Raw genomic sequence first — 54087 nt, 5'->3', positions numbered from 1 at the left:
CGAAGCGGACGAGGAGGGCGACGAGGAGGTCGGGGGCGAGTGCGGTGGCGGTGTTCGCGAGGAGGAATCCGAGGAGCCCGGCGCACAGCAGTGGTTTGCGCCGGGCTCCGCGGGTCAGCATGACCGCAGGGATCGCTCCGAGGACCGCTCCGACCGCGTAGACACTGACGAGTTGGCCGGCTGCGCCGTCGGAGATGCGCAGTCCGCGGGCGATCTGGGGGAGGAGCCCGGCCGGCATCGTCTCGGTCACGATGCCGATGAAAGTGGTGCAGGCCATCACGATCAGTGCCGGGAGCGGAAACCGGGGGACTGCTGGGCCGGAAGCGGGGGTGCTGCTGATTGCCGGCGGGTCGTCGGGCAGGGTGCTGCCGGATGCGGTGCCGCGGCGAGAGGGCGCCTGGGCGGAATCGGACACTTCTATCTCCTGTGGTACTGACGCGTCAGGCACGTTGACGTGAGGGGGATGGTGGGTGGATCGGGTGCGCATCAGCCGTTCTCGGCCCTAGGCCCCAAGCGCCAGACATGGGCGCCTGGCATGGGCGAGGGCGGGTGCGGGTGTGCTCAGGCAGAGGTGTTGACGCCGAAGGTGAAGTCGAAGGTTCCTGCGCCGTGGCGGCCCAGGCCCATCATCACCAGGCCTGTTCCCTCCAGCCAGTGCGCCATTTCCAGGAAGCCGGTGTCCAGCGGCCGCAGCCCGAGGCTCTTGATGAATGCCGACACAGTCGCCTTGGCCTGGGCGTCGTCACCGGCGATGAGCACGTCCAGCGGGCGGCCCTGGGCCAGGACGTGGCCGAAGACGGTGTTGAACGCCTTCACGACGTGCGCGCCCGCTGGGGCGACCTTGGCGACCTCTTGCGCGATGGAGGTGCCGGCAGAGGTGGTCAGCCCGGTGGCGTCGGAGTTGAAGGCGTCGGTGATGTCGACGATGACCTTGCCGGCCAGCATGTCGCCGTACTGGGCGACGACCGGCGCCGCAGTGTCGTGCGGCACGGCGAGTATGACGATGTCGCCGGCCGGTGCGGTGCCGAACATCCCGGCCGTGGTGCCGCCGCCGAGGGCTTCGGCCAGGTTCTTGGCCCTGGCCACGTCGCGGCCGATGACCTCGACGGCATTGCCGCCTACGACCGCCCGGGCGCCTATGGTGCGGGCCATGTTTCCCAGGCCGATGATGCTGATGTCGCTCATGATGTATCTCGTTCCTCAGTCGTGACAGACGTGGTGGGGACGCGACCTACTTGACGCTCTTTCGCCTGCGCCGCTCGCGCCGGGGGTCAGGCCCAGCGCGCTCCGCCGTCGACGTGGAGGATCTCGCCGGTGATGAAAGGGTTGGTCAGCAGTGCGCGGGCGGCGGCCGAGACGTCGGAGGGCTCCCCGACACGGCGCGCCGGCGCGGAAGCCGCGACGCGCTGGAACAGCTCGTGCTTGTCGGGTACCGCGGTGTTCCACGCGCTGGTGGTGATCACTCCGGGCGAGATGGCGTTGACGCGGATGGGCGCCAGTTCAACCGCGAGGGCGGATGCGAGCGCGCTGACGCTGCCGTTGGTGGCTGCCATCGCGACGCCTCCCGGTGACGGCCGCCACGCGCCCAGGCCGGAGAAGAACAGCAGCGATCCCTCTTCGGCGATCATCGGGGCGAAGTGCTTGGCCAGCAGGATCGGTCCGAGGACCTTGGCATCGAAGGCCGCGAGCAGCGCGCGGCGCTCGAGGGAGACGACCGGCCCGTTGGCCCGCTCCGTGGCGACGCTGATGAGGTGGTCGAGCGCGCCGACGGCCCTGACCTGATCCGCGGCTGCCTGGATCGACCCCTCGTCCGACAGGTCGAGGGCGACAGGCCGGACCGCGTCCCCGATGGCCTTCGCCGCGATAGCGGTCTTCTCGATGTCCCGGCCCGCGAGGGTGACCCGCGCACCCTCGCGCAGGAGATCGGTGGCCAGGGCGGCAGCGATGTCCGAGCTGCCCCCCACGATCAGAACATGCTTGTCCTTCAGCGAATACGCCATCGAATGCTCCTCGAAGTTGCACAGGACGAGTGGTGAGCCCACCCTCTGTCTGCCGTGCAACTGTCGGCAGGAAGCCATCCTTCCCGTCTTAGGATCGATAAAAGTATGGGTTGCGATAGATATTGCTCATATCAATTGAGCTGGAGTAGGAGGATCGCCGGGATGCGAGTGAAAGGGGCGCCGGGTTGTCCCTCGTCGTGACCGCCCGGCGGATCGCCTCCTCGGCGATCGCACGGGCCTTGCCCGAGTCGTACTTCACGCCCATGAATGACCGGACCAGCCCGCGATGCCACTTCGCGGTCCGGTCGGCATCATGCTCGCGACCTCGGCGACCGTCGGCGTGAACGCCTCAGCCAGCTCCCGCGCGGGAACCACCCTTTTGAACCGCGGATAGGCGGTGCGATCGATCGCGTCACAACTCAGACCCGAGCAGAAGACCGATGTAACGCATCGGAGCCTATCCAGCACGCGCGGTCCGATGCTGCGCGGGTTTTGCTACACCGAGCTGATCACCTGCTATCCAAGAAACCTCGCTGTACAGCCACCCTGACCAGCAGCTTCGGGAGCTCGTTGCCTCTTTCGCTCGTATCCCGGCGGTCCCCCGAGTACGTGCCTGACCCCCGCGTTCGACACCGTCTCGATATCCGGCAACCGGCGATCTCGCATCAGTCGGCAGTTCTGAGGGCGAAGCCGGGACCGCGCTCCTGGCCCGCGGACCGCCGCCGTGCGCGCCTGACTGCCGCCGGCCGTGCGGAGCTGCCCAGGCGCCCCGGGTCGTGGGACGGTGATGCCATACGGCTCGTCTGCGTCGTCGGGCAGGGCACCGATGCGCCCTCCGGGCGGTCGCCGCAGCAACGCCGGCCCGTGCGGGGTCGATGCGTCTGGGTCCGGCCTTCGCCGAGTCGATGGGTGCTGACGCCGCCCCCGCTGTTGGTCGCCGGCGAACGACCTGATCGCCGACCGCGTCGTCGGGGCGATCCTCAGGAGGACGGTCGCGCCTTCGCGGGCGTCGAGTTGTCCCCTGCGAGTTGAGTTCGCACGTCGCGGGGCACGTGCACGCCGTGCCTGCGCATGTTGGCGATGAACCGCGCGGCGAGCGGGTCGAGTGTGGCGGGGGTGACCGCCACCAGTTGCCTGACCCAGTGTGGTGAGAACGATCGGACCGCGCCCGGGAAGCCGACGCTGATCGCGCTCACTGGGCATACCGCGACCCCTAGGCCGGCGGCCGCGAGTTGCGGGGCTGCGACCGTCACCGATGTCCTCATCACGGCCACCGGGCGGACTCCGGCCTTGGTGAGGGACCGGTCAAGCCACGTGCTGAGGCCATTGTCCGGAGCGAAGTGAACGAGGCGCACTCCATCAAGATCCTGTACGCGCACGACGGGCTGCCGGGCGATGGGGTGGTCCATTGGTGCCGCCAGCACAATTTCCTCGTCGGCGACCACGGTGGCCGTGAAGCGGTCGGGCACAGGAGCGGGCATCAGCACCACGTCCGCTTCGTCGGCGTCAATGAAGCCGTGAAGCTCTTCTGCCGACGTGGATTCACGCAATGTGATCGCCACCTTGGGGTGATGGTGGTGCCACTCGCGAATGACCGGGGCGAGCACGGAGACGAGGCTCTGCGCGCAGGCCAACCGCAGCGATCCCCCAGTCGCTTCTCCGACGGCGCGGGCCGACTGGACCGCGGAGGCAGCCGCCTCGATCGCTCGTCTGGCATCCGCGACGGCGGCGCGTCCAGCGGGAGTGAGCTTGACTCCCCTGGGTTCGCGGCGAAGCAGCATCGTTCCTGCCTCGCGTTCCAGCGCCGCGAGCTGGTGAGAGACAGCCGGCTGCGACGAATGCAGCAGCCGTGCCGCCTGTGTGACCGACCCGGAGTCCGCGACCGCGACAAGGCACTCCAGCGCCCGAAGAGAAGCCATGTGAAAATTTTATCGCACCCCATAGAAGTATGAATCTTTTCGAGGGAATGGCTCGTGACTGGAGACTGCTTCACCCCGCGAGACCTTCACGCCCCGAAGCAGGCGAGGAGGCCGGTCTCGACGGAGGAGAGTTTCATGGCACGAGCATTCGTCACGGGCGGCTCGGGGTTCATCGGCAAGGTACTGGTACGCAGGCTCCTCAAGGAGGGGCACTCGGTGGCTGTTCTGGTCCGTAGTGAGGCATCGGCCGCGAAGGTGTCGGCACTGGGCGCCGAGCCTGTGCGGGGCGAGTTGACCGACCCGACCACGTGGCGCAACGGTGTGACGGGCAGTGATGTGATGTTCCACCTCGCTGCGGAGACGGACATCACCGCTGATCGTGAGCGCCACGAGTTTGTGACGGTCCGCGGCACCCAGGCAGCCGTCGATGCGTCCCGCCACGCGCACGTTCCCCGGTTCGTCCACTGCGGGAGCGAAGCCGCGCTCCTCGCCGGTGACCCGCTCGTGGACGTCGACGAGACCGCGCCGCTGCGACCCGACTCGGAAGCCGCTTACTGTGCGGTGAAGGCCGTGGCCGAGAAGATCGTGCTCGACGCGAACACCGCGGACTTCGCCACGGTGTCGATTCGCCCGAGGTTCGTCTGGGGTCCCGACAGCTTCCTCGTCGAAGGCTTGGCGGCGGCGGCGAAGGCCGGGCAGTTCGCCTGGATCGGCGGAGGCCGGCACACAACTGACGTCACGTTCGTCGAGAACGCCGTTGAGGGACTCATGCTCGGATGGCGGCGCGGCCGACCAGGTCAGGCCTACTTCGTCACCGACCGGCACCGTGTCACCCTTCGCGAGTTCCTGGAGACCCAGTTCGAGATCCATGGCGTCGGTGTCCCGATCCCCGACCTGGACGCCGAGACCGCCGCCCGCGAAGTCCCCGTTCCCGCTCGGTGGTTCCTCGGGCAGCAGTGCACCCTGCGGACGGACAAGGCCGTGGCCGAACTCGGATACGAGCCCGTTGCTTCGCACGCCACCGGTCTGGAGACCGTCAGGAACTCGGTGGCCGTCAGCCGCGCGTGAAGCACCACCCACGTTCAACCGGCATACGTCAACAATCATCTGGAGATTTCCGTGTTTGAAGCGATAAATTGGCCGGAGGCCCTGGCCCCCAGTCGCTCCCCGATCCACTTCACCAACGAGCTCGAGGTCGAAGCTTCTCCTGAAACGATCTGGTCCCTGCTCGTAGACCCCCGAACCTGGCCCAGCTTCTACCCGGGCGTCGAACATGTCCAGCTGCTTGACGGCCATGACTCGCTGCACCTCGGAACTCGATTCGAAACCAACCTGGCTGGCCAGGACGTTTTCGCATCCGTACAGGAGTTTCAACCTGTGACGCGTATCGCCTGGGGTGGTTACCCCAAGGCGTCGGAAGCATCCAGGGCCTACCACGCTTGGATCATCACACCCACGCCGAGGGGGAGCCACCTCTGGACCGAAGAGACGATGCAGGGCCCGCTCTGGATCGAATTGGCGAAGCAGGATCCTGAAGTCTTCTGGCGCACACACGAGAACCTTCTCGCCGCGCTCGCCAAGATAGCGACCGAGCGTGAAAACCGCGCCGGCTGACTCGCGGGTACAGCGGACGACCGAAGGCGGGAGTCAGTACGCAGTACCAGCAAGGATGCGGTCCTCCCGCGACAGCTCCAGAGACGACCCCGCCGCGGATGGCCCACAGCCTCACGTCGAACCGCAGCGACCAACTTCCCGAAGCAGCTTGGGTTCAGCCGAGTGAACGGACTGTCTGTCCAAACACCTCAGACAGCAGTTGGCGCATTGAAGCGTTCTCTCCAACACGTTCAAAAAGGAAAAGCAGCGGATGTATGACAAGGTGAATTGGCCTCAACGGTATGACCCGAAAACGTCGGCTCTCTACGCGCTCAACGATATCGACGTGAAGGCGCCGCCTGAAGTGGTATGGAAGCTGCTCGTCGATGCCGAGAACTGGTCGAGCTACTTTCCTTCCGAAGATCACGTCAAGATCCTGAGCGGTGAGACAGTGACCCTTTTTCATCCTCAGGCGGCCTGGGCGACGCGGTGGTTCTGAAGGACGGCGATGGCCTTGCAGAGGTGGCCGGCCTTGGAAGGGCTGCAGCGTAGCTTTCGAAGGATCTTCCAGCTCTTCAGCTGGGCATTCGCCCGTTCGCCGGGTCCGCGGAGCTTGGCGTGGGAGCGGTTGGCCTGCTTCTGGGACTCCGGTTTGTTCTTGCCCTTGTACGGGATGCGGACCGGGCCCTCGGCTCCCTGATACGCCTTGTCGGCCAGGGTGATGATCCCGGCCTGCTCCAGTGCGCGCAGGATGCCCCAGATCCGGGCGGCGCTCAAATCGTGGGCCTTGCCGGGCAATGCTCCGGAGGTCCACACGATCGTCCCATCTGGCGACGCGATGACCTGCACGTTCATCCCGTGCACGCGGTGCTTGCCGGAGAAGTACGGCCGGTCGGCCTTGACCCGGTCGGTGTGGATCAGCGTGCCGTCCAGCACCAGGTAGTGCAACCCGTCTCGCTTCGCCTTGCGCAGCGCCTGGCCGAGCTTGGGCGAGCGGGCCGACAGCAGCACGACCGTCTCCTCCACGTACCGCCACGCGGTCGCCGTCGACACTCCGAACCCGGCGCCGAGCTCGGTGAACGTCTCACCCTTGCGCAGGTAGACCAGCACCAGCAGGGCCTGCTGGCCAGGGTTGAGCAGTCGCCAGGCCGACCCGATCGACTTACGGTGCCGACGGATCACCCCGGCGACGTAGTTCAGCGTTGAACGCGACAAATCGACGGCAGCACGATAGAACAGCATCCGAAGCCCCTGGTTGTGACGGATCTGGTTGTGGTGATCAATCCATCTACCAGGGGTTTCTTGCGTCGTCAGGCGAACACCGAGCTCGCGATCATGCTGTGACCAGCATTCCCGTCGCCAAGGGCTGAAAAAGCTTCAGTACTGGAGCTCGGAACCAAGTACAGCCGGGTGACGGTTGGATTTCCCATGACTCTCAACGTGACGGAGTATGAGCCCTTCACCAGACTCTCGTGGGAGACAACCGTCGACGGCGACGAAACCGGTTCGAGCGCGTACCACGGCTGGGTGATCACGCCCACGAAAAATGGTTGTCACGTGCTGACCGAGGAAACGCAGCAGGGCCCCTTCTTCCTCGAGGAGCTCGGCTATAAGCATCCCGGTGCGCTCTACCACTATCACCAGGACTGGGTCGAACGTCTCGCCCGTGCCGCAGAGGCGGAGGTGGCGAAACCTGCGGCCTGACCCGCATACATACATGGGCGTGGGCGAGGCCCTAAGGGTGCGCCGGCAGGTGTGGAGCCTGCTGCGTCTGCGGCCGGGCGGCTTCCCGTGGCTGGGGCATAACTCAACCTCAACGATGATCACGCCGTTGAGCTGGGGCTTTACTGGTCGGAGCAGCGCCGCAGGAAGCAATCCCGAGCGCGCAGGCACCACTTCATTCAGCGCCTGCGCCTCCAGGTCCTACAGATCTAGCAGAGTGGTACGAGCGCGCGGGTTCGGGAGATTGGAAGTCGAGGGGTCTGCTTGTCTCGGCCGCTACAGCTTCACCGCCTCCAGCCTGGGCGGTGGCGGCTGCAGCCGGTCCAGCCGGGACACGCGCCGGCCATCCTCGACCTTGACCAGGTTCTCCGGCACGGCGGCCTGGTTCGGGCTGGGGGCGGTGGCCAGCAGCGCGTGCTGGCGGGCGGCGACGCGTTCGCGCAGCGCGGCGATCAGCCGCTCCAGGGTGGTGACGCCGGGCAGCAGGATCTTGGCCTCCACCAGGCGGTGGGTGGCCAGGTCGAACAGCACGATCGGGCGCTCGCCCGTGGTCCAGGCCCGTTTGTAGAGCCAGCAGGCCAGCGCAACCCACTGCTCGCCCGCGAAGGCGGTGAAGCCGTAGCCGGTGCGGATCTGCTCGCGGTGAGGCGACTCCCCTCCGGTAGTCGGACTCACCCGTTGTGCATACCAGTGACCGCCGGACGCGGAGAGCGAATACCGGGAACTGTCGGTAGAACGGGGGCCGCCGGCTGAGGTGGCCGCAGGGTGAATGGATGCGGCGTCGGGCCGTCGGGCCGGAGTCTGCGGGCTGACCTGAAGAGGGTAGAGCCCCTCGTCGCGAGATTCCACCAGAAACTCGGCCCCCGGAAACGTGATCGACCTCACGCCTTTGGTAAGGCATGCTGCACCCCCAGCGCCTTTGGTCGGTTCAGTGAAGCCCGAGTGATACGCGTGCGCTCCTGAGCTCGCGCGTTGGCGTCAGGAACGAAGGGTGCGCAGGCCGGTGCGGATTTCGCTGACCAGGATCTCGGGCTGTTCCAAGGCCGCGAAGTGCCCGCCCTTGTCGGCCTCGCCGTAGTGGATCAGATGGCTGTAGGTGTCTTCGATCCAGCTTCGTGGCAGGCGTGGGATGTCCCTCGGGAAGACGGTCACCGCGACCGGAAGCGTCAGCTTCGGGCCGGCGAGAGTGCCCGATTTGTTCTCCCAGTAGATGCGGCCGGACGACGCTGCGCTGTTGGTGAACCAGTAGAGGGATATCGCGTCGAGCATGTCGTCCATGCTGAGGGCGTCCTCGGCGAGCCCGTGGTTGTCGGTCTTGGACTGGAACTTCTCGTAGATCCAGGCTGCCTGACCAGCGGGAGAGTCCGCCAGGGCGAATCCGACAGTCTCCGGCTTCGTGCGCTGAAGGTGGTTCGACCCACCGAGATCGCCGGTGTAGAGGGCGAGGGTCTCCACGGCGTAGCGCTGTTCGGGCGACAAGGTGTCGGGTATCTGTGCGGGGAAGGCGTACTGGGTGTTCAGATGAATTCCGAGAAGCCCCTCAGGTTGCATGGCCCCGAGGGCGGTGGTGACGACGGCGCCCCAATCGCCGCCTTGCGCGGCCCATCTCGTGTAGCCGAGACGTTTCATCAGCTCCACCCACGCGCTTGCGATGCGCGATACAGTCCACCCGGTCTCCGTGGGCTTCTGGGAGAACCCGAACCCGGGGAGCGACGGGACGACGACGTCGAATGAATCGGCGGCGTCTCCTCCGAACGAAGCCGGATCGGTCAGCGGGCCGATCAGCTTCAGGAACTCGACGATCGAGCCCGGCCATCCGTGCGTGAGTATCAGCGGCATCGCGTTGGGATTCTTGGACCTGACGTGGATGAAGTGGATGTCCAGCCCATCAATCTCGGTCAGGAATTGGGGGAAGCGATTGAGCTCGGACTCTAAGCGCCGCCAGTCGTAGCCGCGCTCCCAGTAGTCGATCAGAGATCTGGCGTTCTCTACGCGAACCCCTTGCGACCAGTCGCCCACCGTTTCGGGATCCGGCCATCGAGTTCTGGCCAGTCGCTGCTTCACGTCCTCGATCTCCGAATCCGAGATCGAGACGGTGAACGGGCGGACGAGGGTCGAGGTCGGCGGCGTCGGTGCGGTCATTGCCTTCTTCTCTTCTCTTGAGCTTCGAAGCACAGCGCAACTCTTCGTTGCACACCAGTGTGCAATCTACTTCGTTGCACACGGGTGTGCAACAATGGTGTCGTGCCCACCGAGTCCTCCCGTGTTCGCTCGATGAACGAGACGCGCGATCGCATCCTCGACGTCGCCCTCGATGTGCTGGGAGAGAACCCCGACGCCGGAATGGGCGACATCGCCTCCGCCGTCGGCGTCGTCCGTCGCACGGTCTATGGCCATTTCCCCTCGCGCCTCGACCTGGTTCGGACACTCACGGAACAGGCCGTCACCGAGGTGACAGCCGTGCTCACCGAAGTCAACGCCTCCGACGCAGAAGCGGACGCGACGTGGGTCGAATTCATCGCCCGCGTCTGGCCGGTGGCGCACCGGTACCGAGTGCTGTTGGCGCTGCGCCGTGGCGCGTACGGGGAGGCGATCCACGGCCTGCTCGGGCCAGTCGATGAGCTCCTCGCCGACCTCGTGAAACGGGGCCAGGACAGCGACGTGTTCGCACGGCACCTACCGGCAGGCATTCTGAGCCAGGTTGCCTACGGCGTCGTGTTCGCCATCGCGGACAGCGACCTGTCGAACGGGACCCTCGGCGCCCGAGCGGCGACGATCACGAGCCTGCTGATGCTGGGAGTTCCCGAGACGCGCGCAATCGCTCTCGTGGGGGACCAGCCCTGGCCCGCAGCACTCGAGCGGAGCCGCGGATCGTCCTGCTCCGGACACGACATCGACACCGCACCCCGCCAAGAATCCGGTAAGAACAGTGTGATCGCGACGATGTGAGTGGCACGGCGCGGCTGGAGAGTGTGCCCGCGCAGACTGCCTCCCTCTCAGGTCCGTCGCCGACTTCACAAATGATGACCCATTCCCAGAGCAAGATCAAAAAGAGTGGTCCAGAGATCGCGAAGTCCTGATTCGGTGCTGGCCGACTACCGCCGGGACGGTCTGGTTGGGGCTCGCGCGTCGGCCGCGACGCGACGCCGGGCAACGGCGCATGCCGCAGGACTTGCAACTGCTGATCAAGTGCCTGGCGCTGCAACGCCCGCCGCCGAGCATCGCCACCATCCACCGCCAGGCCGCACCGGCTATCAAACCCTCCGACGCTCACTGCTAAGGCGCCTTCTACCTGGGCTAACACCACTCGCGTGTACTTGGTAGCAGCCTCCTTAACGGCAGGCCAGGTAGGGGTGATCCGATAGCGAGAACAGGTCGAGCCTGTCCCGGTCGGCCTGCTGGACCATGCTGAGCAGGTCGGGCAGGTCCGCGATGCTGGAATGGGTGCCGAAGCCGAATACGACGTCAGGTGTGGACAAGGTGGTGCCTTTCATGATGCTGGGGGAGAGGATTCACCAGGCGTACGCTTCCGGCGCGGGCTTGGCGCCGTTCGGGCCGGGCGGCGGGAACAGCTCGTCCAGCCTGGCCAGTGTGCCCTTGTCGAGGGTGATCGACAGGGCCCGGAGTGAGCCGTCGAGCTGCTCGATCGTACGCGGGCCGATGATCGGGCCGGTCACACCCTCCTGTGCGAGCAGCCAGGCCAGCCCGATGTTCGCGGGGTCCTCGCCGAGGTCGGCGCAGAGGTTCTCGTACGCCTCGATCGTCTCGCGGTGCTCGGCGAGGGTGGCGGCCGATCGTCCGGAGGCGCCGCGGGCGGCGGCGCCCTGCTGCTGCTTGCGCAGGACGCCGCCGAGCACGCCGCCGTTCAGCGGTGACCAGGGGATCAGGCCCAGCCCGTAATGCCGCGCCGCGGGCAGCACCTCCAGTTCGGCCCAGCGGTTCATCAGGTTGTAGATGGACTGCTCGGCGACCAGGCCGAGCCGGTGCCGCGTGCGTGCCGCCTCCTGCGCCTGGGCCAGGTGCCAGCCGGCGAAGTTGGAAGAGCCGAAGTAGAGCACCTTGCCCTGCTGCCGAAGAACGTCGAAGGCCTCCCAGATCTCCTCCCACGGCGTGTTCCTGTCAATGTGGTGCATCTGGTACACGTCGATGTGGTCGGTCCCCAGCCGCTTGAGGGAGGCGTCGCATGCGCGCCGGATGTGCAGCGCGGACAGGCGGCCGTCGTTCGGCCACTGGCTGGCGGACAGGTAGAGCTTGGTGGCCAGGACGGTCCTGTCACGCCTGCCGCCTCCGGCGGCGAACCACCGGCCGATGATCTGCTCGGTCCGGCCGTCGCCGTAGACGTCGGCGGTGTCGAAGAAGTTGATGCCGTGCTCGTGCGCACGGTCCATGATCGCGTGACTGTCCTGTTCCGAGGTCTCGGTCCCGAAGTTCATCGTGCCCAGGACCAGCCGCGACACCGACAGGCCGCTGCGGCCAAGCTGGATGTAGTCCATCTCAGACGGCTCTGAACTGCTCGGTGAAGCGGCCGGTGAACAGGTCGGCCCCCTTGTACGCCGAGACCGTCTCGGCCGGGACGACGGCCGGCCCGTCGGGTGTGGGAAGCTGGCCGACGCCGCCGCGCGGGCCGAGCGGGAGCAGGATCATGGGGTGGGGCAGTGGCCGATACGTGGTCGCGGGCTGCTCGCCGCGCGACTGGGCGAGGATGTTCTGGGCCACCACCTCGCCGTGCTGCATCGCGTACCCGGCCATCTTGGCCTCGGCGACATCGGTGAGGTCGCCGATGGCGTAGACGTGCTCGTAGCCGCGGACGTTGAGGGTCTCGGTGACCGGGACCTGGCCCTGCGGGTTGCGGGTGGTGAGCCGTCCGTCGGCGAGATAGTCGCTGTTGATCCGTACGCCGTGCGCGCGGAACCAGAGGTCGGCGGTGATCTCCTCGCTGGCGGTCGTGGTGACGGTGAACGTTCCCGCCTGCCCGGCCCCGGTCGTCGGCGGGGCGCTCAAGCCGGCGCCCAGCCGCAGGTCGATGCCCAGCTCGTCGAGCTGACGGCGCAGTTCGTCGCGCATCTCGGCGGGGAAAGCGGGCAGCAGGTCTTCGGCCGGATCGACGATCGTCACGTGCTTGTGCGGCCATACCTCTTTGATCTCCCCGGCCAGTTCCAGGCCGACCGGTCCGGCACCTAGGATCAGCACCCGCTCGGAGCCTGCCAGCTCCTTGTGGGTGCGCAGCAGGTCGTCCAGCACGTCAGGGGTGGAGTCGGAGGCGGGCTTGGCGGGGTAGGCATAGCTGGAGCCGGTGGCCAGGACCAGGAAGTCGGCCTCGACGCGCCGGCCGGAGGCCAGGGTGACGCCGCCGGGGTCCACCGAGACCGCGCGGTCGCGCACCACCGTGCCGCGCCTGAGCCACTGGTCGTAGGGGAAGAACATGTTGTGCGCCCAGTCGGGCTGGGTCAGCGCCCGCAGCGAGCCGGCCGAGTTGATGAACGCGTCACGGGGGTCGATGAGGACTACATCGGCCTCCGCGTCCAGCGCCTTGGCGACCACAGAACCACCGTAACCTCCGCCGACGATCACGACTGTACGACTCATCATTCACGCTCCACTGAAAAAAGGGGTTGAGTTCGCGTCACGAACAATATTAGTTCGCGGCACGAACTGCAACTCCTTCTCAGGGTTCAGCGAAGGGAATCCGGTTCCACGAAGACGGTGGGAGCCTTGTTGTCCGTCACGACGCGGCCGAGCAGGGCGGCGAGCGTGTCGCGCTCCGCTGGGGCGAACCCCGAGGTCAGTTCCTCGACGCGGCGGCAGGTCTCGGTGTAGAGCTCGTCGACGAGCTTGGCGCCCTGCCTGGTGAGCGCCACTCTTACCGCGCGGGAGTCCTCAAGGTCGGGGTCTGCGCTGGACCAGGGCGTTGCGCTCGGTGCGATCAACCAGCCCGGTCAGGCTCGACTTGGCCAGGCTGAGCACCGCGCCCAGCTCGCTCATGCCGTATGGCTGCGCCATCAGCACGCACAACAACTGGCCCTGCTGCTGGGTGATGCCGTAGTCGCGGACGGAATCGGCATACACGACGTTCACCATGTAGGTGGACCGCACCAATGCGGCCACCGCTCCGATGGGGCCGTCAATGGGCTTGCTCATCGAGCCAGAATAACAAATTCGCAGGACGAACTAGCGGCTTAACTTAGGGTGAGGAGGCCGTCATGCCCGGCGGTGTGCGGCGGCGAACGCGGTGCGAAGGGCGGCGTGGATCCGGCGGCACCGTGTATGCAGGCCCGGCCACGGCCGGGCTGCCGCTCTCGTCGCCCACCAGGCTCTACTGCCCCGGCTCAGCATCGACGGCGGCGGCCTCGCGCAGCTCCGTGCAGGTCAGGGCGGTGGAACCAGGACGGCGGTCCGCAGCCGCTCGACGGCCGCCACGGTGTGAGCGCTCTCGCTGAAAGGTCTTCGAGGGTGCGCATGAGTTCCACATGCCGATCCAGGGCCTTGACCCAACCGGCTCCGCTGACGTCGGTGGGGCTTTTGCGCAATCGGTCCAGCGGGAGACGACAAAGGAGAAGGCAGGATAGCCTGCCTGCGGTGCCTCGAACCGCGTGACCGGAGGAGTGGATACTGCGATGACGGCAGGGCGATCGATGCCCACGCAGGACGACGTGCTCGGGTACTTCGACACGTTGTCGAACTGGGGACGGTGGGGCGAGGACGATGAGCTCGGCACTCTGAACCACATCACCGACGACGTCAGGCTGGCGGCGGCGCGGGCCGTGCGCCATGGCAGGAGCGTGTCGTGCGCGTGGGAGGTTGCCGTGCCGCAGGAGATGGAGCGGTCGACGACGACGTGCCCGTGTGCCGCCGACATGCCAGGTGCCGAGAACATGCCGCTGCCCGGATTCCGCGACGACCGGCACTGGGGCTATTCGAACGAGCGGCTCGGTATCACCTTCCACGGCAACACCATCACCCACGTCGACTCGCCGTGCCACATCTTCTGGGACGGCATGATGTACAACGGGCGGTCGCACTCGTTGGTCGACGCCGCAACGGGATCGGCGTGGGCGGCCGTCACGGCGGCGGCGAACGGGATCATCACGCGTGGTGTCCTGCTCGACATTGCGAGCGTGCGGGATGTGCCGTGGTTGGAACCGGGGCAGGGTGTGTTTCCTGACGATCTCGAGGAGGCCGAGCGTCGCCAGGGTGTGCGGGTGCGATCCGGCGATGCGGTACTCCTGCGGACCGGCTATGGCCGCGTCCGGCACGAGGCCGGTGAGGCCGGCGGTTTCACGCAGGCCGGCTGGCACGCGTCCTGCCTGCCGTGGCTGCGTGAACGGGAGGTCGCGCTGATCGGCGCTGACACCCCCCAGGACGTTCAGCCGTCGGGGTACGAAGGCGTGTTGATGCCGGTTCATGCCGTGAGCCTCGTCGCGATGGGTCTGTGGCTGCTCGACAACTGCGACCTGGAGGCGTGCGCGACGACGGCCGCCGAGCTCGGCCAGTGGGACTTCCACCTCGCACTCGCGCCGGTCCGCTTCGCCGGTACGTCCGGCGGCCCGGTCAACCCGATCGCCACATTCTGACCGCGCTTCACGAGGGGGTGCGATGCCATGAAGGACCCGGCCCGGGCGTTGCCGGCGACATAGAGGGCCTCGCCCGGGGGCTGAGGCGAGGGGCCGTCGAGGAGATGAACAGGATCCGGCCGCCGTCTCGCATCCTGCGCACCGCAGCGGAAACCCTCCCTTGCCAGGCCTGTTCCGTGCCCGATGTGGATTCTCCCGCGGGGATGCCCTCCTACCCTGATGCGGCCTCGAGACTGGAACAACGGAACGACCGATGGCGATAGCGGGCTGAAGACCACAGGGCTCATTCGATCGTCGATACGCCCGGATCGCTCGCTCACTGACGGCTGACATCGGTGGCTCCGCGTGTCTGCTGGACGACAGTGACAACTAAGCGCCTCGTGTCATGGTGATCCCCGCTGCAACGCCGCTCCACACCGGCAAGGTGATCGACTCCTGGGACGACGTATGCGACGGCACGGGGAACAGCAATTACCACGGCCGAATCTCGTTTGACACGACCCGATCGTCCACGCTGTACGGAGTGTCCGATCCCGTACGGCCGGGAATGCGCTGCGGCGACATGGACGGCCGCACCTACCCCGACCCCCGACGACGACTGGGGCAACGGAACCGGCACCGACCTGGTCACCGCCTGCGTGGACGCCATGCACGCGGCGCAGGCCGGCTGGGGCATGCTGGCGCAGTGGCTGGGCAGGTCCAGCGGGTTCGACGGCTACGGCCGCAGCTTCCCGGTGCGCGTCGGATACGACGACGCGAATGCGTTCTACGACACGTTCATAGTGGTTTACGGCAACAGCAGCCGTACGCGGCAGGCGACGTCGACCGACATCGTCATGCACGAACTCGGCCACGCCATCTTCGACTTCACACCCTGCGGCTCGCAGGGCACTCGTGAGAAAGGCGGGCTCAACGAGCCGACCGGCGACATCTTCGGGACGGTGACCGAGTGGTACCTGAACGAGCCGACGCGGCTGGACCTGCCGGACTACGCGACGCCTGGAACGCCGTCGGCGTCCCCACCACCCCGACGAACCCACGTGCTGAGGACGCCCTGGAGACGGTGCCTCTTTGCGGAGCTACCGTGCTGGGGACGCCCACACGAACTGCTCGGGCTCGAGGTCGATCGAGTAGTAGAGCACTCCGTGCGCAATATAGGAGAGCGGCGCCGCGTGCGTGATCGGGTCGAAGACATCCCGGATCGGCCAGAACCTCATTCGTCGTCTGGATCTGCCGGCTTCACGGTCGGTGTGATCTGCAGTGGTGTCGCGGCCCCGCCAGCGATCTCGCGCCCTTGATTCAGTGTGTAGTCAAGCTGCCTGGCCAGGAGTGGGAGGGTCGCCGGAGGTAGATACGCATCGGCGCCGGCGTCGAGCAGGCGTCGGACCGGGCCGTGGTACTGAACTCCGAGTTCGTGGTCCTCGATTTCGGTGACGATGACGCGGGCTTTCGGGAACATCGATCGGAGCGCTGCGATCAGCTGCGGGCTGCCTGGAGGTACCAGCAGCACATCGGTCGTCGCGGGAGCCGCATGCATATCGAGCACTACGTAGTCCGCCCCGAGCTGGGTGGATAGCGCAACCCGAGCCGCGGTCGACAGCTCCATCGCGGTGGCCACGACGGTCACGCTCTCGTAGTCGATCGGGGCTTGATCGCTGGCCTCATCTGGCGCGTCGCGAGCGACGATGGCGCCTTGGACCACGTCAATGGTGCTGGAGATCGTCGCGATCGACGCGCCGTCACGCGTGAGGACCAGGTTCTCACCAGGTTCGAGGGCGTCGATGAGCGCCACGACGTCTTCAGGAAGGCGGGTCACGTCGATTCGCTGCGTGGAACGTGGGGCGCGTTTGCGGATCACCATGCCTGGGACACGCTCACGGCTGCGAGGGCACCCTGCGTCATGCGCGGCCCCGTTCGACTGGCGAAAAGCCCATCCACGGTGACATGGTTTGCCTGCCCCGAAGTGCCGCCCAACCAGATGATCACATGAGTCCCTTCTGACGCTGTGATCTTGTTGGATGCCACTACACGACCATTGGTTCGAGGCCGCGCTGGAGTTCTCTCATCGTCCATGTCCGCGCCCATCGACGGCGACGCGAAGGTGGGGGCCATCGGAAGGCGGCCAGCCCGCACAACGCATCGCACCTTGTGGCTCGCCAGAGGCGCGATAAGCCGAAGAGTTGGCTACCAGTTCGAGCCAGCGGCACCATTTCGGTTTTCGGAGCTGGAGCGGCTGCGCCGGCCGCCGACGCGGACGACGGGCACGGCGTTCGCGCGGTCACTGGAGCGGGTCGATGAGATCGGTGCGTTCCAGCTGGGCCGGGTGCGGCTGGCGCAGGTCCCGCCGAACCGGCTGGCCGCGCTGGCGCGGTAGGGGCTGGGGCGGTACGGGCTGGGGTCGAAGGCGGCGAGTCTGGAGCGGGCGGAGGAGCCCAAGGGACCGCGATGCTCACCGCGGTGATGCGCCGCGCGCGATCGACGACAAGCTGGTGCCGGCCGCCTGGCGCAAGGCGGTGTACACGAACACCGATCTGCCGCCGGGTGGACCGGGACGCGTACGTGGTGTGCGTGCTGGAGCAGTTGCACCGGGCTCTGAACAACCGCAACGTGTTCGCCGCCCCGTCGCACCGGTGGTCCGACCCGCGCGCCCGGCTCCTGGACGGGGCGGCCTGGGAGGCCGTGTGCGAGGACGTGCTGGCCTGGCTGCGCAAGCGGGTCGAGAAGATGCTTTTGAAGGTCGTTGATGAGAGGCATGCGTCGGGGCGTACGAGGGGGCGAATCGTCACGTCCTACTCATCCGGGTCCCAGGCGCTGAGCTGGTCGAAGAGACGTCGGTCGCCGTCGAGCTTCAGGGAGTTGATCGGGATACGGTCGTGCAGGATGAGGACCAGCTCGTCGGCCGTGCCCCAGGCGGAGGCGTTGGCGGCGTCCTGGTCGGCAGCGGTGGCCGGTATGGTGCCGGGCCCGGGGAGGCGGGCGGTCCGTGCGCCGTCGGCGGAGAGCGAGAGGCGCCAGGAGCGGCCCTCGGAGGCGTGGAAGTCGACGGTAGCGGGCTTGTGCGGCCAGGCACTTGTCGTTGCGACGCAGGTGGACAGGAACTCGTCGACACCGTCGAGTGCCACCTCGGCCGGCAGCGGCTGCGGGGCACCTACGGTGATCTGGGCGTCGTAGGTGTGCACCGCGATCTGCTGGAGTTGGTGCCGAGCTACGGCACCGGAGGTCTGCGGCGACTGCGACGTCTCCCACCACGTCCAGCAACCGCGATCCGGGCCGGCCTTCCGCAGTGCGTCCAGCAGTTGCTCCATGGACTCCGCCAACCAGGCCAGCAGGGCCTCGCGCTCCCGAGGCGCAGCCGGGGCGCCCTCCGCTGCGGACTTGGCCGGAGCAGGCCCTGCGGCGACGGTGGCGGCCCAGTCGCGGCGCCCCTCGCCGATGTGCTGCGCAAGATCGAACAGCGTCCACTCGGGGCAGGTCGGCACCTGTACGTCGAGGCTGGGCGCGGAGGCGACCGCGGCGCGGAAGGCAGTCGACCGTTCGTCGATCAGTCGCAGCAGAACGGGGAACTCGAGCGGCATTGTCACCCTGAATCTCTATCACTACGTTCCGACAATCGGACAGCGATTTTCACGGCCGCCATCGCGGGCGGGCCCGCACCACCGGAAGGCGGGCACGTGTCACCCGGTCGCGTCGAGGGTGGGACGGAGTTCGGCCCAAGCCCATGCTCCGAGCGTCGTGTCGGTCGTGGTCACAGGGGTCCTCGGCTGCTCGGGGACGAATCCCTCGCGTAGTCCGGTCGACATGCCCATGATGGCCTCGACCTGCGCCGGGGACATGCCGGCGCCGGCCATCGTGGCGCGCATGTCGTCGTCGGCGACGCGGTGGGCGGTGACCGCGCGGCCCAGGATGTCGCCGACCACCGCCAGGACGTCGTCCCAGGACAGGTCCTGTGGTCCGTGCACGGCCTGCACCCGGCGTCCCGACCAGTCGGCGCGCAGGAGCAGGGACGCGGCCACTGCGGCGATGTCAGCTGGAGCGACCCAGGAGAACGGCTTGCCGGTGGGCAGGAGCACGGCCACGGTGCCCGCGCGGATGCTGTCGAGCTCGAACAACAGGTTGCTGAAGAAGTAGCCGCAGCGCAGGTGGGTGACAGCGAGGCCGGCGTGCTTGGCGACGATCCGATTCAGGGCCTCCTCGACACGGGCCAGCCCGTCGATCTCACCGGCGCCCTCGCGGAGCTCCGCTCCGACGCTGCTCTGCAGGACGGTGCGGGAGATGCGGTTCTCGGCGACCGCGGCGGCGACGATCTCGCCGACCTCGGCGTACGCCGCGACGGGGTCGTCGGCCTCGCCGGGCGGCACGACCAGGAACAGCGCGTCGACGCCGCGGGTCGCCTCGGTGACGGCCGCGGCGTCCCGCAGGTCGACCTCGCGGGCGTCGACGAGGTCGCCCCAGGCCGAGCGGGGCTGCTCGGGGTGGCGGCTCAGCAGCCGCGGACGGACACCGGCGCGGACCAGGTGACCGACCAGGAAGCGGCCGACGTTGCCGGACGGTGCTGTGATAGCGATCTCCATGACGTCCACCGTACGGGTGGATGTGGCCGGATCCTGTCCGCGATTGTGGCGACACTGGAGCCATGACCGACTTCGCCCCTGCCGACGGCGATCCCGCCGGACGGACCCTCCTGCTGCTGGAGTTGCTGGCCGCCCGGCCGAGCTGGTCGGCTTCCGATCTGGCCGGGCGTCTCGAGGTCAGCACCCGCACCCTGCGTCGCGACGTGGCCCGCCTGCAGAGACTCGGCTACACCGTCGAGAGCCGGCCCGGGCCGGGTGGCCACTACGCGCTGCGTCCGGGGCACCGGATGCCCCCGCTGGTCTTCCAGGACGACGAGGTCGTGGCTCTGGTGGCGGCCCTGCGCATGGTCGAGGGGATCCTGGCCGGGGACGCCGCGCACCGGGCGCTGGCCAAGCTGTCGCAGGTGCTCCCGCGGCGGCTGCGCACCGTCCTGGACGCCGCCGCCGCGGGCAGCGAGAACGTCGGCGGCGAGCTCGGGGGCGTGGAACCCTCGACCTTGGCGGTGCTGCTCCGCGCGGCCGATCAGGACCTCGTGCTGCGGTTCGGCTACCGCGACCGGCACGGGGCCGTCAGCCGCCGGCGGGTGGAGGCGGTGCGGTGCCTCTACGCCCGAGGACGCTGGTATGTTCTCGCCCACGACCTCGACGCCGGCGACTGGCGGGTGTTCCGCCTGGACCGCGTGCGGGAGCCGGAGGAGGGGGAGCCGGGGTCCGGTGACCGCGGCCGGCCAGCCGAGGACCTCGCGACCTGGCTCGCCACGGACTTCGGCCGTCGATCCGAGGGCTGAGAGCGCAGGCGGTCGCGGCGGCGGCTGCGGTAATGAGCGCCAGGCCGCCGACGCGGACGACGACGGGTGAGCCGACGAACTGGCCTGCGTGTTTCAGGGGCCGTCGAGGGCTTCGACTCTGTGAGAGTAACCGATGACGCAGAAGCCGCGGCGCTCGTACCAGCGTCATGGCCAGTCCGTCGCATCAGCGGTCAGCAACCGGGTATCGCAGCCGGGCGGGGCCGACCGGTGTTCCGGGCGGGCCCGATGTCCAGCACACGGCCCGGCCGCGGGGTGGTGGGGCGCGACCGACCAGTTCCCGGTCCGCCGGGATTCCGGTACGGGCCGCGCGGCGTTCTTCCTTTGCGCAGGTGTGCACCACCACCGCGGCGCCTACGGCAGTCCGCGCGTCACCGACCCAACGGCTGAGCGAGGTAGTCCACGACCTCCGCAGGGACCTGGCGAGGGTCGGGAAGAAAGCGCCGCAGGCATCGGGCTACACCGATCTGGACGGCCACGCCAAGCCGATTGTGATCTCTGCGCTTGGCCTCGATTGCCTGACGGTCGGGGTCATCGAGGAAGAAGTACCTCTGTCTCGGCTCGGAGGTTTCCGCCAACCGTCACGTTTGATCAGGTCGCCGGGCGGGCCCGTGGATCCACGGCCGGCCGATGCCGCGGTATTCCTCGACCGGGATGGGCTGGAGGCCGTCGCGCATGCGGCTGGTGTAGAGCTCGATCAGCCGATTGGCGGTGCGAGGTATTCCAGCGCATAACCGTCGCCGGAGGGGGTTACGCGGGCGATGCCGGGTGAGTCGAGGTGGGCGCCGGCCACGAAGTGGTGTGGTTGGGTCAGTTGTTCGAGGAGGGCCGCTCGCGCGGCGCGGGCCTGGGACTGGTTGCCGTCGAGCTCCCAGGACACGTTCGGCTGATCGAATTGGAGCGTGGGAACGTGAACGGTGTCGCCCCAGGCGAGAAGGTGCCCGGTGCCACTCCTGACGTCGTAGACGGTGTGACCGGGTGTGTGGCCCGGCGTCGGGATCGCGGTGATCCAGTCGTTGATCGCGACCTTCTCCGACACGGGTACGACCCGGTCGCGGATCGGCTCGAGCCGCCCCGTGAACACCGAGGTGTCGCCCGCGCCGATCCACACGCGCTCGAGTTTGGTGAACGCCTCTGAACCGTCCGGCGCGATCAGGCCGCTCACGTGGTCTTCGTGCTTGTGGGTGATGGCCACATCGGTGACATGCGCGCGGTCGATTCCCGCTTCGTCAAGCGCGTCGTAGATCAATCCCATGGTGGGGTCGTGCCAGGCGTTGGACGCGCCGGTGTCGATGAGAACCGACCGCGTGCCGTCGGTGACGAAGAAGGCGTTGACCGACAGCCGCAAGTTGTCGTCGGCCAGCGGGACGGCGGCCGGCAGCTCATCGAGCGTGCGTCCATCCTCGTCGCGGAGCCGTGTCGGCGGCATGTCGATGTACCCGTCTCGTAACGAGATCACCTGCAGATCGCCGAATTCGAACGTGGCATGGTGCTGGCCACTCGAGATCAAACGCATGGAACCTCCGTCGTGTTGGGCGCACATCGCGTGTCTCCAATAGAAGACTAAATCTTCTTTAGGAGAAACCCTACACTGTGGGCAGCGAGGTACCCAACGATCGAGGAGCACGGTGGTCGAGCAGGACGGAAACGCGGCCGAGCCACAGCACGGTGACGACCTGGCCGGCGCGTTCGGCGGTAACGTGCGGCGACGCCGCGAGGAGGCGGGCCTGACACTGGAGCAGTTGTCCACCCAGTCGTCGGTCAGCCGGGCGATGCTGTCCAAGGTCGAACGCGGTGAGAAGAGCCCGACGATCGGCGTCGCGTCCAGGATCGCCCACGCGCTCGACGCGTCGCTCTCGGACCTGATCGGTGCGCCAGCTGCCGCCGCATCTGGTGTGGCCATTGTCATGCGTAAGAACGATCGCCCCGTTTTCCGTGACCCGGAAACCAGCTTCGAGCGGCACATGGTGTCAGCGGCCCCGGGCGCGGGAGGAGCCGAGATGGTCGTCCACTACCTCCCCGCGCAGGTCTCTACCGGGTTGCTGCCCGCGTATCCGCCGGGTACGGAGAAACAACTCGTGGTGCTCGAAGGCACCCTCACCGTCGCGATCGGCGGGATCAGCGAGACCCTGAACACAGGCGACTCCCTGTTCTTCCAGGCCGACGCGGACCACGGCTTCGCCAACCGAACGAACGCTCCTTGCGAATACATCATGGTCATCTCGCGCAGAACCTGATCGGCCGCAGCTTGCGGGCCTGGACGAAGTCCACACAGATCTCTTCCGGCACTCACCCAGTACACGAGTGCCGAGCGGATCGCGGCCATCGCCTACGAGGGCGCCGTCGACGACCTATGCCGCGGCGGCGATCGGCTCGAGCCCCGCGACCAGCTCGTCGAGCTCGTCCGCACTGAGCACGTCGTACGCCGGCGCGGCCAGCTCGTCGGTGAGCGCCTCGATCCGCTCCTTGGTCTCTCGGCCGGCGTCGGTGAACCCGCCGGCGGCGTCCACGAGGCCGCGGCCGCGCAGCCCGTCGACCACGGCGGCCAGCTGCGCCTTGGGCAGGTGATGGATCCGGCCGAAATCCTCCGCCATCATTCCGAGGGAAACAGCCATAAGGACGTGGGCCTCGGTGCCGCCGATGCCGTGGGCGAGAAGGGCGGCATTGTGGCCGTCCCCCCGGTGCTCCCGCAGCAGCGTCGCCGCGTGCCACAACCTGGCCACCGGCTCCTCAGGCACGTCGAGCGCCCGCAGCCCGGCGTACAGTGGTCGGCCCTCGGTCGGCGCGCTGATCGCTGCTCGGGTGGCGAGGTCGGCGGCCCGCACCAGGCCGGGCGAGTCGGCGAGCTCTCCGATCATCTGCCGCAGGGCGGCGGTGCTGCCCCGCTCGCGCACGGTGATCGCCTCCTGCGGGGTGATCTTTCCCCACACCCAGGGGATGTGGCGTGCCACCTCGCCGTCGGCGAAGTTGTAGAAGACCGCGTGCACCACCGCGGCCGGTGCCAGTCCCAGCGGTGCGGCCCGGCCCGCGAAGTATCCGTCCCAGTAGTTGCGCATGCCGAGGGCCAGGAACGCCTCGTTCACCACCTCGGAGAAGGTGACGGTGGCGATCGGCTCGACGAGCTCGAACATGCGGTGGACCTTGGCCTGTGGGTGCTGCTGCATCGGTCGGCATCTCCCTTGGTCGTGACAGCTGGTCGTGACAGCGCCCTCGTGGGCGACCGTTCACCCTAGCTACGAACGACGCGGCCCCGATACGACAGCTCCGGTCGATAACTCGCGGTCGATTCTGCTGACGGCAGAGCAGCCGAACTTCGCCATCGCCTGCAGAGGCAACCTCACCCCTCTTCACGACCGGTCAGTTCCGCAAGCTCGGCCCGCACCTGATCGGTCGTCTTGCCGTGGGTGTTGACGGTATGGTCGGCGCCGTTCGCCCTGGCCAGGAGCGAGCTTGTCGTCACTGCGCGCGAACGCCACCACGGTCGCGCCGCCGCCGAGCAGTCGCGCGTACCGCACGCCGTAGCTTCCCAGCCCACCGACCCCGCGACGACGACCGTACGCCCTGCTCCGACCTTTCCGGCGGCTACTTGCACTGCGCCGCAAAGATCTCTGATGGGTTCAGGTCGTCAAGGCGAGTGGTCTTCGAGGTCGGGAAGGTAGAGGGTGCAGGCGCGGTCGAGCGCTTCGATGGGAGTGCCGGTCATGGAGCCGCTGGGCAGAACGGCGTCGCGGTAGTCCTCGGTGCCGGCCTGGTAGATCGCGCATCGCCACTCGTCGGTGAAGCCGGGATATTCGTTCCGGCCAGCGGGATCTGCTCATCATCATCGGGATCGTCGTTGGGGTGGCCGATCAGGTAGCCGTAGGAGCCGTGCCAGCGGATGGTGACCTCGGCGACCCGGGGCCAGCGCTGGGAGGCGTGGTGGCCCACGGCCGCTTCGATGAGGTCTTCGAGCTTTGCTGTGGGCACTGGCATAGCGCTCAATCGGCGCGTCACACGACCAGCACCCATGTGCCCTGGCGAGGAAATCAGGGACTGCTGGGACATCGGTGAGCAAGAGGCGGGGACTCGGCCTGCCCGTCGCGGGCGCTGGAAGCGTTCAGCCACGTCCGAGTTGACATGCCTCCTGCAAGCATCGCGCTACCGGCGCCGACGCGGGACGTCAAGGATCGGTTCCCACATGGCGCGTCGTCCGCCGACGTCGCCGACGACCGGCGGGGTCATGTTTCGCCATCAGGGCCAGGGCTTCGGCGACTTCGGGATCCAGGATGAGGGACATGTTCGGTTCAAGTCCAGTGAGGGAGGAGAGGGTCAGGCGGTCGGCGCGAGGACGACGACCTTGCCGGACACGGAACCGGCAGCGACTTCCGCATGGAAGGCCGGGAGTTCCTTGAGCTGGATACGGCGGCTGATGTCGATGTGAAGTTCGCCTCGGTCGACCGCCGCCACGAGGCCGGCGAGTTGCTTGGCGTCGCTCCGGACGAAGACGTTGAGCCCGCGCACATGGCGCGCTTCGTCGCTCGGCGCCTGCATCCACACCGTGGTGTTGACCACGGCCCCGCCGGACCGCACGAGAGCGGCCTGGTCGGCGAGCTGCGAGGGCTCGATCGGTGCGAGGTTGAGCAAGAGGTCGACCGGCTGGGTCACCGCATCCACCACGTCGGTCTCGGTGTGATCGAGGACCTCGTCGGCGCCGGCGGCCCGGACCCGGTCCGCGCTGCGCGGGCTCGCCGTGGCGATGACGTGCGCGCCGGCGTTCTTTGCCAGCTGCACCGCGTAGGCACCAACAGCGCCTCCGGCGCCGGTGATGAGCACGCGCTGCCCGGCGGTGAGCTCGCCGAGTTCGAACAGTGCCTGCCATGCGGTCAGGCCCACCAGTGGCAGGGCCGCCGCGTCAGCGAGCGGCACGCTCGAAGGCGCGGACGCCAGGACCTCGGCGGGCGCGATGACGTACTCAGCAGCCGCGCCGTCGCCGATCATCGGGAGAAATCCAACGATCTCATCACCGACCGCCACCGCATCGACGCCGTCGCCGAGCGCGTCGACCGTTCCGGCGACGTCGATGCCAGGCGTGTGCGGGAGCGTCACCGGGAACGGGCCCTGGAGACCACCGCTGCGGATACCGGCGTCGACCGGGTTGAACGACGTCGCCGCGACCCGGATGCGAACCTCACCAGCGCTGGGGACAGGCAGCGCCACGTCCTCATAACGCAGGACATCAGCATCGCCGTACTCGTGGAATCGAACTGCCTTCATGACGAACTTCCTTCTTCGAGAGAGTCAGCATGCTTCGAATTCGAAGCACTTCGATGGAATGAAGCTAGCACTGCTTCGAACTCGAAGCAACTACGATTGCGGCATGACCGAAGACGCGTCCCCTCCGCCGCTCGATCCCGCCCAACTCGGCGCGTACTTCGCGCTGATCGAGGTGAGCAGCCTCCTGCGTCACACGGTGGAGCAGCAGCTGCGCGACGCCGGCGACCTCAGCTACGTCCAGTTCCAGCTCTTGGCCAGACTCGGGGACACAGCGGACGGCAGCCAGCGCATGACCGAGCTGGCAGACGGGGTTGTGTACAGCCGCAGCGGCCTGACCTACCAGGTGGGCCTGCTGGAGAAGGCCGGACTCATCGCCCGCGGCCCGTCCGCGGAGGACGACCGGGGTGTGACGGTGACCATCACCGAGGCGGGACGGGACGTGCTCGCCAGCGTGTTTCCCGGTCACATCGACGTCCTACGGCAACTCTTCCTCGAACCCCTCGCGCGCGAGGACATCGACAGCCTCGCTCGTGTCCTCACCGTCGTCCGCGATCACATGCGCTCCATCCCGCCTCGGTCGGCGAAGCCGCGCCGGAAGAGCGCCGCGCGCCAGAGCCCCGCTGGCGACGGAACCTGATCGAGCCCGGCCCCATCGCCGGGTCAACGAGCGCCACGGGATCATCCGAGCAGGCGCGAGCGGCGGATTCGGGCGTCCGGATCCACGGCGTCGGCGATCGCCGCGGACCGCTTCCGGACGTCGGCTGGCAGCGCATCCGGCACGCTAGCCGCGCCCTCGACCCACAGCCCGGCGTCGAGCCGGCGTCGGCGATCGACCAGACAGATCGCGCCCAAGCGAACCCTGCTTCGATCCGTTCACGGGGGAACAGGCTGAGCTGCGCGACCGCATGGTAGATGAAGTCGCCCGGCGGGGCCACAACGGCCCCGGTGCGCCTGACCGGTGCGCCCGCCACGTGGCGGATCTCCATCATCACGATCGGCGCGTCGTCTGCCGCGGCTGTCGAGAGGAGCGCTTCGGCGATGACAGGGGTCGATGCGTCGAGCCACCGCGCGTCACCGATGGCCGGGGTTGCCGTAGGTGGATCGAGGTGGATCGAACGCTGCTACCAACGGTTCCGATGGTGCTCGACCATGCTGCTCCGCCTCCGTGGCCGGTCGCCTGCGGCACGATCTCCAGTGGCGTGCCGAACGCAAGCGCAGCCACCTCATCGAGCGCGGTTGCGATGTCCTCCGGACGGGAGATGACTGCGACCCGCGCAGGTCGCTGCTTCATGGAGGAGTTGTGGGGTCGGGTGGCGGCGGCGTAACCGTCTGAGTCCGCGTCAACGAGCATGCGCTCATCGTACGGGAATAGCGGAGGTTTTCCTCCGGTTAAACGGCCACCTACTCAGATTGGATGACTCATGACTCCTCTTCAGCAGCCCATCGCCGTGATCGGTGCGACCGGACAGCAGGGCGGCAGCGTGGTGGATGCCCTGCTCGCGCAGAAGCAAGCGGTTCGCGCCCTGGTTCGCGACGCCGAAGCCGCGGGCGCACGCGCTCTCCGAACCCGCGGCGTGGAGGTCGTCGCCGCCGACCAGGAGAACAGCGAATCGCTCCAGCGAGCGCTCACCGGGGCCACAGCACTGTTCTTCATGACGACGTTCGAGGGAGCAGACGGCACGGAGGGCGAGACGCGCCGCGGTGTGAGCGTCGCGGATGCCGCAGCACGCGCGGGCGTGCCGCACGTCGTGTACTCATCGGTCGGCGGGGCAGAGCGAGCGACAGGGATCCCGCACTTCGAGAGCAAGCACCGGGTCGAACAGCGGCTTAGCGAGGTCGTACCGACGAAGTTCGTCCGCCCGACGTTCTTCATGGAAAACCTGGCGCCGCAGCTCGCCGACGGTGGGAGGGGGGAGCTGGTGCTTCGCCTGCCGGTTGCAGGTGACGTTCCGCTCCAGATGATCGCCGTTCGCGACATCGGCGCCGCCGCCGCGCGTCTCCTGATCGCCCCTGACGCGATCGATGGTGATGCGGTCGAACTCGCCGGTGATGAGCTCACCATGGCTCAGGTGGCCGACCGGATCGCATCCGAGCTCGGCCGACCGACGCGGTACGAAGGGCTGCCGATCGATGTGCTCCGTGATGACGAGGACATGCGAGCGATGTTCCAGTGGTTCACCACCGTCCCCGCCTACCAGGCCGACTTCGACGTCACGCGCCACCTCGTCCCCGACGTGCGCGACTTCGCGGCATGGGTATCCGACCAGGGTCCCGCGCGCCGGAACTGACGCGTCGAACTAACCGCGATCGGGTGTGATGCCGCGCAGGAACACCGCGCGCAACTCGGCGGCCGCCTCGGCCCAGCCGGGCACGTTCGACATCGGCTGCGCGAGCATCGCCCCGAAACGCACCACGGTCCCCGCATTCACATCCGTGCGGACCGAACCGTCCTGATGGCCGCGCTCGAGGATGGCACCCATGGTTTGCTGCATGCGCGCGCGCAGCTCCGCGGACTCGGTGCCCTCGGTCATGGGCGCTCCGTGGAGCGGAAGCACCAGTTCGTCTCGATGAGCGAAGGTTTGATGGAGGAACCGGCTGATCGAGTCATGACCGGTATCGCCGGACGTCAGCGCGTCCTCGGCCTCAGCCAGGATCAGACGATAAGCGCGGACCGCCATCGCCTCAAGCAGCGCCTCCCGGTTCGGGTAGCGACGGTAGAGCGTCCCGATCCCGACTCCCGCCTCAGCAGCGATCTGCTCCAGCGGAACGAACTTACCCTCGGCCAGCCCCGCACGCACAGCTGCGGCAATCAGCCGCTCAGTGTTCTCCGCCGCATCCTTCCGGAGCTTGCGCGTTCGCGTGGAGGTCATGAACAACACATCCTACGTGAGGGGGAGTGTCTCATACACGGCGGATCCGACGATCAAGGAGCCGCCAGATGGCCGACACCGTGCGTGCTCCGCCTGCTGCGCGGCAGCTTCCATCGTGACTTGCGCGGGCCCAAAAGCCTTTGCCGCCGATCCCCGCCTTCCGTCAGGATCAAGTATGGCGATGACGCAAGAACTGCTCGCTCGTCTACAGGGCCGGATGCCGGGCCGTACCGCTGGAGTCCGGGCTCTACCGGTTGTGCTCGCCGTCCTCGTGATGGCCGGCGGTGGCCAGGCCGCGTCCAGTACGGCCGTGGCCGGGGTGCCCTCTGAGGCGCGCGGTTCGTCCTCCGGCCCTCCCGTGGTGCTGCCGAGGATCGACTGCGCGGCCCTCGCCGGGCAGGACCTGTCGGGGACGCCCGGCGCTCCGGCGATCATCGGGTCCGCGACCGCGACGACCTCGCCGGACGGCTGGGCGGCCTGCGAAGTCAAGGGAACCGCGGCGCCGCAGATCCAGTTCGACGTGCTCCTCCCCACCAAGACGTGGCGGCAGCGGTATCTGCAGACCGGGTGCGGGGCGTTCTGCGGGAGCGTCGACATCTACGCCGACGCGACGGACGGGTGCGTGCCGCTGACCCGCGGCGACTTCGTCATAGCCACCGACAACGGGGGACACGTCGGCGTCTCCGGCTTCGACGGCACGTTCGGTGCCGATCCACAGCTCCGGGTCGACTTCGGCTATCGGTCCGACCACGTCATCGCGCTCGTCGCCAAGCGGCTCATCGCGCTCTACTACGGACAAGGCCCGCGCTACTCCTACTTCGACGGCTGCTCGCAGGGCGGCCACGAGGGGATGACCGAGGCGCAGCGCTACCCGCGTGACTTCGACGGCATCGTCGCCGGCGCCCCGGCGTCGTTGCTCACGTCGCTCATCGTGTGGTCCGCGGGCTGGCACGCCACGGCCAACACCGACGCGTGGGGCCGGCCCATCATGACCGCTGCCAAGCTTCCCGCGCTGCACGCCGCCGTCATGCGCGAGTGCGACGCACGGGACGGCCTGGCCGACGGCCAGATCGACGACCCGCGTGCCTGCGCGTTCGATCCGCAGAGCCTGCGCTGCGCGACGGGAACCGACAGCGCGGGCTGCCTCACCGACGCGCAGATCGGTGCCGTACGCAAGCTGTACGACGGGCCACGCGACGAGCGGGGCCGGCGGATGTACCCGGGGGGCGAGCCCGTGGGCTCGGAAGCGAACTGGGCCCGCTGGGTCACCCCGACCGCCACCGGCGCCCCCGCTGTGGCCGAGGGCAACGCGACGAACGCTCTGAAGTACCTCGCCTACCCGTCCGCCCGTCCGTCCGCGACACTGCAGGACCTGCGCTACGACTCGGCGACGTTCCGCGATATCTACCGGCGGGCCGGCGTCTACGACGCGAGCGACCCCGACCTGACGGCCTTCCGCGCCGCGGGCGGGAAGCTCCTCCTCTGGCACGGCTGGGCAGACCAGGCAATCTCGCCGTACGGGACGATCGCCTACTACCACGCCCTCACCGAGCGCATGGGCGGGACGGACGCCACGCAGCGGTTCGCCCGCCTGTTCATGCTGCCGGGCGTCGCCCACTGCGGTGACGGTCAGGGACCGGACGCGATCGACGCGCTCACCCCCACCCTCGCCTGGGTCGAGAACGGCGTCGCACCCGACCGGCTCATCGCCACGAAGCGCCAGGACGACACCGTCGTACGGACCCGGCCGGTCTACCCCTATCCGACCGTCGCACGCTACAACGGGAGCGGCAGCATTGACGACGCGGCGAACTTCGCACCGACACCGCCGCCTACGCGCTACGAGGACGACATCCCCTGGCTCGGGTCGTTCCGCTCCGGCTACGAGCAGACCTGCGGCTGGCACGACGGCCGCTGGTCCTGCACCCTGGCGCAACGGCCGAGCTAGCTTGGGCGGCTTGACGTCCAACTCCCGAACCGCGGCCAGGGTGCGGAGGTACGGATCGTCCGTTAGATGGATCAGGGCATGGCGCGTGGGTGGCGCTACGGCGGATGCCGACTAAGGCTTCTTCCGCGACGCCCGTTGGCCCGCGAGGAGGCTGAGCTGAGTGCAGGTGCACGCGTACGAACGTTCGTCGCCCTGGCCGAAGACCGGCGCCGCGACATCGTCCGCAAGACCAAAGACGGCCTCGAAGCCGCCCGGCGCCGAGGCCGCGTCGGCGGCCGCCGCCCCGTGGTCGACGACGACAAACGCGCCGCCATCCTCGCCCGCCGCCAGCGCGGCGAATCCATCCGCACCATCGCCGCCGGCGTCAAGGTCTCCATCGGCGTCGTCCACAAGACCCTGACCGCCGCCCAAGCGGAACAGCAACCGTAGCCACCCGTGCCACTCCGGTAAGCCATTCAGCTGCCCAGCGTTACTTTGGGGCTGGGGTCAGCTTCGGGAGGAGGACGCCCTGATGGCAGGACCGCAGGCCGCCAGGGCGCCGCGGCGGCTGCTACGAGAAGGCGGTACGGAGAAGTGTCACCTGATGACCACCGGGTGACTGCTGTCCGCTCGGCGATTTGTCGGAGTTCAGGGAATGCTTGTCCACCGGCTAGCAGAACCGCCTGTGGCCTGCCGTCACGGACCGGCCCACCTCGGGAAGTGTCGGCAACCCTCCCTACGACCCCAGCGCCCGCTACCAGGCGGTCCTCGACCGGTTCGAGAACATCGCCCGCCCCTGAGGAGAACCGGGCGGTCCGGAACAGCGCGCACCAGGGGGCGAGCAGAGTAAGGAACTCGACATGAGCCAACCGACAGCAGCGAGCGACGCCGCACCGGCGACGATGCGGGCCGTCGTCGTCACCCGGCCCGGCGGCCTCGACGCACTGGAGATCAGGGATGTGCCGGTGCCCGTATGCGAGCCCGGCTGGGCGCGGATCAGGGTGAAGGCGTTCGGCGTCAACGAGTCCGAGGTCACCACCCGCACGGGCGAGTCGGACGCGGTGGTCACCTACCCGCGTGTGCCCGGCATCGAGGGCGTCGGCGTGGTCGATGAGGCCGACGAGGACAGCGAGCTGCGGCCGGGACAGCAGGTGGCCACGATGATGGGCGGCATGGGCCGCTCGTACGACGGCGCGTACGCTCAGTACGTGACCGTCCCCGCGGCGCAGGTCATCCCGTTTGAGACCGGCCTGCCGTGGGAGGTCGTCGGTGCGCTGCCGGAGATGTTCCAGACCGCCTACGGATCGCTGACCACCGGCCTGGACCTCAAGGCCGGGCAGACGCTGCTGATCTGCGGCGGCACCTCCACGGTCGGGCTGAGCGCGGCCACGATCGCGAAGGACCTCGGAGTCACCGTGCTGTCCACCACCCGCAGCCCGGACAGGGCCGGGCAACTGCGGGCCGCGGGCGTCGACCATCCCTTCGTCGACAGCGGCACGATCGCCGACCAGGTGCGCGAGCTGATGCCGGAGGGTGTCGACGCCGTACTGGAGCTGGTGGGCTGCTCGGTCCTCGCCGACACCCTCCGCACCGTCCGCCGGCACGGCACGGTCTGCTTCACCGGAGCCCTGGCGGGCCAGTGGACGATCCCCGACTTCACCCCGTTCATGATCCCCAACGGGGTGCGGCTGACGTCCTACGGCGGTCAGGCCGCCGACCTCCCGGCCGACGTCTTCGCCCGCCAACTCCAGGCCATCGCCGCGGGGGGCCTCGAAGTCCCGGTCGCGAAGGTCTACCACGGCCTGGAACAGGTCCGTGACGCCCAGGCCGACGTCGAGTCCGGCACCACGCCGGGCAAGCACGTCGTCGTCCTGGACGACTGAGACCTGGGCAACTGAGAAACGACAACCAACCACCCCCGATGCGCGAGGGCCGACAACGTAAGCGCCGGTGAGCACGAAATCCTGACACCGCGTGAGGCAAGGGGCGCCCGTGCCTGCCCCACCCGGAACCTGTTCCGGGTGTGAGTAGTTGCGGTACAGGAAATCCCGGTGAGAACGATCATGGTCATGAGCTGAGCGCCGCGGCGTCCGGTCGGAGCCGGGGGACGTCTGCGTTGCGGAGGTCGGCGAAGTCGGCGTGGGCCTGCTCGTCGGCTTCGGGGTATGCCTCGCGCTTGGCGTGCTCGGCGAGCGCCCGGCAGATGCTCGCCACCGAGGGGCTCTGCCCCTTGCGCTTGCCGGTAAGGATGATCAGGTCGGGCTGGATCTGCTCGACGGACTCGCCGCCCGCGCGGCGGCGCAGCACGGTGTGCAGCATGTCGTCGGCGATGACCGGGGGCCGGCCGCTGCTGTTCAGCCTGGCGCGTGAGTATCTGATGGCGGCCAAGATGATCCGGCCCGGCGTGCTCATCTTGGCCAAGATGGGGTGTGACCCAGATACGGCAGAAAGACCTGAGCCCCCTCGAAGAGAGGCAAAGCCCCGCACTGGCCCGGACGGAGCGCGAGACCGGTGGGGCGACGGCGCGGGGTTATCGGTTTGTCGGCTGGCCCACGGTCAAGGGCGCGGTGGACTTGCGTTGGTGAGAGGCGCGGGCTTTGGCGCGGTTCCCGCAGATGTCCATGGAGCACCAGGTCCGGCGCCGGTTGCGGGAGTGGTCGTAGTAGGCCCATCGGCAGCTCGGCTCCCGGCAGGCCTTCAGCCGTGTCCACGTGCCGTCCGCCACGGCCTCGGCCACGACGGCGAGCAGCCTGGCCAGCGCCGCCTCCACCGGCGCCGCGGTGCGGGCGACCAGCCGGGGAGGGGAGACGGTCACGTCGAGCATCAGCGGGAAGTCGCGGGTGAGCTCGGCGAGTTCGGCGCGGGCGGCGGGATTGAGGCCGTCCGGGCGCGGACTGGAGACCGGCTCGGTGTTGTTCTCGGCGATCAGCGCGCGTAGTCCCTCGCGGATGCGTTCGGCGCAATTGCGCTGCTCGGCGTTCACCACCGTGTCGGCCGGCACAAGGCCGCAGGCGTGCAACCACGTCACCAGCTGTTGCGGGGTTGCGATGTCGTCGCCGTCGCGGCGGCGGGTGTTGATGAACTCCTCGATCACGCGCAGCGACATCGGCGCCGTCCCGGTCTCGAGGTTGTCCGGCACAGGCTCGGCAGCACGCTCATTCATCACGTCTCGCAGCCTACCCGGCTATCGGCGATGGTAGGTTACCTAACTGGCGTAACCGATACGTCAGTTAGATCAGAAAGGCTCGCTGGTGAGCGTCAGCATCGGCAACATCTGCATCGACACGAACGACCTGACCGGCAGCACCGCCTTCTGGCAGGCGGTCACGGGGTACCACGTCGCGTCCTCGGACGAAGGCACCACCTACCTGGAGGACGCGAACAAGAGCGGCGTCGGCCTGTCCCTGCAGGCCGTGCCCGAAGGCCGGGAGGGCAAGAACCGGCTGCACCTGGACCTGTTCACCGACGACCTGGCAGGCGAGGTGGACCGGATCCGGGCCCTCGGCGCGACCGAGGTGGCGCGCTTCGACGGCTGGGTCGTGCTGGCCGACCCCGAGGGCAACCAGTTCTGCGTCGTCGCCGCATAGGCATCCCATCCCCACTACAGAAGAGACAGACATGGCCTCCGTGCAGAAGGAAATCATCATCGACGCCGGCCCCGCGGCCGTGTGGGAGATCATCAGTGACTTCACAGACGGGCCCGTCCGGATGGCGCCGGGCTTCGTCACCGACAGCCGGCTCGACGAACACGAACCGGACGTCAGGGTCGTCACGTTCGCCGACGGAACGGTGCTGCGGGAGCGGCTCATCGCGCTCGACGAGGAGCCGCGCCGGCTCGTCTTCTCGGTCATCGGCGGCACCATGCAGCCGGACCACGACAACGCCTCGATGCAGGTCGTCCCGCACGAGGACGGCGGCAGCCGGTTCGTCTGGATTCACGACGTGCGACCGGACGACCTCGCCATCGCGATGGGCGCCGGAATGGACCACGGCCTGAGCGTCTTCAAGCAGACGGTGGAGTCCGCCGGCGAGCGCCTCGGCTAGGTGTACTGATCGGGAACGTTGATCAACCGTGAGAAGGCGGCCGGTTGGCGCACGCGGTGTGGGCCGGTGGTGGTTGTAGTCGTGCAGCCAGTCCGGAAGCGCGTCTCGGCGTTCGGTCTCTGAGGCGTAGCAGCGGGCGTAGGCCCATCCGTCGGCCATGGTGCGGTGGAAACGCTCGACCTTTCCGTTGGCCTGGGGCCGGTACGGCCGGGTGTACTTCGGTCGGATCGACAGCGCCTCGCAGGTGTCCCGCCATAGGTGGGACCGGTAGGCGCTGCCGTTGTCGGACAGGACGTGCTCGATGGTGACGCCGCGCTGGGCGAACCAGTCGACGGCTCGGTGCAGCACGCCGGCAGCAGTGATGGCGGGTTCATCGTCGTGGACCTCGGTGTACGCGAAGCGGGAGTAGTCGTCGAGGACGGTGTGGACGTAGGCGTAGCCGAGCTTTGGGCCACCGTACTGGTTGCGTGGCTTGTCGGGGGTGCCGGCTCGGTTGCGGTCGCCTTGGCGGCGGCCGACGTAGCGCCAGCCGCCGCCGTCGGGGATGTTCCCAAGCTTCTTCACGTCGACGTGTACGAGCCATCCTGGGTGTGGGCGATCGTAGCGTCAGGTCGAGGGGGCCGCCAATGGTGGCGGACCCCTCGGTGCGGTGATGTGGGTGCGATCAGTGGTTTCGCGCGCTCAGGCGCGTCGCAAGGGTGGTGATGAAGGTGGCGATCTCGTCGGGATTCTCTTCGGCCATGAAGTGCCCGGACGTGGTCGGCTGGTAGGTCAGGTCCGGCGCCCAGGCCCGCCACAGCGATGCGGCGTCGAAGCCAAGCTGGGAGCCCCAGTCCTGTGAGATGACGCCCACCGGCATCGCGAGCTGCGCGCCACGCTCACGGTTGGCTTGATCCATCTCCAGATCGATGCTCGCGGTGGCCCGGTAGTCGGCCACGATGGAGTCGATCGCGGCGACCGAGCTGTCGATGTAGTAGGCGCGCTCCTCATGGGTGAAAGTCGTGCCGGCGTGGTCCCATGCGTCCAGGAAGGAGCCGAAGAACTCCGGAGCGACTGCGCGGATCATCTTCTCGGGAAGCCCGATGGGCTGAGCCATCAGGTACAGGTGCCAGGCGACTTTGGCGTCGACTCCCTGCAGAACGGCCCACGTGTCGAGGGTGGGCAGGACGTCGAGGATCCCCAGGTAGTCCACGACGGCGGGGTGGTCCAAGCCTGCGCGGACGGCGACCAGTGCACCGCGGTCGTGCCCGACGAGCCCGAAGTGGTCCACGCCGAGGGCGGACGCGACCGTCACGATGTCCTGAGCCATCGTGCGCTTGGAGTACGTGGCGGGGTCACTCCCGTCCGGCTTGTCGCTGTCGCCGTATCCGCGCAGGTCAGGGACGATAACCGTGTGGTCGTCGGCGAGCCTCGCCGCGACGTGGCGCCACATGTAGTGAGTCTGCGGGAACCCATGCAGGAGGACCACGGCCGGCCCGCTCCCGCCGACGGCGACGTTGAGGTTGACGCCGTTGGTGCCGGGGATGGCCTGGTAGTCGAAGCCGTTGATCGTCAGTCGGCTGGTCATGCGTTCTCCTTCGCGTCATGCGCGGCGGTCTCATGGGCGGTGGGGGCCGGGTGGCCGGAGAAGATCCCGGCGGGCAGGGGGGCCCGCCCGGACGATGCCTTCAGGGCTGGGATGACGATGGTGTCGACGAGTGCGGACAGGTACTCCTCGTCGACTGGGAGGTCGTTGACCCGTCGCAGCAGGAGGGCGGCACCGACCACCTCCTCGAATGCGAAAGGGTCCGCGCCGTCGGGCAGCTCGCCGCGTGCGATCGCGGCGTCCATGACCTGTCGCGGCAACCGAGCTCCTGTCGGGCCGACGGCGTTCTCGATGGCCTCGCACAGGTCCGGATCCTCCAGACCCGCCTGCAAGAGCAGCATCGCGGTCTGACTGTCCGCAGCGCGCATGGTCTGGTCCAAGCGCCGGCACAGGCTCAACACGTCCCCGCGCAGGCTGCCCGTGGCGATCGGCTCGCCGGCCCCGCGCTGTGCGGGCCCAGCCTTGACCGCAGCGATCACCATCTCCCGCTTGGACCCCCACCGTCGATACAGGCTCGCCTTGGATGTCTGGCACCGTCGGGCGACCTCCTCGAAGGACACCCCCTCGTAACCGGACTCCGCCAGCACCTCCAGTACGACAGCAGTGATCCGCTGATCCAGAGCTGCATCACGGGGGCGGCCGCGCGCCGCCCCCTCAACACTATTTCGATACGTCACGCACCGTATCGTAATACAAGGGGCTGAACTCCATCAATCAACGTCTCCGGTCAGTACAGCTAGGCCGGCGTGAGGACTGTGACCAGCCGCGTGACCGGACGGGGCGCTCACCCGGTTGGATCACCGGGTGCGGATGAGGTGGTCGCGCGGAGGTATCGGTGGGCGAGCCGGCGCAGATGCGTGAGGAGTTCCGGCGGGCCGGTGACGTCGAAGTCCGCGTCGAGCAGGCCCAAGTGGACGGCGAGGGTCTCGATCGTGTCGGCGCCGGTGTGCAGGACGCAGGTACGGTCGTCGAGGCGTTCGACCGTACCGGCCGCCGGGCCGATCCGATCGGCGATGACCTCGGCCGGCGCGTGCACGGTGACCTGCGCCCGATGGCGCCAGGCGGCGGCGGAAACCCGGCCTGACACGTACGCGGCGACGTCGTGGTCGGGCAGGTCCCGTGGGGTGAAGCGGGGGCCGGTCGGAGTGCGGGGCCGGATCCGGTCGACCCGGAAGGTGCGCCAGTCGTCTCGCTCGACGTCCCAGGCCAGCAGGTACCAGCGGCGGCCCCAGATGACGAGCCGGTACGGCTCGACAGTGCGCACGGCGGCCGCACCGGCGTGGTCGTGGTAGTCGAAGCGGAGCCGTTCCCGGTCGCGACAGACCGCGCTCAGCGTGGTCAGGACCGCCGGGTCGACGCTGTGGCCGGCATCGTCGCGGGGTACCGGCACCGTGTAGGCCCCCAGGGTGTTGACCCGGCGCCGCAGCCGCGACGGCAGCACCTGCTCCAGCTTCGCCAGCGCCCGCGACGACGCTTCCTCGATCCCCGCGATGGCGCCACCGGTCGCGGTCCGCAGGCCGACCGTGACAGCGACCGCCTCCTCGTCGTCGAGCAGCAACGGCGGCAGCACGGCACCGGCACCGAGCCGGTAGCCGCCGGCGGAACCGCGGGTGGCCGGCACCGGGTAGCCGAGGTTGCGCAGGCGCTCCACATCGGCCCGTACGGTCCGCCCGCTCACGCCGAGGCGTTCGGCGAGTTCGGCGCCGGTCCACTCGCGCGGGGTTTGCAGGAGGGAGAGCAGCCGCAGGAGGCGGGCCGAGGTGTCCAACATTCATCAAGCCTGCCGGACCATTAGGAGCGGTATCTTCCTAATGGTCCGGCAGGGTGGATGCCATGACCGAGCTCGACACGGCCGAGATCCGTGATTTCCGTATCGATATCCCGCAGGCCGACCTGGACGACCTGGCCGAGCGCCTGGCCCGGGTCCGCTGGACCGACGAGCTACATGGCGCCGGCCACGAGTACGGCGTGCCTCTGCAGTACGTGCGGAGCCTGGTGCAGCGGTGGCGTGACGGCTACGACTGGCGCGCGTGGGAGGCGAAGCTCAACGCCCACCCGCAGTTCACCACCACCATCGACGGGCAGAATGTGCACTTCCTGCACGTCCGCTCACCCGAGCCGGACGCCACGCCGCTGCTGCTCACGCACGGCTGGCCGACCACCGTCGTGGAATACCTCGATGTCATCGGCCCGCTGAGCGACCCGCTAGCCCACGGCGGCGACCCGGCTGACGCCTTCCACCTGGTCATCCCGTCCATCCCCGGGTTCGGCTTCTCCGGACCCACGACCGAGCGGGGCTGGAGTCGGTACCGGATCGCCAGAGCGTGGGCCGAGCTGATGCGCCGTCTCGGCTACGCGCGCTACGGCGCGCACGGCAATGACTGCGGCTCACACATCTCACCCGAGGTCGGTCGCTGCGATCCCGAGCACGTCGTCGGCGTGCACGTCACCCAGATCTTCTCCTTCCCCTCCGGCGACCCGGCCGAGCCGGCCGGCCTGTCCGGGGAGGACCAGAAGAAGGTCGAGTTCCTGCGGTGGTGGACCGACAACAGCGGCGCCTACGACAAGCTGCAGTCCACCGCGCCGCAGACCCTGGCGCACGCGCTGGCCGACTCGCCGGTGGGGCAGCTGGGCTGGAACGCGCAGCTGCTCGGCCCGAACCTCGACGCGGACTACGTGCTGACCAACACCATGATCTACTGGCTCACCAACACCGCCGCGTCGGCCGCGCGCCTGTATTACGAGGACTTCCACGCGGAGGACAACGCGACGGAACCCACTACCGTGCCGCTCGGACTGGCGAACTTCGCCTGGGACTTCCAGTCGATCCGCCCGTTCGCCGAACGCGACCACAAGAACGTCGTGTCCTGGAACGTCTACGACACGGGCAGCCACTTCGCCGCGCACGACGCCCCGGAGCTGCTGATCGACGACATCCGCGGCTTCTTTCGCCGGCTGCGCTGAACCGTGCCGAGCAGAGTGCGCGGCGGGCATTCGCCACGCGCACCCCTGGTTCGAACCTTCGGGAGTACCGCCATGCAGACCCTGACCCGCCGCGCCCTCAACCGCGCCACCCTCGATCGGCAGCTGCTCCTGCGCCGCGCCGACCTCACCCCGCTGCAGGCCATCGAACACCTGGTGGGCCTGCAGGCGCAGACCCCGCACACCTGGTACATGGGACTGTGGAGCCGGCTCACCGCGTGCCGGCCCGAGGAGATCGCGGCGTTGCTCACCCAGCGCCAGGCCGTGCGGATCGCCCTCATGCGCTCGACGATCCACCTCGTCAGCACGGCCGACGCGCTCGCGCTGCGCCCACTCGTGCAACCGGTGCTGGACCGCGACCTGTTCGCCAACCACACCCACGGCCGGTCTATGCGCGACCTGGACACCGATGAGGTGGTGGCCGCAGGCCGGAAACTGCTCGACGAGAAGCCCCGGGCCCCGGGCGAGCTCGGTCGGCTGCTAACCCAGCGGTGGCCGGACCGCAACCCGGCCAGCCTCGCCTACGCGGTGCGCAACCTCCTGCCGGTCGTCCAGACCCCGCCCCGCGGGGTGTGGGGCTCCGGCGGCCGGACCGTCCACGTTCCTCTCGAGTCGTGGGCAGGCGCGCCGCTGCGCACCGACCACACGATCGACCAGATGGTTCTGCGCTACCTGGCCGCGTTCGGCCCGGCGACCGTACGCGACGTGCAGACCTGGTGCGGCCTGACCCGGCTGGCGGAGGTGCTCGACCGGCTCCGGCCCCGCCTGGCCACGTTCCGCGACGAGAACGGCGCGGAACTGTTCGACCTGCCCGACGCGCCCCGGCCCGATCCGCAGGTCAGTGCGCCCGCCCGGTTCCTGTACGACTTCGACAACCTGCTGCTGTCACACCACGACCGCACCAGGGTGATCACGGGCGGCCGCCTCCAGCAGAACTTCAAACCGCACGGACCCGTCCCTCGCCTGGTGCTTCTCGACGGCTTCACGGCAGGGACCTGGACGTTCGCCACCGCACACGGCACGGCGACACTGACCGTGCACCCGTTCGCACCGTTGTCCGCGCCCGATCGCGACGCGTTGACCGTCGAGGGCGGCGGCCTGCTGGACTTCCTCGCTGCCAAAGCGTCACACGACATCCGCTTCACCGCCCCAGGTCACCGAGACCACAGCGATCCCGGCAACGGGTAGCCGGAGGAGTCCTCGCTGCCGCGGAGCTCGCTCCCATTGCCATGACTCTTGCTCCGCTGCGTCCAGGACACATCGGCAGCTACTGAGCCCACCACTCGGGTCGGCGCGACCAGCCCCAAAGTAGCTCTGTGTAATCATCGCTTCCTTACGGAGGAGCTGGACTCGAAGCTGCTGATTCGTCGCCGCTGTTTCGAGTGCGTTGGATGATGGTGTGTTCGAGGCCGTCGAGGAGGGTGTGCAGGCCGAACTCCTGGGTCGTGGTGGCCGAGGGGATGGCCATGGTGGTGGCCAGCAGCGGGAAACGGTCGGCGTTGCGGAGTAGCAGGTCGCGCATGATGGGGGCGGCGCTGCCGTCCGTCCAGGTCTGAGTGCCTTGGGTGGCGGCTGGGTGGGTGGCGCGGATGTGGTGGGAGACCAGCATGACCGCGTCCAGCCGTTCGCGTTCGGTCAGGGGCGTGTCGGCCAGAGCGCTGAGGGCTCTTTCGGGCCATCCAGTTTCGCATGGACCCATGACGCGGTCGCCCACGGTGATCGACGGCAGCCAGGGGTGGCGTCGCCAGGCGGCGGACAGTTGGCGGGCGTACTCTTCCAGCTTGGTCCGCCAGCTGGTCACGCCACTCAAGTCGGGGGGTGTGCCGACCGCCGCCTCGATCATGATTGCACTCAGCTCAGATTTGCCGTTGACATAGCGGTACAGGGCCATTTTGGTGAGGCCGAGCTCGGCGGCTACCCGATGCATCGAGACCGCCTCCAGCCCCTCGGTATCGGCGACCTTGACAGCGGCGTCGGCCACCTGGGCGAGGTCGAAGGCGGGCCTGGGGCCCCTGGTGCGCGGCTTTCGCAGGCCCCACAACAGTTCGGCCAGTGCCATCGGATCCTCGTTAGCCGACATCGCAACCTCCCACCTGCCCACCCTAAAAACTGTATCTATGATACACAGTGTCATGGAGACACAGTTAGTCCTCGAACCCGGGAGCAGGCGGCGTGGCTGAGGAGTTGCACCGTCGCAGACAAGGAGTGGGCTATGTCCAAATCAGTGCTCGACATGTCAATGTCGCTCGACGGGTACGTCGCCGATCCCAACGACTATCTCGGTGGCGACGATGGCGAGCGGCTGCACAAGTGGGCTGACGCGGGCCCGCAGACCGGTCCGTCGTCCGGGCCGATCCAGCAGTTCCAAGGCGAATGGAAGGCGGCCGGTGCGGTCCTCGCAGGGCGGCGGACCGCCGAACTCATGGATCACTGGGGAGGCGATCACGACGGTCTCCCGATCTTCGTCCCCAGTCACCGGCCGCCCAGCCCGGCCGCCCGTTGGGGTCATCCGCTGGTGACATATGTGAACGACGGGATCGAAAGCGCGATGGCGCAGGCGAAGGCCGCCGCCGGGGGCCGGGACGTCCAGGTGCGTGGCGGCGCCTACACGGTGCAACAGGCACTCGAGGCCGGGGTACTGGATGAGGTGCAGATCCATCACATCCCGGTGCTGCTGGGCGCCGGCCGCCGGCTGTTCGACGTCTTGCCGTCGGAGATCGAACTGGAGATCGTTCAGGTGATCGACACACCGGAGGCCACCCACATCCGCTACCGCATCCGCCGCTGAGCCGATCGGTCACCGACCCAGGCCAGCGCTGAGGCCAGCGGCGCTCCACCTCTCCTTTCCGGAGTCCTTGAGATAGCCGCCCAGCACGCCGAGGTCGAAGCCGTTGACCGAGGGGGCCAGCACCTGGACCAGCACCTCGCCGGGACCGGGCTCGGGCACGGGCAGGTCGGTGGCCTCCAGGTCAGCGCCGAAGTCGGTGAAAGCCATGGCACGCATGATGATCACTCCATTTCCGTAGCAGATGATGCGGCCGCCTGCCGCCAGGAGGCGCGCAGGACGGCAAGGGCGACGGCCAGTTCGGCCTCGTCGCGGGGGGCATAAAGCATCACGATCGTGTCGGGCCACTCGGGGCGCCGGCTGATCGGATGCGGCTCGATCCACCCTGCCCGCTCCAGCGGCGCTATCAGCGGCTCGGGCACAGTGAGATGGAGGAAACCCGAGCGGTGGATGTGCCCGAATTCGTCGCGGCTGGGGTGCAGGAACGCCGCCCACGGCCCGGCGGGCTCGTGCAGCCTCAGCGCCAGCGAGGCGGGCTCGGACACCTGGCTGGGGCCGGTGAACACGCCCGCCAGCGCCTGCGCGTCCGCCACCAGAGCGGCCCTGATGTGCGGTGGGGAGAACTGGTCGAGCTGGTCATGCGGGATCTCCAGGCCCGTGGTCCGAACCTGCTCGGCGGTGGGCCCAAGCGCTACTCCGAACTGCAGCGCGCCATCGAGGGCATCTCACAGCGGATGCTCACCCTCACCCTGCGCAGCCTGGAGCGCGATGGCCTGGTGGAACGCACCGTCACCCCTACCTCGCCGCCGCGGGTCGACTACGCCCTGACCCCGGTCGGGCAGACGCTCTCGGCTCAGGTCGCCGGGCTCATCGCATGGGCCGAGCAGCACCGCGCATATGTGGCCGCCGCCCGCCTGTGCTACGACGCGTCGTGACCGGCCAGGCCGGTATCGGCCCCCGGCAAGCCTGCAGTCCCCAGGAGTGCGGCGTCCGGTTGACTCCGAGTCTTCCGTGACGGCTCACGGAGCCGCAGCCCCCTCTGAACAAGGTCCTAAACGCGCCCCAGCTATGTACGTCTATCCGTACATGGCTCTGCAGGTGGAGGCGTACGCCGACACGCGGTCAGGAGCGCCGTCGCATCGCTGGGTGGCGCGTTAGCCGACGCCGTCAGGCAGAGCCATTGCCGGTCGGGCCGGTGGGTTCGGCCGGCCGCAGCGGCCGAGTGCTTGCGGTGTCAGGACGGAGCCGGGAAGGCCCTGCGCCAGGAGCCGCCCTCCGCCGAGGAGGAGACAGTGGTCGGCACGCATGGCCAGGTCCAGGTCGTGGGTGGCATGGACGACCGTGACGCCCCGCGTCTTCTCGCGGGCGAGAGCCGCGATGATGTGCTGCCTGGCGCCGGCATCCAGCCCGGTCGTGGGCTCGTCCAGCAGGAGCAGGTCAGACTCCTGCGCGAGCCCTTGAGCGACGAGGACGCGCTGGCGCTGTCCTCCTGACAGCGTGCCCAGGCGGTGCGGGGCCAGGTCGGAGACGTCCAGCATGGCCATGCAGGCGTCGACGATCGCCCAGTCGTGTGGCTTCAGCCGCCGCCACGGACCTCGCTGGGCCCAGCGCCCCATCGCCACCGTGTCCCGCGCCGTGATCGGCAGGGAATCGGAGACGGCGTCACGCTGGACCACGAAGCCGGGGCGGCCGGTGCTCGGGTACTCGACCGTGCCGCCTGACGGGCGTACGGTCCGGGCGAGCACGCCGAGCAGCGTCGACTTGCCGGACCCGTTCGGTCCGACGACAGCCGTCACGCCGGAGCGCGGCAACCTCGCTGAGAGCCCGTGCAGGACCGTCTTGCGGCCGTAGCCCGCCGTGACCTCGCGGATCACCACTCCGTCGACCGTCATGAGACCTCCAGTTGAAAGTGACAACGGTTTTCATTATAGAGTGCTGACTCATGGATTGGTTGATCGATCCCTTACAGGTGGGTTTTGTCCGGCAAGCGCTGTGGGCGGGCGTCCTGGTGTCGCTGCTCTGCGCGCTTGCCGGTTCCTGGGTGGTGCTGCGCGGCCTGGCCTTCCTGGGCGACGCGATGTCACACGGCATGCTCCCAGGAGTGGCGGTCGCGTCGATGGCAGGGGGGAACATCCTGCTCGGCGCGCTGCTGAGTGCGGGCGTGATGGCGTGCGGGGTGAGCCTGCTGGGCCGGTCGGGCCGGCTGTCGCAGGACACCAGCATCGGGTTGCTGTTCGCGGGGATGTTGTCACTGGGCGTGATCGTGATCTCGCACTCCCAGTCCTTCGCGGTGGACCTGACCGGATTCCTGTTCGGTGACGTGCTGGCGGTCAGGGGGCAGGATCTGGCGGGGCTGGGTGTCGCGCTCGCGGTGACGGCGCTGGTGGCGGTGCTCGGGCATCGGCTGTTCGTCGCGCTCGCCTTCGACGTACGCAAGGCACACACACTGGGCATGCGTCCCCGGCTGGCACACGTCCTGATGCTCGGCCTGGTCACGCTGGCGATCGTCGCCTCCTTCCACATCGTGGGGACGCTGCTGGTGTTCGGGCTGCTGATCGGGCCGGCGGCCGCCGCCGCGCTGTGGGCCCGGCGCATTTCGATGATCATGCTCGGAGCCGCGCTGCTCGGGATCGCATCGACCTTGATCGGGCTGGTGGTGTCATGGCACGCGGCCACGGCGGCAGGCGCCACGATCGCGGCCGTGGCCGTTGGCCTGTTCTTCCTGTCGGCGCTGGGCGATGGGCTGCGCCACCGGCTCTCCCGGAAGGCGGTAGAGGTGTGAGGTCGTGCAGAGTCGTGGCGCTCGCCCTCGTCGTCCTGCTCGGAGGGTGCGCTCAGGAGAGCGGCAACGGCGCGGCGCCGCGTGTGAGGGAAGAGGTTCCACACGGGTACGTCGAGGGCGCCGAGGAGATGCCCGAGCCGCAGTTCCGTCTCGTCCTGGCCGACGGGGAGACGGGCACGGTCCACGTGCTCGACCTGCTCACAGAGCAGACCACGGCGGTGGCCGACGTCGAGGACGTGCGCGGCGTCACCGGTGACGGCCGGTTCGCCTATCTCACCACCGGTGCGGACGGGCTGCGCGTGATCGACAGCGGAGCCTGGGCCGTCGATCACGGGGATCATCTCCACTACCTGACCGCGGCGCGCGATCTCGGTGCCGTCACCGGGCAACCTCCGTACGACGCCGCCGCCGACACGGCGACCAGCGCCGTCCGGGCCGGCGACGGCAGGATCACGCTGTTCGACCGCGCGCGTATGGAGAAGGGCGAGCTCGTAGAGACCGGGGCCATCGAGGATGCCGCCGCCGCCCTGCCATACCGGGGACATCTGCTGGTCGCCGAGGGCGGTGCCATACGGGTCGAAGGGGGCGCTGACGTCGGCGCCTGCATGGACGCGGCAGGTACGGCGGTGACGCGGCGGGGTGTGATCTTCGGGTGCGCCGACGGAGCCCTCCTGGTCACCGAGAAAGGCGGCGCGTTCGAGGGCGTGAAAATTCGATATCCGCGCAAGACGCCCGCGGGCGACCGGGCGACGGCGTTCCGGCACCGTTCGGGCAGCTCGACCCTGGCCGCCAAAGCCGGTGAGTCCGGGACGTGGGTGCTCGATGTCGCCGCCAGAACGTGGAAACTCCTGAAGACCGGCCCCGTGGTGGCGGTGAACGCCGTGGGCGAGGACGCGCCGGTCCTGTCCCTGACCGAAGACGGCGTCCTGCACGCTCACGATCCCGCCTCCGGCAAGGAGACCGCCAGCACGAAACTCCTGGCCGAACCGGCGACCGGCGCACCCGACATCCAGGTGGACACTGGCCGCGCCTACATCAACGACCCGGCCGGTAAGGCCGTGTACGAGATCGACTACAACGACGACCTCCGGCGGGCCCGCACGTTCAAGCCCGGCTTCACACCCACGTACATGACGGAGACCGGACGATGACCTCGCTGATGGCCCGGCTCATGACGGCGATCGCTTTCGTGACGATGGCCGGATGCGCGAGCACCGGCGAAAGTGCACCCAGAGTGGTCGTCACCACCAACATCCTCGGTGACGTCACGCAAACCATCATCGGTGACCAAGCCGAGGTCACCGTGCTGATGAAACCGGACTCAGACCCGCACTCCTTCGGCGTCTCCGCCCAGGAGGCCGCGCTGATCGAGGACGCCGACCTGATCGTCTACAACGGGCTCGGCCTGGAGGAAGGCGTGCTGCGCAACGTCGAGGCCGCCAAGCAGGCCGGCGTGCCCGCACTGGCCGTGGGGGAGGGCGTCGATCCGATCCGCTTCACCGCCGACGAGGCCGCGGGGCAACTCGATCCCCACTTCTGGACGGACCCAGGGCGCATGGCCAAGGCCGTGGACCTGATCGCGGAGCTGGTCGTCACGCACGTGGACGGCATCGACGCCGCCGCCGTCCGGACCGCCGCCGCGACCTATCGGGCCCAGGTCGAGCAGCTCGACTCCTGGGTCGGACAGCGGGTCGCCACCATCCCGCCCGAGTCCCGACGCCTGGTCACCAACCACCACGTCTTCGGCTACTTCGCCCAGCGGTACGGCTTCCAGGTCATCGGCGCCGTCATCCCCAGCGGCACCACCCTGGCCTCCCCCAGCGCCTCCGACCTGAAGTCGCTGACGGATGCGATCAAGTCGGCGAAGGTCAAAGCCGTCTTCGCCGACTCCTCCCAGCCCGACCGCCTCGCCCAGGTGCTCGCCTCGGAAGCCGGCGTGGACGTCAAAGTCGTCCCGCTGTTCTCCGAATCCCTGAGCCGCAGGTCACCGGGCGCGACCACATACCTCGACATGATCCGCAGCAACACCAAGGCCATGGCCGACGGCCTCAACGGCCGTTGACACCCTCCGGCTCAGAAAGGCACACGACACATGACCGTCCGATCCCGGACAACCGCACTGCTCGCAGCAGGCTTCCTCCTCACCGCCTGCGGAGCGCAAGAGCCCCCGGCGGCACCCGCGAGCGCCGAACCCCCACTCGCCACCTCCCAGAAAACGGTGACGGACCCCATCGTCATGACGTACGCCGGCGGCCTGTACGTCCTGGACGGGCAGACCCTGGAACTGGTCAAGGACATCCCCCTCGCCGGATACAACCGCGTCAACCCCGCCGGGGACGAACGGCACATCCTGGTCTCCACCTCGACCGGATTCCGCGTTCTGGACGCCGCCTCCGCCACGCTGAAGGAGGACGAGTTCAAGGGCGGCAAGCCGGGCCACGTGGTCAGGCACGCCGGAACCACCGTCCTGTTCTCCGACGGCACCGGCGAAGTCACCATGTTCGACCCCGATGACCTCGCCACAGGCATGCCGAAGGGTGAGACGTACAAGGCGGCCGCGCCGCATCACGGCGTCGCCATCGAACTCGAGAAAGGGGAACTGGTCGTCACCCTCGGCACCGAAGAGAAGCGCACTGGCATCGCCGTCCTCGGCAAAGACCGCAAGGAGATCACCCGCAACGAGGACTGCCCCGGCGTGCATGGCGAGGCCACCGCCCAGGGCGAGGCCGTCGTGATCGGCTGCGAGAACGGCGTTCTGCTCTACAAGGACGGCAAGATCAGCAAGATCGACAGCGCGAACGAGTACGGGCGCATCGGAAACCAGTCCGGTTCGGACCTTTCACCGATCGTCCTGGGCGACTACAAGAAGGACCCCGACGCCGAGCTGGAACGCCCCACCCGGATCTCCCTCATCGACACCGAGACCGGCAAGCTGAACCTGGTCGACCTGGGCACAAGCTACACCTTCCGCTCGTTGGCCCGCGGCCCTCAGGGCGAGGCTCTGGTTCTCGGCACCGACGGCGCCGTCCACGTCATCGACCCGGCCTCGGCGAAAGTCATCAGAACCATCAAGGTCCTGGACGAGTGGAAGGAGCCCCTGGAGTGGCAGCAGCCCCGGCCGAACATCTTTGCCCGTGACAAGGTCGTCTATGTGAGCGACCCGGCGGGCAAGCGGGTGCACGCGATCGACTTCACGTCCGGGAAGGTCACCAAGACCACCCCCTTGCCCCAGCCCCCGAACGAACTCACCGGCACCGCCGACTGACAGCCTTGACGGCCATCTGGGCGTTGATGGGCAGCGCCCGGCTCCGCCCGTGGTGGCCGTCGTTATCTAGGGTTACTCTTTGTAGTCAGGCCATGTCAGCCAAGTAAGGTGGGCGCCTACTCGCCTGACGGATATCCAGGGTCTTTAGGCATGTCAGCCATGTCAGGGCCTGCCTCGCTGCTACCGGTCTGGGCGTGGTTGGCCGGCTCCGGGCCGCTCAGCTTCGGAGAGTCCTCACGTTGCAGACCCGTCCATCCCTGGTGGTGCGGGTCAGGTTCGGCGGGGGTGGTCTTGAACGAGTACTCGGCTCGGGATAGGACAGCCGCCCCCGTCCGGTGGTGTGAGTCGCTGCCGGCTGTGGCCGACGCTCGGCCGACCGACCGAGCTGCGTCTGTCGCATTCGCGGGGATGTGCTCGCGGAATCACCAGGTCACCGGCAGGGCGTCGAGGCCCGAACACGACGGCGTCGTAGCCGGCCGACAGGTCACGGCGTTGCCCGATTCGCCGGTCATAATCCGCCACCTGACCCCTCACCGCCGCCGCACTGCTCCTGGCCGCAGGCCCCGCCGCCGCGCAGCACACGAGCCCGCCGAGCATGGCCCCAGAGGGGGAGGTGACCGCCTCAGATCATGTGTTCTGCTGTGGTTTAGTTGTCGGATGACCGCATCAGGCAGATGGACACGCTCGCTGGCGCCGCTCACCGCCACTGTGCTGATCGCCGCCGCCTGCTCCTCTGACGGTCCACACAAGCTCACCTTCGATGTCACGGGCGAAGGAAGTTTCGCCATCACGTACGTCATTAACGGCCGCTCCACGACCGAGCCCCAGGTGAGGCCCCCCTGGAGGAAGGACATCACCCTCGCCGGAGAGGGTGAGGACACCTGGAGCCTTTCCATACGGCACCTGGGCGCCGGCTCGGTGAGTGCCGTTGCCTACGTTGACGGCCAGTTCATCACTCAGACCTCAGGCTCAGGATCAAGCGGCGGCGGCACCAGTAGCCTTAGCGGCTCCGTCGGCTGAACTACCCTCCCGAACCCACTGGACGCTGACGTCCTTGATAGGCCCTCAGAACGCGCAGAACTCACCCTGAGTGGACCTTGATTCGCTGGTCAACCGCTTCTTCACGCGCTCATACCTTCGCGCCGGCTCGTCCGAAAGTTCATTTCTTCTGAAGGCTCCTCAGTTTGAACTGTCGGGTATTCGTTCGTTCCTAATGTGGCTTCTTCTGTCGGTTGCATTGTTGAAGTTGTCGGTGTCCGTGTCGCTGTCCAGGTTCGGTCGCGGATTCCGCCTCGTCTTTGATCTTCTCGGCGCGAAGGTGGCCTCACACCGTGGACAATCGGAGCATGGGAGACCCAATCGAGATCGTGGATCATGACCCGGCGTGGCAGGTGGAGTTCGCCGCGATCGGGACAGCGTTGCGCGGGGCGCTCGGTGACGTCGCACGGCGGGTCGATCACATCGGCTCGACGTCGGTGCCCGGCCTGGCCGCCAAGCCGGTTATCGACATCCAAATCTCGGTACGCTCACTGGAGCCGCTGGCCGCCTACAAGGCACCGCTGGAGCGACTCGGCTTGGTGCATCGAGCGAACAACCCGGAGTTGACCAAGCGATACTTCCGGGAGGCGCCAGGCAGCTGCCGTACCCATATTCACGTGCGTGAGCTCGGCAGTTTCTCCCAGCAGCTGCCCCTGCTGTTCCGCGACTACTTGCGCGCCCACCCCGCCGCCGCAGCCGAGTTCGCGCAGGCGAAGCGACGATGCGCGAACCAGTTCCGCGACGACCGGCAACAATACGTCTCTGCTAAGGAGCCCTTCGTCTGGGACATCGTGCGGCGCGCCAAGCGCGTCCGGGCCCCGGTTGAGCGACTCCTCCAGAACGCGGTCGGCGCGTAGATCGTCAAGCCGGACCTGGTGCCGGACAAGCAGGTGTTGCTTGAGGTAGTAGGTGCTGACGGGCTCGACTCCGGCAGCGGTGATCCGGGAGAGCAGGACGTGCGGGTTGTGTGCGGCCAGCACCGGCGACGCTCGGCGAGGTAGTCGCGCAGGGCGTCGTGGGTCAGCTCGTCGAGGGGGCGGGCGAGGCCGTTGAGGATGATCCGCCGGTTGGGCAGGTCGATGTCGTTGAGGGTGAGCAGGCGGAACGCCTGAGGGCGAGAGGCATGGATCGCGGCCAGGGCGACGATTGGGTGCGAGCGTCTCCGGCATGCAGCCATCTCAGCCAGTCGAGCTGGGCGTAGGTGACCGGTTCGTCAGTGGGATGCCCGGCCAGCAGTAGGACCAGGGGCCGTTCGACGGCGGCGAGGACATCGCGCGACCAGCCGCGTTCCTCGCGCATCTGCGCAGCTCGCTGACGTGCCTGGGGGGTCACGAGCGTGTCCGGCCCGGGACGAAGTGATGGGTTGGAAGATCGCTTCTCAGAATGAAAGTGATCGTTTCCCAGGTTGGAAGGCGTCGAACCGACCAGGGGACTCGAGCGACAGGCATTACAGCATGCCCAGCAGAATGGGGGCGGCGTTCATGGCACCGTGGACAATGAGGATAGGCCACATCAGTCGGTATCGACTCCACAGATAGCCGAGGAACAACCCCTGCACTCCTTGATTGACGAAGGCCAAGGAGAGGTCTGTGGGAAGGTGTCCCATGCCTTGAATGCCGACATGCCAGGCCGCCCAGAGCAGGGAAGTCAGCACGATGGCGGGCCAGCGGCCGATGATGTGCTCCCATCGGGTCTGAAGCCAGCGCCGGTAGAAGATCTCTTCGAGCAGGCTGTTGACGCTGAACACCACGACGATGGTGAGCACCAGCGTGACGGAATCGACTCTCGCCGCGTAGTCGCTGGACGGCACGGCCAGCGGACCTGTGTAGGTGAGAGCGAGCCAGGCGGCAACCGGTGCGATGGGGCCGTAGTGACACCAGGCCGCGGGCCGCTCATGAATTTGGCTGCGATCCGCGGAATCGCGCCGTAGCAGCCAGAACAGCAGTGCGGGTACGGCAAGCAGCAGGATGAGCTTCAGCAGCGTGTGGGCAGGTTCACCGCCGCCTGACAACCATAACCCCGCGGCGAAGAGTACGGCTGAGGCCAAGAGGAGGATGGCCTGGAGGTGAAGGCCGCCGCGTGCCGGTGCGGTGCCGGCGGAAGTCGTCTTGGGGGGCAGCAGCCGTATGAGGACCAGTCCGGTGAGGGCCGGGATCCAGCGGTGCCACATGGGCACGGTGTCGGTGTGGTCGGCCGAATAGTGGATGTCGGCGTTGCCGTTCAGTGCCAGCCATAGTGCCGCTCCGGCGATCAGGGCCAGGCCGGCCGCCAGGATGCCCAGGCCCAGCGTCGGGTAATGCGGGGATTTCTGCCATGCTTTATTTCGCACGCCTGTACTTTATAGGAAACCGTACAGATGTGCTGTAATGGGAGGCATGCCGAAGATCGTGGACCACGAGCGGCGGCGCGAGGAACTCACCCGGATCGTGTGGGGCATCATCAGCCGGGATGGGATCGAAGGGGCCACGGTCCGCAAGGTCGCCGAGGCGGCAGGCGTCTCGGTCGGCGGGTTGCGCCACTATTTCGACAATCAGCGCGGCCTGCTCAGCTTCGCGGCGCAGGCGGTCGCCAGAAGCGTCGCCAAGCGCATCACCGGCCACCTTGATGCGAACCTGCCGGGCATGCAACGCGCCCAGCTCATCCTCGAAGAGCTTCTTCCCCTCGACGACAACCGCCGCGTTGAGGTGGACGTATGGCTGGCATGTCTGGTGCGCTCGCATGTGGATGAGTCCCTGGCGGAGCTGCGTGACGCGAGTTGGTCGGGGGAACGCCACATCTGCCGCCTGGCGGTCGCCTCTTGCCACGGCCTGCCGCTCCCCGATCGCGTGGGACAGGAGTTCGCCGACACCGGGCTGGAAGGTCAGGCCACGCGCCTCCACCTGTTCGTGGACGGCCTGACGCTCCAGACGACGACCTTCCCACAACACTTCACGCCTCAAGCCATGCGCCGGATCGTGCACGACGAACTGCGCCTCATTGAGGCGCAGTTCAAGTGACGGCCTGTGGCACGTCTACCGACTGCCCTCTCTGTCAGACTCTCGTGAGACCTTGGGGCGAAGTAGTCTTCTGTGACTCAAGTAGGGCGAGAACAGGATCTTTCAGACAGTGACTTTGACGGTGGCCGACCTTCGCGGGGATCTCGCCGATGATGGTGAGGTGGGCAAGGGTGACAGACCTCGATCGGATCGACCGAAGCGGCGCTCGTTCACGCCGGACTACAAGCTGGCGATGATCGAGGCCTACGACGCGGCGACCGAGCCGGGGGCCAAGGGTGCGTTGCTGCGCCGCGAGGGGCTGTATCACTCCCACATCATCGAGTGGCGCCAAGGCCCGTGATGCAGGGGCGCCCGCCGACGTCGAGTGCGCCTGGTGCCAGCCGAGCCCGTGGAAAAGTCTGACGCTGACGCTGGGAGCTGCTTCAAGGGGCTCTGCCTTGTTGCTTCGAGCACGCGAATCCGCCTCTTGCCGTCCCCGTCTGCTCCCGCGGGCAGCCACACGTTGATCACCTTCCCCCTGAACTGGAGATGCGGCGTGCAGGAGAGCGAGGAGCCATGAGAACTCGTGCAGCGAGTCGCCGCCCTGGACATCGGCAAGAGCACGTTGATGGCGTGTATCCGGGTCCCGCACGAAGACAAGCCCGGCCGCAGGCTGCAAGAGGTCGGCGAGTACGCCACCACCACCCGGTCATGAACGACGGCCCTACCCCAGGGCGAATGCCATCGGTTGAACGACCAGTGTTCCACGATGAGACGTCGGGTGAGGGGTAGGTTTCTCAGCCGCGTCTAACGCGATGCGAGTCCGATGATGCGCAGTGCGCCTCCGCCAACTTGAAGTAGCAGGTCAAAGCGCTGGTGTGACCGGCCTCCGGGGTGCTCACGCTGGTAGGGGGCGCATGCTTGAGGAGTAGATCGTCTGTTGGGCCAGTCCGCGCGATGAGGTACGCAGTTCGGTTGGGTGTGTCCGTTTCCTTGCGGCAGACCCGGTAGACGTACTGCCTGCCCGTGCCTGCGGCGCGCTCAGTTCACCGAGCCAGCATGAAAGCATGGCCCTGAACTTGCCGTCCCAGCCGTGGCCTTGCCTGTTACGAAGCCTGCGAGGGTGTCTTTCTGCTCGCTCAACGGTCATGCCGTGCATATGCGTACGCAGGTGAAGACTGGCTGTGACTCAATGGTTCGCGAAGACAAGGGGGCGGGTGGTGGCGGGTGTGTCCGTCTTGCATACGGTGCCGTCGGCGGGGTGGGTGCCGTGGATGAGGGCGGCGTCAACTGCGCTGTTGACGCATGAGTTGGTGCCGTAGGAGCCGTGTCCGACTCCTTCGCGCGTGAGCAGGACCGCAGAGTCCAGGGTTCGGGTCATGTTCTCGGCCCAGTGGTGGGGGGTGACGGGGTCCAGTCGGCCTGCGACCACCAGTGCCGGCGGCGTACCGGCGGCTGTGAGCGGCTTGGTGACGCGGTCCTTGTTCGGCGCGGGCCACCGAGCGCAGTTCAGGGCGGAGTAGGCGGCCCGGGTCCCGATCCGCTTGACCTCAGTGACGGCCTTGGTGGCTGCGGCCTTGTGCGCGGCGATGCCGGCCGGGGTCTGCCAGTCGGCGCAGCGTACCGCGGTGTGGGCTTCGAACATCGTGGTAGGGACAGGGAAGGGGGATACCGTGACGCTGCTCCACAGGGTGTACAGGGGTGCGCCGTTTCCGTCTTGTGCGGCCAGCAGCGCCGAGGTCAGCAACGGCCAGGCGTTCTGGTCGCCGGCCAGGGCTCGGGTGGCCTCAAGGGCCATGGCGCCGTCGAGTTCGCCGCCCGGGGTGACGTCCTTGACGGGTGCGATCTTCAGCGGCTTCGCTTCCAGCGTGTCGATCAGTGTGTCGAACGCCGCCTGCGGGTTTCCCGCTCCGAGCGGGCACACTGCGGTCCCTTCGGTGCGGCAGGTCTCGAACCAGGCGTTGAGCGTCCGTTCGCTTGCCACAGCGACGTCGTTGAGGAAGGTCAGGGAGTTGCCGAACCACAGGTTGGTGTCGACGGGCGCATCGAGCACCATCTGGCGGACGCGGTGAGGGAACAGGGTGGCGTACATCGGGCCGACCACGGTGCCGTAGGACAAGCCGTAGTACGTGATCTTGTCCTCGCCGAGCGCGGAGCGAACCTGGTCGATGTCGCGGGCCACGTTGTCGGTGGACAGGCTGGCCAGGAACTCTTTGCTCTGCTGTTTGACGCAGCCGCCGGTGAACGCAGCGGCATCGGTCAGCAGCCGCGGCAGGGGTTTGCCCCCGGGGACGGCCGGGTTGAAGGCAGTGCCGGCGGCGTCGGCTCGCTGCTTGTCGGTCAAGCAGCGCACGGCCTGCGATCCGCCGACGCCGCGCGGGTCCATCGCGATGACGTCG

Annotated in this window: 63 protein-coding genes and 2 pseudogenes (2 of these 65 running past the window's edge); 31 read left to right on the top strand and 34 right to left on the bottom strand. The window is 68.0% G+C overall.

All coding sequences use genetic code 11. From position 1 onward, the window contains the following. The 4 genes from AB0H88_RS41695 to AB0H88_RS41680 form a co-directional block, all read right to left on the bottom strand. On the bottom strand, positions 1-415 hold the beginning of the coding sequence (locus tag AB0H88_RS41695) for an MFS transporter (protein WP_357654136.1). It extends 845 nt beyond the left edge of the window; 415 of the gene's 1260 nt are visible here — the first part of the coding sequence; it begins with the start codon at positions 413-415; the stop codon falls past the left edge of the window. A 146-nt stretch (positions 416-561) separates the two neighbouring features. Continuing rightward, entirely contained in the window at positions 562-1185 is a 624-nt protein-coding gene (locus AB0H88_RS41690) for an NAD(P)-binding domain-containing protein (protein ID WP_357654135.1), read from the bottom strand. Between the two features lie 86 nt (positions 1186-1271). Then, the gene (locus tag AB0H88_RS41685; protein WP_357654134.1) at positions 1272-2000 is read right to left on the bottom strand and encodes an SDR family oxidoreductase; all 729 of its coding nucleotides are present in this window, start codon (positions 1998-2000) and stop codon (positions 1272-1274) included. A 980-nt stretch (positions 2001-2980) separates the two neighbouring features. Further along, entirely contained in the window at positions 2981-3919 is a 939-nt protein-coding gene (locus AB0H88_RS41680) for a LysR family transcriptional regulator (protein ID WP_357654133.1), read from the bottom strand. Between the two features lie 135 nt (positions 3920-4054). Here AB0H88_RS41680 and AB0H88_RS41675 point away from each other — a divergent pair, with 135 nt between their 5' ends. The 3 genes from AB0H88_RS41675 (at position 4055) to AB0H88_RS41665 (ending at position 6011) form a co-directional block, all read left to right on the top strand. Next, a complete protein-coding gene (locus AB0H88_RS41675) occupies positions 4055-4987 on the top strand; it encodes an NAD-dependent epimerase/dehydratase family protein (RefSeq protein WP_357654132.1) in 933 nt (310 codons plus the stop codon). A 51-nt stretch (positions 4988-5038) separates the two neighbouring features. Continuing rightward, complete coding sequence (locus tag AB0H88_RS41670; protein ID WP_357654131.1) at positions 5039-5533, top strand: SRPBCC domain-containing protein; 495 nt, start codon at positions 5039-5041, stop codon at positions 5531-5533. A 250-nt stretch (positions 5534-5783) separates the two neighbouring features. Further along, entirely contained in the window at positions 5784-6011 is a 228-nt protein-coding gene (locus AB0H88_RS41665; RefSeq protein ID WP_357654130.1) for a hypothetical protein, read from the top strand. Here the strand turns inward: AB0H88_RS41665 and AB0H88_RS41660 are convergent. Beyond that, entirely contained in the window at positions 5981-6754 is a 774-nt protein-coding gene (locus tag AB0H88_RS41660; protein WP_357654129.1) for a transposase family protein, read from the bottom strand. The two genes, AB0H88_RS41665 and AB0H88_RS41660, sit on opposite strands and share 31 nt — an antisense overlap. A 186-nt stretch (positions 6755-6940) precedes the next feature. On the opposite strand from AB0H88_RS41660, the gene AB0H88_RS41655 reads away from it, so the two are divergent. Beyond that, positions 6941-7216 (top strand): hypothetical protein, encoded by a 276-nt coding sequence (locus AB0H88_RS41655; protein WP_357654128.1) that lies wholly within the window; start codon positions 6941-6943, stop codon positions 7214-7216. 294 nt (positions 7217-7510) lie between these two features. On the opposite strand, the gene AB0H88_RS41650 is transcribed toward AB0H88_RS41655, so the two are convergent. Further along, entirely contained in the window at positions 7511-7909 is a 399-nt protein-coding gene (locus tag AB0H88_RS41650; RefSeq protein WP_357654127.1) for a DUF4158 domain-containing protein, read from the bottom strand. Positions 7910-8212: 303 nt separating this feature from the next. Then, the gene (locus tag AB0H88_RS41645) at positions 8213-9376 is read right to left on the bottom strand and encodes an epoxide hydrolase family protein (RefSeq protein WP_357654126.1); all 1164 of its coding nucleotides are present in this window, start codon (positions 9374-9376) and stop codon (positions 8213-8215) included. 102 nt (positions 9377-9478) lie between these two features. Between AB0H88_RS41645 and AB0H88_RS41640 the strand changes: the two genes are divergently transcribed. Further along, positions 9479-10183, top strand: coding sequence for a TetR/AcrR family transcriptional regulator (locus AB0H88_RS41640; RefSeq protein WP_357654125.1), 705 nt, complete (start codon positions 9479-9481; stop codon positions 10181-10183). A 383-nt stretch (positions 10184-10566) separates the two neighbouring features. Here AB0H88_RS41640 and AB0H88_RS41635 read toward each other — a convergent pair whose 3' ends face one another. From AB0H88_RS41635 to AB0H88_RS41615, 5 genes are all read right to left on the bottom strand, one after another. Beyond that, positions 10567-10728: a hypothetical protein gene (locus tag AB0H88_RS41635; protein ID WP_357654124.1), complete on the bottom strand. Its 162-nt coding sequence runs from the start codon at positions 10726-10728 to the stop codon at positions 10567-10569. Positions 10729-10746: 18 nt separating this feature from the next. Beyond that, a complete protein-coding gene (locus tag AB0H88_RS41630) occupies positions 10747-11727 on the bottom strand; it encodes an aldo/keto reductase (RefSeq protein WP_357654122.1) in 981 nt (326 codons plus the stop codon). Position 11728: 1 nt separating this feature from the next. Next, positions 11729-12823 carry an FAD-dependent oxidoreductase gene (locus AB0H88_RS41625; protein ID WP_357654121.1) on the bottom strand — a complete coding sequence of 365 codons (1095 nt, stop codon included), beginning with the start codon at positions 12821-12823 and terminating at the stop codon, positions 11729-11731. Between the two features lie 83 nt (positions 12824-12906). Continuing rightward, positions 12907-13092 carry a hypothetical protein gene (locus AB0H88_RS41620; protein ID WP_357654119.1) on the bottom strand — a complete coding sequence of 62 codons (186 nt, stop codon included), beginning with the start codon at positions 13090-13092 and terminating at the stop codon, positions 12907-12909. Between the two features lie 19 nt (positions 13093-13111). Beyond that, positions 13112-13372 carry a hypothetical protein gene (locus tag AB0H88_RS41615; RefSeq protein WP_357654117.1) on the bottom strand — a complete coding sequence of 87 codons (261 nt, stop codon included), beginning with the start codon at positions 13370-13372 and terminating at the stop codon, positions 13112-13114. 476 nt (positions 13373-13848) lie between these two features. On the opposite strand from AB0H88_RS41615, the gene AB0H88_RS41610 reads away from it, so the two are divergent. Next, positions 13849-14805, top strand: coding sequence for a cyclase family protein (locus AB0H88_RS41610; protein ID WP_357654115.1), 957 nt, complete (start codon positions 13849-13851; stop codon positions 14803-14805). 491 nt (positions 14806-15296) lie between these two features. Beyond that, complete coding sequence (locus AB0H88_RS41605) at positions 15297-16103, top strand: hypothetical protein (RefSeq protein WP_357654113.1); 807 nt, start codon at positions 15297-15299, stop codon at positions 16101-16103. Here the strand turns inward: AB0H88_RS41605 and AB0H88_RS41600 are convergent. Further along, complete coding sequence (locus AB0H88_RS41600; RefSeq protein ID WP_357654112.1) at positions 16019-16666, bottom strand: hypothetical protein; 648 nt, start codon at positions 16664-16666, stop codon at positions 16019-16021. The two genes, AB0H88_RS41605 and AB0H88_RS41600, sit on opposite strands and share 85 nt — an antisense overlap. 210 nt (positions 16667-16876) lie before the next feature. Between AB0H88_RS41600 and AB0H88_RS41595 the strand changes: the two genes are divergently transcribed. Next, entirely contained in the window at positions 16877-17179 is a 303-nt protein-coding gene (locus tag AB0H88_RS41595; RefSeq protein WP_357654110.1) for a hypothetical protein, read from the top strand. Positions 17180-17279: 100 nt separating this feature from the next. Beyond that, positions 17280-17493: pseudogene (locus AB0H88_RS41590) on the top strand (hypothetical protein); the annotation flags it as partial. Positions 17494-17594: 101 nt separating this feature from the next. Here the strand turns inward: AB0H88_RS41590 and AB0H88_RS41585 are convergent. Together AB0H88_RS41585 and AB0H88_RS41580 are read right to left on the bottom strand one after the other, a co-directional pair. Then, positions 17595-18380, bottom strand: a complete 786-nt coding sequence (locus AB0H88_RS41585) for a maleylpyruvate isomerase N-terminal domain-containing protein (RefSeq protein ID WP_357654190.1) — start codon at positions 18378-18380, stop codon at positions 17595-17597. A 99-nt stretch (positions 18381-18479) separates the two neighbouring features. After that, positions 18480-19376: an NAD(P)H-binding protein gene (locus AB0H88_RS41580; protein ID WP_357654109.1), complete on the bottom strand. Its 897-nt coding sequence runs from the start codon at positions 19374-19376 to the stop codon at positions 18480-18482. 62 nt (positions 19377-19438) lie between these two features. Here AB0H88_RS41580 and AB0H88_RS41575 point away from each other — a divergent pair, with 62 nt between their 5' ends. Next, the gene (locus AB0H88_RS41575) at positions 19439-20164 is read left to right on the top strand and encodes a WYL domain-containing protein (RefSeq protein WP_357654107.1); all 726 of its coding nucleotides are present in this window, start codon (positions 19439-19441) and stop codon (positions 20162-20164) included. Between the two features lie 389 nt (positions 20165-20553). Here AB0H88_RS41575 and AB0H88_RS41570 read toward each other — a convergent pair whose 3' ends face one another. Together AB0H88_RS41570 and AB0H88_RS41565 are read right to left on the bottom strand one after the other, a co-directional pair. After that, positions 20554-20760 carry a DUF4158 domain-containing protein gene (locus tag AB0H88_RS41570; RefSeq protein WP_357654106.1) on the bottom strand — a complete coding sequence of 69 codons (207 nt, stop codon included), beginning with the start codon at positions 20758-20760 and terminating at the stop codon, positions 20554-20556. A gap of 119 nt (positions 20761-20879) precedes the next feature. After that, positions 20880-21698: an MBL fold metallo-hydrolase gene (locus tag AB0H88_RS41565; RefSeq protein ID WP_357654104.1), complete on the bottom strand. Its 819-nt coding sequence runs from the start codon at positions 21696-21698 to the stop codon at positions 20880-20882. Between the two features lie 112 nt (positions 21699-21810). Here AB0H88_RS41565 and AB0H88_RS41560 point away from each other — a divergent pair, with 112 nt between their 5' ends. After that, positions 21811-22419 carry an XRE family transcriptional regulator gene (locus AB0H88_RS41560; protein WP_357654102.1) on the top strand — a complete coding sequence of 203 codons (609 nt, stop codon included), beginning with the start codon at positions 21811-21813 and terminating at the stop codon, positions 22417-22419. A 114-nt stretch (positions 22420-22533) separates the two neighbouring features. Here the strand turns inward: AB0H88_RS41560 and AB0H88_RS41555 are convergent, their stop codons facing one another. The 4 genes from AB0H88_RS41555 to AB0H88_RS41540 all read right to left on the bottom strand — a co-directional run bounded on the left by AB0H88_RS41555 (position 22534) and on the right by AB0H88_RS41540 (position 25378). After that, entirely contained in the window at positions 22534-23346 is an 813-nt protein-coding gene (locus AB0H88_RS41555; RefSeq protein ID WP_357654101.1) for a hypothetical protein, read from the bottom strand. A gap of 173 nt (positions 23347-23519) precedes the next feature. Then, positions 23520-23642 carry a hypothetical protein gene (locus AB0H88_RS41550; RefSeq protein WP_357654099.1) on the bottom strand — a complete coding sequence of 41 codons (123 nt, stop codon included), beginning with the start codon at positions 23640-23642 and terminating at the stop codon, positions 23520-23522. 239 nt (positions 23643-23881) lie between these two features. Next, positions 23882-24148, bottom strand: a complete 267-nt coding sequence (locus AB0H88_RS41545; protein WP_357654098.1) for a hypothetical protein — start codon at positions 24146-24148, stop codon at positions 23882-23884. A gap of 342 nt (positions 24149-24490) precedes the next feature. Beyond that, positions 24491-25378 (bottom strand): NADP-dependent oxidoreductase, encoded by an 888-nt coding sequence (locus AB0H88_RS41540; RefSeq protein ID WP_357654097.1) that lies wholly within the window; start codon positions 25376-25378, stop codon positions 24491-24493. Between the two features lie 160 nt (positions 25379-25538). Between AB0H88_RS41540 and AB0H88_RS41535 the strand changes: the two genes are divergently transcribed. Continuing rightward, entirely contained in the window at positions 25539-26072 is a 534-nt protein-coding gene (locus tag AB0H88_RS41535; RefSeq protein ID WP_357654095.1) for a MarR family transcriptional regulator, read from the top strand. A 784-nt stretch (positions 26073-26856) separates the two neighbouring features. Continuing rightward, positions 26857-27723 carry an NmrA/HSCARG family protein gene (locus tag AB0H88_RS41530; RefSeq protein WP_357654093.1) on the top strand — a complete coding sequence of 289 codons (867 nt, stop codon included), beginning with the start codon at positions 26857-26859 and terminating at the stop codon, positions 27721-27723. A gap of 9 nt (positions 27724-27732) precedes the next feature. Here the strand turns inward: AB0H88_RS41530 and AB0H88_RS41525 are convergent, their stop codons facing one another. Continuing rightward, complete coding sequence (locus AB0H88_RS41525) at positions 27733-28305, bottom strand: helix-turn-helix domain-containing protein (RefSeq protein ID WP_357654092.1); 573 nt, start codon at positions 28303-28305, stop codon at positions 27733-27735. 175 nt (positions 28306-28480) lie between these two features. On the opposite strand from AB0H88_RS41525, the gene AB0H88_RS41520 reads away from it, so the two are divergent. From AB0H88_RS41520 to AB0H88_RS41510, 3 genes are all read left to right on the top strand, one after another. Further along, positions 28481-30253, top strand: coding sequence for a tannase/feruloyl esterase family alpha/beta hydrolase (locus AB0H88_RS41520; protein ID WP_357654091.1), 1773 nt, complete (start codon positions 28481-28483; stop codon positions 30251-30253). A gap of 66 nt (positions 30254-30319) precedes the next feature. Then, positions 30320-30682, top strand: coding sequence for a hypothetical protein (locus tag AB0H88_RS41515; protein ID WP_357654090.1), 363 nt, complete (start codon positions 30320-30322; stop codon positions 30680-30682). 410 nt (positions 30683-31092) lie between these two features. Beyond that, on the top strand, positions 31093-32115 hold the full coding sequence (locus AB0H88_RS41510) for a zinc-binding dehydrogenase (protein WP_357654089.1): 1023 nt from the start codon (positions 31093-31095) through the stop codon (positions 32113-32115). A 184-nt stretch (positions 32116-32299) separates the two neighbouring features. Here the strand turns inward: AB0H88_RS41510 and AB0H88_RS41505 are convergent, their stop codons facing one another. Next, the gene (locus AB0H88_RS41505; RefSeq protein ID WP_357654088.1) at positions 32300-32644 is read right to left on the bottom strand and encodes a hypothetical protein; all 345 of its coding nucleotides are present in this window, start codon (positions 32642-32644) and stop codon (positions 32300-32302) included. A gap of 118 nt (positions 32645-32762) precedes the next feature. Continuing rightward, a complete protein-coding gene (locus AB0H88_RS41500; RefSeq protein WP_357654087.1) occupies positions 32763-33395 on the bottom strand; it encodes a CGNR zinc finger domain-containing protein in 633 nt (210 codons plus the stop codon). Positions 33396-33483: 88 nt separating this feature from the next. Here AB0H88_RS41500 and AB0H88_RS41495 point away from each other — a divergent pair, with 88 nt between their 5' ends. Both AB0H88_RS41495 and AB0H88_RS41490 read left to right on the top strand, forming a co-directional pair. Next, positions 33484-33819: a VOC family protein gene (locus AB0H88_RS41495; protein ID WP_357654085.1), complete on the top strand. Its 336-nt coding sequence runs from the start codon at positions 33484-33486 to the stop codon at positions 33817-33819. Between the two features lie 31 nt (positions 33820-33850). Then, entirely contained in the window at positions 33851-34276 is a 426-nt protein-coding gene (locus AB0H88_RS41490) for an SRPBCC family protein (protein WP_357654084.1), read from the top strand. Here AB0H88_RS41490 and AB0H88_RS41485 read toward each other — a convergent pair. The 4 genes and pseudogenes from AB0H88_RS41485 to AB0H88_RS41470 all read right to left on the bottom strand — a co-directional run. Beyond that, positions 34273-34882: pseudogene (locus tag AB0H88_RS41485) on the bottom strand (IS481 family transposase); the annotation flags it as partial. The gene AB0H88_RS41490 and the pseudogene AB0H88_RS41485 sit on opposite strands and share 4 nt — an antisense overlap. A gap of 58 nt (positions 34883-34940) precedes the next feature. Further along, positions 34941-35843 (bottom strand): alpha/beta hydrolase, encoded by a 903-nt coding sequence (locus AB0H88_RS41480; RefSeq protein ID WP_357654082.1) that lies wholly within the window; start codon positions 35841-35843, stop codon positions 34941-34943. Beyond that, positions 35840-36538: a TetR/AcrR family transcriptional regulator gene (locus AB0H88_RS41475; RefSeq protein ID WP_357654081.1), complete on the bottom strand. Its 699-nt coding sequence runs from the start codon at positions 36536-36538 to the stop codon at positions 35840-35842. Before AB0H88_RS41475 ends, AB0H88_RS41480 begins: the two co-directional genes overlap by 4 nt. A 107-nt stretch (positions 36539-36645) precedes the next feature. Beyond that, positions 36646-37632 carry a YafY family protein gene (locus AB0H88_RS41470; protein ID WP_357654080.1) on the bottom strand — a complete coding sequence of 329 codons (987 nt, stop codon included), beginning with the start codon at positions 37630-37632 and terminating at the stop codon, positions 36646-36648. Between the two features lie 62 nt (positions 37633-37694). On the opposite strand from AB0H88_RS41470, the gene AB0H88_RS41465 reads away from it, so the two are divergent. Then, a complete protein-coding gene (locus AB0H88_RS41465) occupies positions 37695-38825 on the top strand; it encodes an epoxide hydrolase family protein (RefSeq protein WP_357654079.1) in 1131 nt (376 codons plus the stop codon). Between the two features lie 72 nt (positions 38826-38897). Next, entirely contained in the window at positions 38898-40031 is a 1134-nt protein-coding gene (locus AB0H88_RS41460; protein WP_357654078.1) for a winged helix DNA-binding domain-containing protein, read from the top strand. Positions 40032-40176: 145 nt separating this feature from the next. Here the strand turns inward: AB0H88_RS41460 and AB0H88_RS41455 are convergent, their stop codons facing one another. Then, positions 40177-40923, bottom strand: coding sequence for a TetR/AcrR family transcriptional regulator (locus AB0H88_RS41455; RefSeq protein WP_357654077.1), 747 nt, complete (start codon positions 40921-40923; stop codon positions 40177-40179). A 132-nt stretch (positions 40924-41055) separates the two neighbouring features. Between AB0H88_RS41455 and AB0H88_RS41450 the strand changes: the two genes are divergently transcribed. Continuing rightward, positions 41056-41631 (top strand): dihydrofolate reductase family protein, encoded by a 576-nt coding sequence (locus AB0H88_RS41450; RefSeq protein ID WP_357654075.1) that lies wholly within the window; start codon positions 41056-41058, stop codon positions 41629-41631. A gap of 9 nt (positions 41632-41640) precedes the next feature. Here AB0H88_RS41450 and AB0H88_RS41445 read toward each other — a convergent pair whose 3' ends face one another. After that, the gene (locus AB0H88_RS41445; RefSeq protein ID WP_357654074.1) at positions 41641-41847 is read right to left on the bottom strand and encodes a hypothetical protein; all 207 of its coding nucleotides are present in this window, start codon (positions 41845-41847) and stop codon (positions 41641-41643) included. 5 nt (positions 41848-41852) lie between these two features. Further along, positions 41853-42221, bottom strand: coding sequence for a luciferase family protein (locus AB0H88_RS41440; RefSeq protein ID WP_357654072.1), 369 nt, complete (start codon positions 42219-42221; stop codon positions 41853-41855). A 15-nt stretch (positions 42222-42236) separates the two neighbouring features. Here AB0H88_RS41440 and AB0H88_RS41435 point away from each other — a divergent pair, with 15 nt between their 5' ends. Next, positions 42237-42563 carry a helix-turn-helix domain-containing protein gene (locus tag AB0H88_RS41435; RefSeq protein ID WP_357654071.1) on the top strand — a complete coding sequence of 109 codons (327 nt, stop codon included), beginning with the start codon at positions 42237-42239 and terminating at the stop codon, positions 42561-42563. Positions 42564-42782: 219 nt separating this feature from the next. Here AB0H88_RS41435 and aztA read toward each other — a convergent pair whose 3' ends face one another. Then, on the bottom strand, positions 42783-43520 hold the full coding sequence (aztA, locus tag AB0H88_RS41430) for a zinc ABC transporter ATP-binding protein AztA (protein ID WP_357654069.1): 738 nt from the start codon (positions 43518-43520) through the stop codon (positions 42783-42785). Positions 43521-43570: 50 nt separating this feature from the next. On the opposite strand from aztA, the gene aztB reads away from it, so the two are divergent. The 6 genes from aztB to AB0H88_RS41400 all read left to right on the top strand — a co-directional run bounded on the left by aztB (position 43571) and on the right by AB0H88_RS41400 (position 49570). After that, positions 43571-44410, top strand: coding sequence for a zinc ABC transporter permease AztB (gene aztB / locus AB0H88_RS41425; RefSeq protein ID WP_357654068.1), 840 nt, complete (start codon positions 43571-43573; stop codon positions 44408-44410). Continuing rightward, positions 44407-45561, top strand: coding sequence for a hypothetical protein (locus AB0H88_RS41420; RefSeq protein ID WP_357654067.1), 1155 nt, complete (start codon positions 44407-44409; stop codon positions 45559-45561). The genes aztB and AB0H88_RS41420 overlap by 4 nt, the downstream gene beginning before the upstream one ends. Before the next feature lie 44 nt (positions 45562-45605). Next, positions 45606-46472, top strand: coding sequence for a zinc ABC transporter substrate-binding protein AztC (gene aztC / locus AB0H88_RS41415; protein WP_357654189.1), 867 nt, complete (start codon positions 45606-45608; stop codon positions 46470-46472). 30 nt (positions 46473-46502) lie between these two features. Then, entirely contained in the window at positions 46503-47675 is a 1173-nt protein-coding gene (gene aztD, locus AB0H88_RS41410; protein ID WP_357654065.1) for a zinc metallochaperone AztD, read from the top strand. A gap of 657 nt (positions 47676-48332) precedes the next feature. Next, entirely contained in the window at positions 48333-48695 is a 363-nt protein-coding gene (locus AB0H88_RS41405; protein WP_357654064.1) for a hypothetical protein, read from the top strand. A gap of 326 nt (positions 48696-49021) precedes the next feature. Continuing rightward, positions 49022-49570, top strand: a complete 549-nt coding sequence (locus AB0H88_RS41400; protein ID WP_357654063.1) for a GrpB family protein — start codon at positions 49022-49024, stop codon at positions 49568-49570. A 590-nt stretch (positions 49571-50160) separates the two neighbouring features. On the opposite strand, the gene AB0H88_RS41395 is transcribed toward AB0H88_RS41400, so the two are convergent. Continuing rightward, positions 50161-51042, bottom strand: a complete 882-nt coding sequence (locus AB0H88_RS41395; protein WP_357654062.1) for a type II CAAX endopeptidase family protein — start codon at positions 51040-51042, stop codon at positions 50161-50163. Positions 51043-51100: 58 nt separating this feature from the next. On the opposite strand from AB0H88_RS41395, the gene AB0H88_RS41390 reads away from it, so the two are divergent. From AB0H88_RS41390 to AB0H88_RS41380, 3 genes are all read left to right on the top strand, one after another. Continuing rightward, positions 51101-51709, top strand: coding sequence for a TetR family transcriptional regulator C-terminal domain-containing protein (locus AB0H88_RS41390; protein WP_357654061.1), 609 nt, complete (start codon positions 51101-51103; stop codon positions 51707-51709). A 115-nt stretch (positions 51710-51824) separates the two neighbouring features. Further along, positions 51825-52049 carry a hypothetical protein gene (locus AB0H88_RS41385; RefSeq protein WP_357654060.1) on the top strand — a complete coding sequence of 75 codons (225 nt, stop codon included), beginning with the start codon at positions 51825-51827 and terminating at the stop codon, positions 52047-52049. 225 nt (positions 52050-52274) lie between these two features. Then, positions 52275-52403 (top strand): hypothetical protein, encoded by a 129-nt coding sequence (locus AB0H88_RS41380; RefSeq protein ID WP_357654059.1) that lies wholly within the window; start codon positions 52275-52277, stop codon positions 52401-52403. A gap of 474 nt (positions 52404-52877) precedes the next feature. Here the strand turns inward: AB0H88_RS41380 and AB0H88_RS41375 are convergent, their stop codons facing one another. Beyond that, on the bottom strand, positions 52878-54087 hold the 3' portion of the coding sequence (locus AB0H88_RS41375) for an alpha/beta hydrolase (RefSeq protein WP_357654058.1). 401 nt of this gene lie beyond the right edge of the window; only the last 1210 of its 1611 coding nucleotides appear in the window; the start codon falls outside the window, past its right edge; its stop codon occupies positions 52878-52880.

It is taken from the genome of Nonomuraea sp. NPDC050680 (assembly GCF_040654555.1).
Classification (GTDB): Bacteria; Actinomycetota; Actinomycetes; order Streptosporangiales; family Streptosporangiaceae; genus Nonomuraea.
The sequence above is the reverse complement of the archived record's forward strand: the minus strand, read 5'-3'. Positions and strand labels throughout refer to the sequence as shown.

Bases quoted from the DNA above. Each gene is read 5' to 3' on its own strand.
- AB0H88_RS41690 (WP_357654135.1), bottom strand. From the start codon at position 1,185: ATGAGCGACATCAGCATCATCGGCCTGGGAAACATGGCCCGCACCATA.
- AB0H88_RS41685 (WP_357654134.1), bottom strand. From the start codon at position 2,000: ATGGCGTATTCGCTGAAGGACAAGCATGTTCTGATCGTGGGGGGCAGC.
- AB0H88_RS41680 (WP_357654133.1), bottom strand. From the start codon at position 3,919: ATGGCTTCTCTTCGGGCGCTGGAGTGCCTTGTCGCGGTCGCGGACTCC.
- AB0H88_RS41675 (WP_357654132.1), top strand. From the start codon at position 4,055: ATGGCACGAGCATTCGTCACGGGCGGCTCGGGGTTCATCGGCAAGGTA.
- AB0H88_RS41665 (WP_357654130.1), top strand. From the start codon at position 5,784: ATGTATGACAAGGTGAATTGGCCTCAACGGTATGACCCGAAAACGTCG.
- AB0H88_RS41660 (WP_357654129.1), bottom strand. From the start codon at position 6,754: ATGCTGTTCTATCGTGCTGCCGTCGATTTGTCGCGTTCAACGCTGAAC.
- AB0H88_RS41655 (WP_357654128.1), top strand. From the start codon at position 6,941: ATGACTCTCAACGTGACGGAGTATGAGCCCTTCACCAGACTCTCGTGG.
- AB0H88_RS41645 (WP_357654126.1), bottom strand. From the start codon at position 9,376: ATGACCGCACCGACGCCGCCGACCTCGACCCTCGTCCGCCCGTTCACC.
- AB0H88_RS41635 (WP_357654124.1), bottom strand. From the start codon at position 10,728: ATGAAAGGCACCACCTTGTCCACACCTGACGTCGTATTCGGCTTCGGC.
- AB0H88_RS41630 (WP_357654122.1), bottom strand. From the start codon at position 11,727: ATGGACTACATCCAGCTTGGCCGCAGCGGCCTGTCGGTGTCGCGGCTG.
- AB0H88_RS41625 (WP_357654121.1), bottom strand. From the start codon at position 12,823: ATGATGAGTCGTACAGTCGTGATCGTCGGCGGAGGTTACGGTGGTTCT.
- AB0H88_RS41615 (WP_357654117.1), bottom strand. From the start codon at position 13,372: ATGAGCAAGCCCATTGACGGCCCCATCGGAGCGGTGGCCGCATTGGTG.
- AB0H88_RS41610 (WP_357654115.1), top strand. From the start codon at position 13,849: ATGACGGCAGGGCGATCGATGCCCACGCAGGACGACGTGCTCGGGTAC.
- AB0H88_RS41600 (WP_357654112.1), bottom strand. From the start codon at position 16,666: ATGGTGATCCGCAAACGCGCCCCACGTTCCACGCAGCGAATCGACGTG.
- AB0H88_RS41595 (WP_357654110.1), top strand. From the start codon at position 16,877: ATGTCCGCGCCCATCGACGGCGACGCGAAGGTGGGGGCCATCGGAAGG.
- AB0H88_RS41585 (WP_357654190.1), bottom strand. From the start codon at position 18,380: ATGCCGCTCGAGTTCCCCGTTCTGCTGCGACTGATCGACGAACGGTCG.
- AB0H88_RS41580 (WP_357654109.1), bottom strand. From the start codon at position 19,376: ATGGAGATCGCTATCACAGCACCGTCCGGCAACGTCGGCCGCTTCCTG.
- AB0H88_RS41575 (WP_357654107.1), top strand. From the start codon at position 19,439: ATGACCGACTTCGCCCCTGCCGACGGCGATCCCGCCGGACGGACCCTC.
- AB0H88_RS41565 (WP_357654104.1), bottom strand. From the start codon at position 21,698: ATGCGTTTGATCTCGAGTGGCCAGCACCATGCCACGTTCGAATTCGGC.
- AB0H88_RS41555 (WP_357654101.1), bottom strand. From the start codon at position 23,346: ATGCAGCAGCACCCACAGGCCAAGGTCCACCGCATGTTCGAGCTCGTC.
- AB0H88_RS41535 (WP_357654095.1), top strand. From the start codon at position 25,539: ATGACCGAAGACGCGTCCCCTCCGCCGCTCGATCCCGCCCAACTCGGC.
- AB0H88_RS41530 (WP_357654093.1), top strand. From the start codon at position 26,857: ATGACTCCTCTTCAGCAGCCCATCGCCGTGATCGGTGCGACCGGACAG.
- AB0H88_RS41525 (WP_357654092.1), bottom strand. From the start codon at position 28,305: ATGACCTCCACGCGAACGCGCAAGCTCCGGAAGGATGCGGCGGAGAAC.
- AB0H88_RS41520 (WP_357654091.1), top strand. From the start codon at position 28,481: ATGGCGATGACGCAAGAACTGCTCGCTCGTCTACAGGGCCGGATGCCG.
- AB0H88_RS41515 (WP_357654090.1), top strand. From the start codon at position 30,320: ATGGATCAGGGCATGGCGCGTGGGTGGCGCTACGGCGGATGCCGACTA.
- AB0H88_RS41510 (WP_357654089.1), top strand. From the start codon at position 31,093: ATGAGCCAACCGACAGCAGCGAGCGACGCCGCACCGGCGACGATGCGG.
- AB0H88_RS41505 (WP_357654088.1), bottom strand. From the start codon at position 32,644: ATGAGCACGCCGGGCCGGATCATCTTGGCCGCCATCAGATACTCACGC.
- AB0H88_RS41500 (WP_357654087.1), bottom strand. From the start codon at position 33,395: ATGAATGAGCGTGCTGCCGAGCCTGTGCCGGACAACCTCGAGACCGGG.
- AB0H88_RS41490 (WP_357654084.1), top strand. From the start codon at position 33,851: ATGGCCTCCGTGCAGAAGGAAATCATCATCGACGCCGGCCCCGCGGCC.
- AB0H88_RS41480 (WP_357654082.1), bottom strand. From the start codon at position 35,843: ATGACCAGCCGACTGACGATCAACGGCTTCGACTACCAGGCCATCCCC.
- AB0H88_RS41470 (WP_357654080.1), bottom strand. From the start codon at position 37,632: ATGTTGGACACCTCGGCCCGCCTCCTGCGGCTGCTCTCCCTCCTGCAA.
- AB0H88_RS41465 (WP_357654079.1), top strand. From the start codon at position 37,695: ATGACCGAGCTCGACACGGCCGAGATCCGTGATTTCCGTATCGATATC.
- AB0H88_RS41460 (WP_357654078.1), top strand. From the start codon at position 38,898: ATGCAGACCCTGACCCGCCGCGCCCTCAACCGCGCCACCCTCGATCGG.
- AB0H88_RS41455 (WP_357654077.1), bottom strand. From the start codon at position 40,923: ATGTCGGCTAACGAGGATCCGATGGCACTGGCCGAACTGTTGTGGGGC.
- AB0H88_RS41450 (WP_357654075.1), top strand. From the start codon at position 41,056: ATGTCCAAATCAGTGCTCGACATGTCAATGTCGCTCGACGGGTACGTC.
- AB0H88_RS41445 (WP_357654074.1), bottom strand. From the start codon at position 41,847: ATGCGTGCCATGGCTTTCACCGACTTCGGCGCTGACCTGGAGGCCACC.
- aztA (WP_357654069.1), bottom strand. From the start codon at position 43,520: ATGACGGTCGACGGAGTGGTGATCCGCGAGGTCACGGCGGGCTACGGC.
- aztB (WP_357654068.1), top strand. From the start codon at position 43,571: ATGGATTGGTTGATCGATCCCTTACAGGTGGGTTTTGTCCGGCAAGCG.
- aztC (WP_357654189.1), top strand. From the start codon at position 45,606: ATGGCCGGATGCGCGAGCACCGGCGAAAGTGCACCCAGAGTGGTCGTC.
- aztD (WP_357654065.1), top strand. From the start codon at position 46,503: ATGACCGTCCGATCCCGGACAACCGCACTGCTCGCAGCAGGCTTCCTC.
- AB0H88_RS41405 (WP_357654064.1), top strand. From the start codon at position 48,333: ATGACCGCATCAGGCAGATGGACACGCTCGCTGGCGCCGCTCACCGCC.
- AB0H88_RS41400 (WP_357654063.1), top strand. From the start codon at position 49,022: ATGGGAGACCCAATCGAGATCGTGGATCATGACCCGGCGTGGCAGGTG.